Origin of the sequence: Natrialba sp. SSL1, from assembly GCF_001861355.1 — an archaeon.
Lineage (GTDB): Archaea > Halobacteriota > Halobacteria > Halobacteriales > Natrialbaceae > Natrialba.
The window spans coordinates 226,909-283,700 of the sequence record NZ_MASN01000035.1 but is presented as its reverse complement, the minus strand read 5'-3'; the positions used below and the strand labels follow the sequence as shown (position 1 = coordinate 283,700).

53 protein-coding genes, 1 tRNA gene, 1 other RNA gene and 1 pseudogene (2 of these 56 only partly in view) are annotated in these 56,792 nt (G+C 62.6%); 29 read left to right on the top strand and 27 right to left on the bottom strand.

From position 1 onward, the window contains the following. Nucleotides 1-199: the end of a cupin domain-containing protein gene (locus BBD46_RS12350; RefSeq protein WP_071401997.1), read on the top strand. The gene continues 278 nt to the left of window position 1, outside the view; 199 of the gene's 477 nt are visible here — the last part of the coding sequence; its start codon lies off the left edge, out of view; the stop codon is at nt 197-199. Nucleotides 200-287: 88 nt separating this feature from the next. Continuing rightward, nucleotides 288-506 carry a hypothetical protein gene (locus BBD46_RS12345; RefSeq protein ID WP_171908203.1) on the top strand — a complete coding sequence of 73 codons (219 nt, stop codon included), beginning with the start codon at nt 288-290 and terminating at the stop codon, nt 504-506. A 186-nt stretch (nt 507-692) separates the two neighbouring features. Here the strand turns inward: BBD46_RS12345 and BBD46_RS12340 are convergent, their stop codons facing one another. The 13 genes from BBD46_RS12340 to BBD46_RS12280 all read right to left on the bottom strand — a co-directional run bounded on the left by BBD46_RS12340 (nt 693) and on the right by BBD46_RS12280 (nt 16,987). Further along, nucleotides 693-1,208 (bottom strand): hypothetical protein, encoded by a 516-nt coding sequence (locus BBD46_RS12340; RefSeq protein ID WP_253184560.1) that lies wholly within the window; start codon nt 1,206-1,208, stop codon nt 693-695. Between the two features lie 412 nt (nt 1,209-1,620). Then, a complete protein-coding gene (locus tag BBD46_RS12335) occupies nt 1,621-2,097 on the bottom strand; it encodes a universal stress protein (protein WP_071401994.1) in 477 nt (158 codons plus the stop codon). 33 nt (nt 2,098-2,130) lie between these two features. Next, nucleotides 2,131-3,804 carry a sodium:solute symporter family transporter gene (locus BBD46_RS12330; protein WP_071401993.1) on the bottom strand — a complete coding sequence of 558 codons (1,674 nt, stop codon included), beginning with the start codon at nt 3,802-3,804 and terminating at the stop codon, nt 2,131-2,133. Continuing rightward, nucleotides 3,801-4,241, bottom strand: coding sequence for a DUF4212 domain-containing protein (locus tag BBD46_RS12325; RefSeq protein WP_071401992.1), 441 nt, complete (start codon nt 4,239-4,241; stop codon nt 3,801-3,803). Before BBD46_RS12325 ends, BBD46_RS12330 begins: the two co-directional genes overlap by 4 nt. Before the next feature lie 98 nt (nt 4,242-4,339). Continuing rightward, on the bottom strand, nt 4,340-6,316 hold the full coding sequence (gene acs / locus BBD46_RS12320; RefSeq protein ID WP_071401991.1) for an acetate--CoA ligase: 1,977 nt from the start codon (nt 6,314-6,316) through the stop codon (nt 4,340-4,342). 255 nt (nt 6,317-6,571) lie between these two features. Beyond that, the gene (locus BBD46_RS12315; protein ID WP_071401990.1) at nt 6,572-8,905 is read right to left on the bottom strand and encodes a bacterio-opsin activator domain-containing protein; all 2,334 of its coding nucleotides are present in this window, start codon (nt 8,903-8,905) and stop codon (nt 6,572-6,574) included. A gap of 125 nt (nt 8,906-9,030) precedes the next feature. Then, nucleotides 9,031-11,073 (bottom strand): acetate--CoA ligase, encoded by a 2,043-nt coding sequence (gene acs, locus BBD46_RS12310; RefSeq protein WP_071401989.1) that lies wholly within the window; start codon nt 11,071-11,073, stop codon nt 9,031-9,033. Nucleotides 11,074-11,190: 117 nt separating this feature from the next. Next, complete coding sequence (locus tag BBD46_RS12305) at nt 11,191-11,646, bottom strand: universal stress protein (protein ID WP_071401988.1); 456 nt, start codon at nt 11,644-11,646, stop codon at nt 11,191-11,193. Nucleotides 11,647-11,718: 72 nt separating this feature from the next. Next, nucleotides 11,719-12,621: a hypothetical protein gene (locus BBD46_RS12300; protein ID WP_071402197.1), complete on the bottom strand. Its 903-nt coding sequence runs from the start codon at nt 12,619-12,621 to the stop codon at nt 11,719-11,721. 112 nt (nt 12,622-12,733) lie between these two features. Continuing rightward, the gene (locus tag BBD46_RS12295) at nt 12,734-13,549 is read right to left on the bottom strand and encodes a hypothetical protein (protein WP_071401987.1); all 816 of its coding nucleotides are present in this window, start codon (nt 13,547-13,549) and stop codon (nt 12,734-12,736) included. Nucleotides 13,550-13,603: 54 nt separating this feature from the next. After that, nucleotides 13,604-14,239 carry a hypothetical protein gene (locus BBD46_RS12290; protein ID WP_071401986.1) on the bottom strand — a complete coding sequence of 212 codons (636 nt, stop codon included), beginning with the start codon at nt 14,237-14,239 and terminating at the stop codon, nt 13,604-13,606. Then, complete coding sequence (locus BBD46_RS12285; protein WP_253184559.1) at nt 14,236-15,471, bottom strand: hypothetical protein; 1,236 nt, start codon at nt 15,469-15,471, stop codon at nt 14,236-14,238. Before BBD46_RS12285 ends, BBD46_RS12290 begins: the two co-directional genes overlap by 4 nt. A 148-nt stretch (nt 15,472-15,619) precedes the next feature. After that, on the bottom strand, nt 15,620-16,987 hold the full coding sequence (locus tag BBD46_RS12280) for a cobyrinic acid a,c-diamide synthase (RefSeq protein ID WP_071401985.1): 1,368 nt from the start codon (nt 16,985-16,987) through the stop codon (nt 15,620-15,622). Nucleotides 16,988-17,254: 267 nt separating this feature from the next. Between BBD46_RS12280 and BBD46_RS12275 the strand changes: the two genes are divergently transcribed. From BBD46_RS12275 to BBD46_RS12265, 3 genes are all read left to right on the top strand, one after another. Beyond that, a complete protein-coding gene (locus BBD46_RS12275; RefSeq protein ID WP_071401984.1) occupies nt 17,255-17,611 on the top strand; it encodes a hypothetical protein in 357 nt (118 codons plus the stop codon). Between the two features lie 152 nt (nt 17,612-17,763). Continuing rightward, nucleotides 17,764-18,003, top strand: a complete 240-nt coding sequence (locus tag BBD46_RS12270; protein WP_071401983.1) for a hypothetical protein — start codon at nt 17,764-17,766, stop codon at nt 18,001-18,003. Nucleotides 18,004-18,091: 88 nt separating this feature from the next. Beyond that, complete coding sequence (locus tag BBD46_RS12265; RefSeq protein ID WP_071401982.1) at nt 18,092-19,678, top strand: uracil-xanthine permease family protein; 1,587 nt, start codon at nt 18,092-18,094, stop codon at nt 19,676-19,678. Between the two features lie 32 nt (nt 19,679-19,710). Here the strand turns inward: BBD46_RS12265 and BBD46_RS12260 are convergent, their stop codons facing one another. After that, a complete protein-coding gene (locus tag BBD46_RS12260; RefSeq protein WP_071401981.1) occupies nt 19,711-20,310 on the bottom strand; it encodes a putative glycolipid-binding domain-containing protein in 600 nt (199 codons plus the stop codon). Nucleotides 20,311-20,818: 508 nt separating this feature from the next. Then, entirely contained in the window at nt 20,819-21,721 is a 903-nt protein-coding gene (locus BBD46_RS12255) for an HNH endonuclease (RefSeq protein ID WP_171908202.1), read from the bottom strand. Between the two features lie 136 nt (nt 21,722-21,857). Between BBD46_RS12255 and BBD46_RS12250 the strand changes: the two genes are divergently transcribed. Next, complete coding sequence (locus BBD46_RS12250; RefSeq protein ID WP_071401980.1) at nt 21,858-22,406, top strand: hypothetical protein; 549 nt, start codon at nt 21,858-21,860, stop codon at nt 22,404-22,406. A gap of 376 nt (nt 22,407-22,782) precedes the next feature. Here BBD46_RS12250 and BBD46_RS12245 read toward each other — a convergent pair whose 3' ends face one another. The 3 genes from BBD46_RS12245 to BBD46_RS12240 form a co-directional block, all read right to left on the bottom strand. Then, on the bottom strand, nt 22,783-23,148 hold the full coding sequence (locus tag BBD46_RS12245) for a hypothetical protein (protein WP_071401979.1): 366 nt from the start codon (nt 23,146-23,148) through the stop codon (nt 22,783-22,785). Between the two features lie 626 nt (nt 23,149-23,774). Further along, nucleotides 23,775-24,530: a hypothetical protein gene (locus BBD46_RS22220; RefSeq protein WP_139173586.1), complete on the bottom strand. Its 756-nt coding sequence runs from the start codon at nt 24,528-24,530 to the stop codon at nt 23,775-23,777. 304 nt (nt 24,531-24,834) lie between these two features. Further along, nucleotides 24,835-24,909, bottom strand: a tRNA-Arg gene (locus BBD46_RS12240). Nucleotides 24,910-25,075: 166 nt separating this feature from the next. Here BBD46_RS12240 and BBD46_RS12235 point away from each other — a divergent pair. The 4 genes from BBD46_RS12235 to BBD46_RS12220 all read left to right on the top strand — a co-directional run bounded on the left by BBD46_RS12235 (nt 25,076) and on the right by BBD46_RS12220 (nt 27,157). After that, nucleotides 25,076-25,261 (top strand): DUF7511 domain-containing protein, encoded by a 186-nt coding sequence (locus BBD46_RS12235; protein WP_171908201.1) that lies wholly within the window; start codon nt 25,076-25,078, stop codon nt 25,259-25,261. A 148-nt stretch (nt 25,262-25,409) separates the two neighbouring features. Next, on the top strand, nt 25,410-26,261 hold the full coding sequence (locus tag BBD46_RS12230) for a geranylgeranylglycerol-phosphate geranylgeranyltransferase (RefSeq protein ID WP_071401977.1): 852 nt from the start codon (nt 25,410-25,412) through the stop codon (nt 26,259-26,261). 117 nt (nt 26,262-26,378) lie between these two features. Further along, nucleotides 26,379-26,843: a CoA-binding protein gene (locus tag BBD46_RS12225; RefSeq protein WP_071401976.1), complete on the top strand. Its 465-nt coding sequence runs from the start codon at nt 26,379-26,381 to the stop codon at nt 26,841-26,843. Nucleotides 26,844-26,962: 119 nt separating this feature from the next. Further along, a complete protein-coding gene (locus tag BBD46_RS12220) occupies nt 26,963-27,157 on the top strand; it encodes a hypothetical protein (RefSeq protein WP_006654571.1) in 195 nt (64 codons plus the stop codon). Nucleotides 27,158-27,511: 354 nt separating this feature from the next. Here the strand turns inward: BBD46_RS12220 and BBD46_RS12215 are convergent, their stop codons facing one another. Continuing rightward, nucleotides 27,512-28,492: a PLP-dependent cysteine synthase family protein gene (locus tag BBD46_RS12215; RefSeq protein WP_071401975.1), complete on the bottom strand. Its 981-nt coding sequence runs from the start codon at nt 28,490-28,492 to the stop codon at nt 27,512-27,514. Nucleotides 28,493-28,654: 162 nt separating this feature from the next. After that, the gene (locus BBD46_RS12210) at nt 28,655-29,011 is read right to left on the bottom strand and encodes a DUF5798 family protein (protein ID WP_071401974.1); all 357 of its coding nucleotides are present in this window, start codon (nt 29,009-29,011) and stop codon (nt 28,655-28,657) included. A 258-nt stretch (nt 29,012-29,269) separates the two neighbouring features. Here BBD46_RS12210 and BBD46_RS12205 point away from each other — a divergent pair, with 258 nt between their 5' ends. From BBD46_RS12205 to BBD46_RS12190, 4 genes are all read left to right on the top strand, one after another. Beyond that, a complete protein-coding gene (locus tag BBD46_RS12205; RefSeq protein WP_071401973.1) occupies nt 29,270-30,943 on the top strand; it encodes a potassium channel family protein in 1,674 nt (557 codons plus the stop codon). Between the two features lie 251 nt (nt 30,944-31,194). Next, an RNA gene (ffs, locus tag BBD46_RS12200) (signal recognition particle sRNA) lies at nt 31,195-31,506 on the top strand. A 142-nt stretch (nt 31,507-31,648) separates the two neighbouring features. Then, a complete protein-coding gene (locus BBD46_RS12195) occupies nt 31,649-32,404 on the top strand; it encodes a helix-turn-helix domain-containing protein (protein WP_071401972.1) in 756 nt (251 codons plus the stop codon). A 161-nt stretch (nt 32,405-32,565) separates the two neighbouring features. Next, nucleotides 32,566-33,489 (top strand): DMT family transporter, encoded by a 924-nt coding sequence (locus BBD46_RS12190; protein WP_071401971.1) that lies wholly within the window; start codon nt 32,566-32,568, stop codon nt 33,487-33,489. 160 nt (nt 33,490-33,649) lie between these two features. On the opposite strand, the gene BBD46_RS12185 is transcribed toward BBD46_RS12190, so the two are convergent. Next, a complete protein-coding gene (locus BBD46_RS12185) occupies nt 33,650-33,898 on the bottom strand; it encodes a YhbY family RNA-binding protein (RefSeq protein WP_071401970.1) in 249 nt (82 codons plus the stop codon). Nucleotides 33,899-33,982: 84 nt separating this feature from the next. Beyond that, nucleotides 33,983-34,315 carry a ribonuclease P protein component 4 gene (locus BBD46_RS12180; protein WP_071401969.1) on the bottom strand — a complete coding sequence of 111 codons (333 nt, stop codon included), beginning with the start codon at nt 34,313-34,315 and terminating at the stop codon, nt 33,983-33,985. Between the two features lie 383 nt (nt 34,316-34,698). On the opposite strand from BBD46_RS12180, the pseudogene BBD46_RS12175 reads away from it, so the two are divergent. The 5 genes and pseudogenes from BBD46_RS12175 (at nt 34,699) to BBD46_RS12155 (ending at nt 42,428) form a co-directional block, all read left to right on the top strand. Continuing rightward, nucleotides 34,699-35,954, top strand: a pseudogene (locus BBD46_RS12175) (RNA-guided endonuclease InsQ/TnpB family protein). A 545-nt stretch (nt 35,955-36,499) separates the two neighbouring features. Continuing rightward, complete coding sequence (locus BBD46_RS12170) at nt 36,500-38,476, top strand: ABC transporter substrate-binding protein (RefSeq protein ID WP_253184558.1); 1,977 nt, start codon at nt 36,500-36,502, stop codon at nt 38,474-38,476. Between the two features lie 11 nt (nt 38,477-38,487). Then, a complete protein-coding gene (locus BBD46_RS12165) occupies nt 38,488-39,375 on the top strand; it encodes a phosphatase PAP2 family protein (RefSeq protein ID WP_071401968.1) in 888 nt (295 codons plus the stop codon). 93 nt (nt 39,376-39,468) lie between these two features. Continuing rightward, complete coding sequence (locus BBD46_RS12160; RefSeq protein ID WP_071401967.1) at nt 39,469-41,415, top strand: ABC transporter substrate-binding protein; 1,947 nt, start codon at nt 39,469-39,471, stop codon at nt 41,413-41,415. Then, the gene (locus BBD46_RS12155; protein ID WP_071401966.1) at nt 41,415-42,428 is read left to right on the top strand and encodes a phosphatase PAP2 family protein; all 1,014 of its coding nucleotides are present in this window, start codon (nt 41,415-41,417) and stop codon (nt 42,426-42,428) included. The genes BBD46_RS12160 and BBD46_RS12155 overlap by 1 nt, the downstream gene beginning before the upstream one ends. Nucleotides 42,429-42,542: 114 nt before the next feature. On the opposite strand, the gene BBD46_RS12150 is transcribed toward BBD46_RS12155, so the two are convergent. Beyond that, nucleotides 42,543-42,965, bottom strand: a complete 423-nt coding sequence (locus BBD46_RS12150) for a hypothetical protein (protein ID WP_171908200.1) — start codon at nt 42,963-42,965, stop codon at nt 42,543-42,545. 119 nt (nt 42,966-43,084) lie between these two features. Here BBD46_RS12150 and BBD46_RS12145 point away from each other — a divergent pair, with 119 nt between their 5' ends. The 4 genes from BBD46_RS12145 (at nt 43,085) to BBD46_RS12130 (ending at nt 45,549) form a co-directional block, all read left to right on the top strand. Beyond that, the gene (locus BBD46_RS12145) at nt 43,085-43,579 is read left to right on the top strand and encodes an MOSC domain-containing protein (RefSeq protein WP_071401964.1); all 495 of its coding nucleotides are present in this window, start codon (nt 43,085-43,087) and stop codon (nt 43,577-43,579) included. Between the two features lie 90 nt (nt 43,580-43,669). Further along, nucleotides 43,670-44,467 carry a YqcI/YcgG family protein gene (locus BBD46_RS12140; protein WP_071401963.1) on the top strand — a complete coding sequence of 266 codons (798 nt, stop codon included), beginning with the start codon at nt 43,670-43,672 and terminating at the stop codon, nt 44,465-44,467. Continuing rightward, a complete protein-coding gene (locus tag BBD46_RS12135) occupies nt 44,464-45,036 on the top strand; it encodes a cysteine hydrolase family protein (protein ID WP_071401962.1) in 573 nt (190 codons plus the stop codon). Before BBD46_RS12140 ends, BBD46_RS12135 begins: the two co-directional genes overlap by 4 nt. 99 nt (nt 45,037-45,135) lie before the next feature. Then, complete coding sequence (locus tag BBD46_RS12130; protein WP_071401961.1) at nt 45,136-45,549, top strand: nuclear transport factor 2 family protein; 414 nt, start codon at nt 45,136-45,138, stop codon at nt 45,547-45,549. Nucleotides 45,550-45,615: 66 nt separating this feature from the next. Here BBD46_RS12130 and BBD46_RS12125 read toward each other — a convergent pair whose 3' ends face one another. Further along, nucleotides 45,616-46,386 (bottom strand): DUF2797 domain-containing protein, encoded by a 771-nt coding sequence (locus BBD46_RS12125; protein ID WP_071401960.1) that lies wholly within the window; start codon nt 46,384-46,386, stop codon nt 45,616-45,618. A gap of 157 nt (nt 46,387-46,543) precedes the next feature. On the opposite strand from BBD46_RS12125, the gene BBD46_RS12120 reads away from it, so the two are divergent. The 3 genes from BBD46_RS12120 to BBD46_RS12110 all read left to right on the top strand — a co-directional run bounded on the left by BBD46_RS12120 (nt 46,544) and on the right by BBD46_RS12110 (nt 49,372). Continuing rightward, nucleotides 46,544-46,891 carry a BsuPI-related putative proteinase inhibitor gene (locus BBD46_RS12120; protein WP_071401959.1) on the top strand — a complete coding sequence of 116 codons (348 nt, stop codon included), beginning with the start codon at nt 46,544-46,546 and terminating at the stop codon, nt 46,889-46,891. Between the two features lie 294 nt (nt 46,892-47,185). Then, entirely contained in the window at nt 47,186-48,091 is a 906-nt protein-coding gene (locus BBD46_RS12115) for a CbiX/SirB N-terminal domain-containing protein (protein ID WP_071401958.1), read from the top strand. A 3-nt stretch (nt 48,092-48,094) separates the two neighbouring features. After that, the gene (locus BBD46_RS12110) at nt 48,095-49,372 is read left to right on the top strand and encodes a DR2241 family protein (RefSeq protein WP_071401957.1); all 1,278 of its coding nucleotides are present in this window, start codon (nt 48,095-48,097) and stop codon (nt 49,370-49,372) included. 43 nt (nt 49,373-49,415) lie between these two features. Here the strand turns inward: BBD46_RS12110 and BBD46_RS12105 are convergent, their stop codons facing one another. Both BBD46_RS12105 and BBD46_RS12100 read right to left on the bottom strand, forming a co-directional pair. Then, complete coding sequence (locus BBD46_RS12105) at nt 49,416-50,114, bottom strand: DUF7524 family protein (RefSeq protein WP_071401956.1); 699 nt, start codon at nt 50,112-50,114, stop codon at nt 49,416-49,418. An 87-nt stretch (nt 50,115-50,201) separates the two neighbouring features. Then, nucleotides 50,202-50,423 carry a methytransferase partner Trm112 gene (locus BBD46_RS12100; RefSeq protein ID WP_071401955.1) on the bottom strand — a complete coding sequence of 74 codons (222 nt, stop codon included), beginning with the start codon at nt 50,421-50,423 and terminating at the stop codon, nt 50,202-50,204. Between the two features lie 138 nt (nt 50,424-50,561). On the opposite strand from BBD46_RS12100, the gene BBD46_RS12095 reads away from it, so the two are divergent. Together BBD46_RS12095 and BBD46_RS12090 are read left to right on the top strand one after the other, a co-directional pair. Continuing rightward, nucleotides 50,562-52,376: an ATP-binding protein gene (locus tag BBD46_RS12095; protein ID WP_071401954.1), complete on the top strand. Its 1,815-nt coding sequence runs from the start codon at nt 50,562-50,564 to the stop codon at nt 52,374-52,376. After that, entirely contained in the window at nt 52,373-54,931 is a 2,559-nt protein-coding gene (locus BBD46_RS12090; RefSeq protein WP_394326828.1) for a hypothetical protein, read from the top strand. The genes BBD46_RS12095 and BBD46_RS12090 overlap by 4 nt, the downstream gene beginning before the upstream one ends. Nucleotides 54,932-54,998: 67 nt before the next feature. Here BBD46_RS12090 and BBD46_RS12085 read toward each other — a convergent pair whose 3' ends face one another. Beyond that, complete coding sequence (locus BBD46_RS12085) at nt 54,999-56,384, bottom strand: adenylosuccinate synthase (protein ID WP_071401952.1); 1,386 nt, start codon at nt 56,382-56,384, stop codon at nt 54,999-55,001. Between the two features lie 387 nt (nt 56,385-56,771). Here BBD46_RS12085 and BBD46_RS12080 point away from each other — a divergent pair, with 387 nt between their 5' ends. Beyond that, nucleotides 56,772-56,792 carry the 5' portion of a hypothetical protein gene (locus BBD46_RS12080; protein WP_006167237.1) on the top strand. 285 nt of this gene lie beyond the right edge of the window, so 21 of the gene's 306 nt are visible here — the first part of the coding sequence; it begins with the start codon at nt 56,772-56,774; its stop codon lies off the right edge, out of view.

Below are 56,792 nucleotides of genomic sequence, written 5' to 3'. Positions count from 1 at the left end.
CGGACACAGAGTCGTCAACGATAGCGAGGAGCCGCTTCGGTATCTGATGGTCTCGACAATGAATGAGCCGGACGTGACGATCTATCCCGAGATGAACAAGTTCGGCGTCTTCGTCGGCTCACCGCCTGGCGGTCGCGGTGAGCGGGCGTTCCACGGCTACTACGACCCGGAGGCAGATACCGACTACTGGCCAGAATAACCGCTCGTCGGTAGGCTTTTTCGTCCACTCTGCGAATCGCTCCCACGATGACAGGATGTCGCGGCCTGCGTCAGCAGGTGACGAGTCGATGAGCGGACTTATCGAGTGGGTCCGGACCGCTCGCGAGGAGCGGTGGGGACTGCTGTTCGATCTGGTCTTCGCAATTGTCTGGGTGACGATGGTCGACGGTCTCTTTCGCGTCCTCGAGGGGCCTGACTGGGCCTACTACGGCTTCATGCTCGCTGGCATCGTCGCCTACTTCGGTTTCGTGACGAGTCTCGAGTACGCGCGATCGGAGCCTGAGTGAGAAGTGAGTGTGGTGTGGTGTGGTGTGGTGTGGTGTGTCATAGAATGGTGTGGCATGGTGTGTGACTGGAGTATGATGTGTGGTGTGTGACTCCGAGTTCTGTATTCGACGGAAACCGTGACATCCCGTTCAGTGTCAGAACGCACGCATCAGCTACGGGTAGGTAAGCTATCAAAATCCGAGATCCTATCCCCGGTCACTGACGCTAATTCGGAGTGTAAGCTCCAGTTCCGCGTCTACAGGGTGATCAGTTGGAAGCCGTTCATCGGCAAATGCGTACGTTCCACGGGGGAGGCACTTCTCATTGATTGGGCTGCTGAGAACGGTGAACGTCCCAGTCTGCTGTTCTCCCGGCTGCAACTCGATAGTGGGATACCCCACATCTGGCCAGACCGGTCTGGTCTCGGTTTTTGCCGTCCAACACCCGTCCGTTGGCGCTTCTGGAATCCACTCATCGGGTTGGTCTTCGGCGGGATCGGCGGAGAGCTTCTCTGTGTCGTCTGGGATGAGTTGAATCGTTGCATCGTCGTTCGTACGAGTTCCACCGTAGCCCCGCCATGGATACGGGTACGGAATCTCTCCCTCGTACTGTTCGTTTCCGTCGTTCCGCATCTCGAGTGTAATCTGCGGTGGGCTCTCACCCGTGGGTTGCTGTTTGACCCATCCCTCGAAGCCAACCACGTCTGCAAACCCATTCTCCACCTCCTCTCCCTCCCGTACCTCCGTCTCAACCGCTATTTCTGGCCACTCACTAGCCGTAGAACCGTTTCCTGATGACGAATTTTGGTCCGCCAACTCGGACAGACAGCCGCTTAGCGCCGAGAGTGTTCCTACAGTGGTGGTCGTTAGCCACGTTCGACGGTCCATACGCAGTACCGTATGGCAACAACGAAGCAACATATGAGTGCTGGGAACGGACAAACGGCTCTTTCATTGTTACCGCTCAATAGGCACCGTCGTTTCTGAGCTGTCCGATTCGGTTTTGGGCGCGGTTCTGGATACTCCGCCGTGTTGGTATTGCTACTCCGAGGAGCGAGGCAAAAAGCGAAGCAGATCTACTCAGTCCGAGTCCGAACTCGAGTTGCTCGAGAGCCACTCCCTTGTTCCTCAGCCCTCAGTCCGGCCCAGGTTCGGTTCCCGTCTCGGCGTCAACGACGAGGACGGGCCGGCGGGTCGTTCGCAGCGTTCGTTCGGCGACGCTGCCGAGCAGTGCCCGGCGAACGCCGCTTCGGCCGGCCGAGCCCATGACGATCAAGTCGACGTCGTGGTCGTCTGCGTAGTCTGCGATCTGTCTGTGTGGCTGGCCGCCGATAACGGCCTCAGTGACGGCGAGACCGCGATCAGCAGCCTTCGATGCGACGGCTGCCGTCGCGTCGCTGGCTCGCTGTTCGAGTTCCGGCATGTCGCCGAACTTCCCCTGTCGGATGCGGTCGACCTGTTCGGTGCCGAGTCCGATATCGACTGCGCTGGTGTCGACGACGTACAGGGCGTGGACGGCTGCGTCGTACGTTTCGGCGAGGTCGAGGGCGTGCTCGACGGCGTGTTCGGCAACGGTGCTTCCGTCGGTGGGAATGAGTATGGTATCGTACATTGATTGGTGAGTGAGTGTGGGTGTGGGCGGGTATCAGTCGTCAGCCGGTGCACCACCGTTTGCGGCGTCTTCAGCGGACTGGGCCTGCGCCATCGGCTCCGGGCTGTGACACTGCCGAACGAGTCGTTTGACGTGCTGTGGCGGGTTGTCCGTCACGATCGAGACGACGATGATGACCCCGAAGACGACCGGCACACCGACCAGTGCCGAGGAAGTTCCCGGCAGCCAGGTCGCGACGGCGGGAATCACTGCGTCTTCGACGCCCGTGTACATCGGAATCGCTGTGTCGTTGAGGATCGCACCGAACGAGAGCAGGATGCCGGTAAGCATCCCCGCGATTGCACCCTCCCTCGTGGTGTTCTCCCACCAGAGTCCGAGGAAGAACACCGGGAAGAAAACGGTGCCCGCGATGGCGAACGACATCGCGACGAGTTCGCCGATGAGCGCCGGCGGATTGAGGCCGATGAGCGTCACCAGCACACCGATGGCCAGGATCGTCACGCGGCCGACGAGCATCTGCTCGCGCTGGGTCGCGTTCTCCTTGTAGAGGTTCGTGTAGATATCGTGTGCAGCGGCCGAGGACGCCGTGATGAACAGCCCCGCGGTGGTTGCAAGCGCTGCGGCGACAGCACCGGCAGCCACCAGTCCGACGAGCCACGTCGGGAGGTCGGCGAGCTGAGTCGTGAGGACGACCAGGGCGTCGGCCTCGACGCCAGCCATCTCCTGTTCGCCGGAGGCGAAGCCGATGCCGTCGGTTACCTCGCTGTCGTAGAGCAGGCTGCCCCACGCGGCGTAGGTGGCCGTTCCCCAGTACAGTAGGCAGATGAAGAACAGTCCCCAGACGGTCGACCAGCGGGCCGTCCGCTCGTTTTCGACGGTGTAGAACCGAACGAGGACGTGCGGCAGGCCGCAGGTGCCGACGATCAAGCTGAACGCCAGCGCGATCCAGGCGTAGTAGGAGCCTTCGGCGAACGGCTCGACGAACTGTGCTTCGATCTCAGCCGCCGCCGCGACTTCGCTTCCGAACTCGACGTACGGCAGGACGGTCGACCAGCCCTGGCTCCAGCCGACGGCGTAGAGGCCCACGGTGAAGGCGATGATGAGGATCACGTACTGGATCGCCATGTTCTTCGTCGTCCCCAGCATCCCCGAGAGGGCGACGTAGCCGATGGTGACCCCCATCAGGAGTATCACCCCCATCTCGTAGGAGATGCCGAAGATGTACTGGGCCATCAGCCCCATTCCACTGGCCTGCCCGATGGCGTAGGTGAACGCGATCGCGAGTGTGGTGAACGCCGCGATACCGCGCGCCCAGTCGGAGTAGAACCGGTCGCCGACGAAGTCGGGTGCCGTGTACTTTCCGAACCGGCGGAACTGCGCGGCCAGGAAGATAAGCAGGATGAAGTAGCCCGTCGTCCAGCCGACGACGTACGCCAGCCCGAAGTAGCCCGAGAGCGCGATGAGCGAGGCGACGCCGAGATAGGAGGCGGCGCTCATCCAGTTTGCACCGATCGCCATCCCGTTCTCGACTGCACCGATCGAGCGACCGGCAACCCACAGGTCGTCGACGGCCGCGACCCGGAAGAAGTAGCCGACGCCGAGGAACAGCGCGAGCATCGCCGCGACGGTCAGCGCCGGCACGAGTTTGAACTCGCCGACGTCGAGCGCCGTCTCCTGGAGGACGAACGGCTCGAGTAGCTCGATCATTCTGCGCCTCCGTCGACCGCGACGCCATCACTGTCCGTCTCGGTGTCTTCGTCCTGGAGATCGGAGTCTGCTGGTGGTGTGCTCTCGGTATCGTGTGAAATACCGTACTTCGTATCGAGCCGGTCACGCTGGAGTGCGTACCCGATCGAGAGCAAGAGTGCCCCCAGTGGCGTGATGATCGCCCCCAGAACGAAATGCAGCGGGAAGCCGAGGACTGTCGTCCCACTCATCAGGTCCGGTGCGAACAGCGTTGCGGTCGGCGGACCGAAGATGACGATGACCCAGGCGGCGAACGAGAGCCAGATCACCCGTAAGTGATCGCGCATGAACGGCGTCGCTGGCTTGAAGATGTTTATTTCCTTGTCGAGATACGATTCGGTCGTCGTGCCGCCGTCAGTTCGTGCTGCGCTTCTAGATTGTGTGTTGTCATCAGGCATGATTTGTGTCCGTTGGGTATCGTTTTTGGTTATTTTTGACTCGTGTCCGGACGACTGTCGTGTGCTGTGCGCTCGTGAAAGTGTGAAAAGCGTAGCCGCTAGTCGTCTTCTACCTGTGCTGCGATATCGTCGACGACCCCAGGATTCCGCAGCGTCGAGGTGTTGCCGAGCTCGTTGCCGCTCGCGATATCCTCCAGCAGGCGGCGCATGATCTTCCCGGATCGCGTTTTGGGCAGTTCCGGTGTGAAGATTACCTCCTCGGGCTTGGCAATCGGACCGATCGAATCGAGGACGCCCTCGATGGCACGCTCCTCGAGTTCCGCGTCAGCGTCGTAGCCGTCCTCGGGGATCGCATAGACGTAGACGGCCTCGCCCTTGACCTCGTGGTCGCCGCCGACGACGGCGGCTTCGGCGATGCCGTCGACGCCGACGACGGCGGATTCGATCTCCATCGTGCCGAGGCGGTGGCCGGAGACGTTGATCACGTCGTCGACGCGGCCGAGGATGGTGACGTAGCCGTCGTCGTCGATCTTCGCACCGTCCTCCGGGAAGTAGACCCACTCGTCTGTCTCCTCGTCCGAGTACTCCTGCCAGTACTCGTTGATGAAGCGTTCGTCGTTGTTGTACAGCGTCCGGAGCATACCCGGCCACGGTTTGTCGACGGTGACGTAGCCGGCCTGTCCGGCGTCGACCTCCTCGCCGCTGGCATTGACGACGCGTGCGTCGATTCCTGGCAGTGGCGGCCCTGCGGAGCCGGGTTTCATCGTGTTGATGCCGGGGAGCGTCGTAATCATCATGCCACCCGTCTCGGTCTGCCACCAGGTGTCGACGATCGGACACTCCTCGTTGCCGATGTGTTTGTAGTACCACTTCCAGGCGCGCGGGTTGATCGGCTCGCCAACGGTACCGAGTAGACGGAGCGAGGAGAGGTCGTGCTTTTCGGGATACTCCTTCCCCCACTTCATGAACGCGCGGATGGCCGTCGGCGCGGTGTAGAAGATATCGACCTCGTAGTCCTCGACGAGCTGCCAGAGGCGATCCTTCTCGGGGTAGTCCGGCGTCCCCTCGTACATCACCGATGTCGTCCCGAGCGCAAGCGGTCCATACACGATGTAGGAGTGGCCCGTAATCCAGCCGATGTCGGCCGAACACCAGTAGGTGTCGTCGGCTTCGATGTCGAGCACGGCGCGGCTAGTCCAGGCCGTGTAGGCGAGGTAGCCGCCGGTCGTGTGTTTGACGCCCTTCGGCTGGCCCGTCGTTCCCGAGGTGTACATCAGGAACAGCATGTCCTCCGCGTCTCGCGACACTGGCTCGACCGTTTCGCCCTCGTAGTCGGCGACGAGGTCGTCGTAGTCGTGCTGGTTGTCCGCGAGCGAGTGCTCGAGGTCGTCGCCGAGCCGGTCCACGACGACGACGTCGGAGACCTCGTGCTCGACGCCCTCGAGTCCCTCGTTGGTCTTCGAGATGTGGTCGAGCGCGTCACCGCGGCGGTAGTACCCGTCACAGGTAACGAGATACTCGCTGTCGGCCGAGTTCATCCGCGTCGCGAGCGCATCCGCGGAGAAGCCCGCGAAGACGACGCTGTGTGGCGCACCGATGCGAGCGCAGGCCAGCATCGCGATCGGCAGCTCCGGAATCATCGGCATGTAGAGGGTGACGACATCGTCCTCCTCGACGCCGAGTCCGCGCAGCGTCGCTGCGAACTCGTTTACCTCCGCGAGCAGTTCCTCGTAGGTATAGCTGCGGGTCTCGCCGAGTTCGCCGATCCACTCGATTGCTGCTTCGTCCGCCGCACCATCCTCGACGTGGCGGTCGAGACAGTTGTACGAGGCGTTCAACTCGCCGCCGGTGAACCACTCGTAGAACGGTGCGTCCCCGTCGTCGAGGACGGTGTCGTACTCCTCGTTCCAGGTGAGGAGGTCGGCGGCCCGTTCCCAACAGTGGGGCCAGTTCTCTTCGAACTCCTCGTAGATCCCCGGGTCCGTGACGTTCGCTTGCTCGACGAACGATTCGGGCGGGTCGAACGCCTCCTGTTCCTCGAGTCGCGCCTCCAGGTCGGCTTCCTCCTGTGTCATGATACACACTCACAATGACGTACAGGGATAGTAAAGGCAACCTCTAGGTGTACAAACCAACAGCCGGACGCAGATGGGAGATAGCTATTGGTTATCTGAGGGATGAAGTCGAGTACCCGCTCCGTGACTGTCAGGGATGGCGACAACGTTCGAAGCATATCGGACACACAGCCGTTCTCTCCCGCGTCAGCCGACTGCACCTAGACGTTTAGGCACTCAAAACGAACCAAGCAAATCGTGTCAGGATGAGCGTTACTACGTCGACGGCGACCCGCTGCTGGTCTCACTCGTATCCGCGTTGACACCGGTCTCGCGAGTGTGTCCCTCGGCGGGCACGCCGAAAAACGTCCGCAGTAACTCGTGTTGGGCCTTCCGCAGATGGTTGTGCAGCGTCGGCGAGGAAATCCCCATCGCGTCGGCAACCTCCTCGGCCGTACTCTCGCGCGGCCAGTCGTAGTACCCGCCGAAGTACGCCGCCCGCAGCGCCGTCACCTGTCGCTCGGTCAACCGCTCTTCTAGCCCCTCGCGAAACTCCCTGGCCGTCTGGACGGTCCGCTCTGCCTCCCGCTTGCCGAGCAGCGTCGACGACGGGAACGTCGATCGGAGTCCCTCGAGTACCGTCCGCAAATTCGTCTCCGCCGCGGACTCCGCCGTGATCGTCGTCGTCCCGTTCTCGGTAACCGCCTCGAGAACCGTCAGGCCGTACTCCGTCAGTGTGCGTGCCGGCGACGAGCCCTCGACGACGACCTCGATCCGCCAGCCGTCAGGGTCCGTCTCGAGGAGCCGGCAGTCGTCGATCCCTGGGTCGTCCGCCGCGAGGTCGAACACCTCGGCCGGCGGCGCGTCCTCGAGTCGGAGGTAGTACAGCTGCGTCGACTCCGAGATTGGAACGAGGGACTCGAGTTCGAACCGACAGCCGAGTTGCTGGGAAGCGGCGACGAAGAACGAGCGTGCATCTTGGCAGCGAACGTCGAGTTCGACGACGCGGTCCGAGAGGAGGAGGTTGCGCCGGCGAACGGCGGTGATCGCGTAGCCGACCTGTCGGCCGGCGGTGGCGAGCCACTGCTGTTCGTCCGCCGCGAACGCGTCCGCGCGGGAGGTTGCAACGCCGAGCCTGCCGTAGGTCGTATCGCCGTAGGTGAGCGAGACGCTGGCGAGGCAAAGCTCGTTGCCGTGTTGCTCGTCCGTTACCGTCGTGACGGCGACGCCCGATTCCGACTCTGACTCGTACGTGGAACTATCGTCCGGACCTTCCCGCTCACCATTCGCCCACTCCGCAGGAGCGAGTCGCTCAACTGTCGCCGCATCGACCTCGCTCCCGCCTCGCTCCCCGCTCGTGGTTCTCCGTCCCTCACGATCGAATCCGGTCGTCCGATCGATCCAGCTGAACGCGTAGCCCTCACCCGCCGCGAGCGCCTCACAGACCATCGCCTCGACCGCCTCGTGATCGCTCGCCTCGAGCAACGCCGCCGTTACCGCTCGATACCGTTCGCCGACCGCCACCGCCCGGCGCAGTTCGTTGCGCTCTGCGCGGACGGACTCGAGTACCTCGTGCTGTGCCGAACTGTCGCGGACGAAGACGGCGTAGCCGTCGTGACGGCCGCGGTCGTCTCGCAGCGGCGAGATGACCTCCGTCGCTCGAAAGCGCGAGCCGTCGCTGTGAACGCGCCAGCCCTCCTGTTCGGTGCCCGTCTTCTCGAGTGCCGTCGAGAGCGTCTGTTCGGGAACGCCATCGTCGACCGCCTCGTCCGTGTAGAACGCGGAGACGTGCGTGCCGACGATTTCGCCCGCGCGGTAGCCGAACAGCGCAGCAGCGCTGCGATTCCAGCGCTCGACGTAGCCCTCCTCGTCGAGGCGCACGAGCGCGTAGCGGTCACTCGCGGCCAGCAGCAGGCGGACGACGCCGTCGTCGCTCATCGGCCGTCCAGTCCTGCCGGAGCCGCCTGCACCCGCGAGCCGCGGCGTCGACGGTCGTTCGACGGTTTCGAAGGCGTCGACGAGTGCCGTATCCGAGGGCTCTGGCAGGTAGGACTCGAGTGCCTCGAAGCTCTGCCAGCCCCCGGCGGCCTTGACCGCACGCGGGTTGATGTCGTGGTCGACCAGCGACCGGCGGGCGAAGTAGTGACGGAGGTCACTCGAGGAGGCGTCTGCGAGTGCGGGTCGGTCGAATCGTTCGCTCGCGCGGGTCGCGACCTCGGCAACGAGCATCTGCAGTCGGCGAGGCGTGACATCGAAGAGGTGGTCGTCAGCACTGAGGTCGTTGCTCCGAGCGTAGCGGCGGATTTCCTGTTCGACGCCGGTTGGGAGGTAGGCGGTTCGGTGCTGTGTGCCGTCGATGTTATCAGTGCCGTCAGTGTCGTCAGTGTCGGTAGTGTGACCAGTGCGGCCACCAGTAGCAGGAACGCGTACGACGTACCGCGGCGGGTCGATACGGACCTGCTCGACGTCGCCGACAGTGAGGGCAGCGAGCTCGGCGGGCCGTAGGCCCACTTCGCCACAGCAGCGGACGACGAGGACTTCACGGTAGGTTTCGGCAGCGTCGAGAAGACTGTCGTATTCGCGGGCTGAGAGCGCCGCCTCCGCAGTCATGTTTCGCAATTTCAGCCACGGAGAATATAATAGTACCGCTGCTCTGTCGTGTCTCTCGCCGTCTTCGCAGAGATAGTCGTCATCGTCCCGCCGACTGGTTTCGCTTCAGTTGGGTATGCGAAACGCTACGGCTGCTCTCGCTCGCTCTGGATCTCACCGACGATTTCGGGATTCCGGAGCGCGCTCGTATCGCCAAGTTCCTCGCCGTTCGCGATGTCCTCCAGGAGGCGGCGCATGATCTTTCCGGAACGCGTCTTGGGGAGTTCGGGCGTGAAGACGACCGCTTCGGGTCTGGCGATCGGACCGATCGCGGTCTCGACGCGCTCGAGGATCGACTCCCGGAGCGTGTCGTCTGCGGTGTGATCGCCTGCGGCTGAGACGTAGGCGTAGATTTCGGTATTTCCGTGGGAACTCGAGCGGCCGACGACGGCGGCCTCGGCGACGCCGTCGACATCGGCGATTGCGCCCTCGATCTCCATCGTACTCAGTCGCGTGCTGGCGACGTTGATCACGTCGTCGACGCGGCCGAGCATGGTGATGTAGCCGTCTTCGTCGACCGCGGCGGTGTCGCCGCTGAAGTAGCGCCAGACGCCGTCGGTGGCGTCAGCATCGGTGTTGGCGTCAGCATCAGTGGTGTCGTCGGCCTCGGTATCGATGTCGGAAAACCGGTCCCAGTATTCGTCCCGAAACTGGTCGTCACCGTCGTACAGCGTCCGGGCCATGGCAGGCCACGGCCGCGGGATCGTGAGGTAGCCGGTCTGGCCGGGGTCGACCGCATCGCCGTCCTCGTCGACGACCGTCACGTCGATGCCGGGCAGCGGCGGTCCTGCAGCGCCGGGTTTCATCTTGTCGACGCCCGGCAGCGTCGAGATCAAGATTGCACCAGTCTCGGTTTGCCACCAGGTGTCGACGATCGGGCACTCGCCGTTCCCGATGTGTTCGTGGTACCAGCGCCACGGTCCCGGACTGATCGGTTCGCCGACGGTCCCGAGCAGGCGTAGCGACGAGAGGTCGTGTCGCTGGGGGTACTCCTCGCCCCACTTCATGAACGCGCGGATGGCCGTCGGCGCGGTGTAGAAGATATCCACCGCGTTCCGGTCGATGATCTCCCAGAGTCGATCTCGGTCGGGATAGTCCGGTGTCCCCTCGTACATCACCGTTGTCGTCCCGAGCGCGAGTGGCCCGTAGACGATGTAGGAGTGGCCCGTAATCCAGCCGATGTCTGCGGCACACCAGTAGGTGTCCTCGGGCTGGATGTCGAGGACGCTTCGAGCGGTCCAGGTGACCTGCGCGAGATAGCCGCCAGTCGAGTGGACGACCCCCTTCGGGTCGCCGGTCGTCCCCGAGGTGTACATCAGGAACAGCATGTCTTCCGCGTCTCGCGAAACCGGCTCGACTGACGCGCCTGCAAACGCCTCGCGGAGCTCGTGATAGTCCGACTCGCCGTCGCCGAGGACGTGTGGCAGTTCGTCTCCCAGTCGATCGACGACGACGGTTTCGACGTTCTGGTCGACCGAGAGCCGGGCGTTGTCCGCCTTGCTCTTCTGATTGAACGCGTCGCCGCGACGGTAGTAGCCGTCACAGGTGACAAGGAACTCGCTGTCGGCAGCGTCTAGCCGCGTCGCGAGCGCGTCCGCCGAGAGCCCCGCGAAGACGACGCTGTGTGGTGCGCCGATGCGAGCACAGGCCAGCATCGCGATCGGCAGCTCCGGGATCATCGGGAGGTAGATCGTCACCACATCGTCCTCTTCGACGCCCAGGTCTCGCAGGGCCGCGGCGAACTCGTTAACCGCGACCGCGAGGTCCTGGTAGGTGTAGGTTTCGCGTTCGCCTTGCTTTCCCTCCCAGCGGATCGCTGCGTGATTCTTCCGGCCGGCCTCGAGGTGACGATCCACGCAGTTGTAGGCGGCGTTCAACTCGCCGCCGGTGAACCACTCGTAGAACGGCGCGTTCTCGTCCTCGAGGACGGTGTCGTACGACTCGTTCCAGGTGAGGAGGTCGGCGGCCCGTTCCCAGCACTCGGGCCAGCTGCGCTCGAACTGCTCGCCGAGCGGCTGGTCGTCGACTGCGTCCGTGACGTTCGCCTGTTCGACGAACGATTCCGACGGGTCGAGCGTCGGCCCGGTGGGCTCGGGACGGTTTCGCCCCCACCCGTTCCGATCGTCCATGCTCGTTCGGACCGAGGCCGGTCAGCGGAATAAACGTTCCTCCGCCGGAAAGGCAGACGGCGACGCGATTTGCCGGGCGCTGTTCATGACTGCAGTCACTGCCCCACCAGTCCTGGCTCAGCCAGCGTCTCTGCGGTCCGCCTCGTCGTCCCCATCGACCACGAGTACCGGTCGGTCTGCGAACCGTACCACCGCGTCGACGGTGCTGCCGAGCAATGCCCGCTTGAATTCCGAACTCCCGCGTGCTCCGACGACGATCGCATCGACGTCCCAGCGGTCGGCTACCGCGAGAATTTCCTCGTGTGGAACGCCAGCCCGAACCGTCGTCTCTGCCGAGAGGTCTACCGCTCGTGCACGTTCCTCGAGAGTAGCGAGCGAGTCCTCCGCGGCCGCACGGAGTGTTCGCTCACGCTCCTCGGGGTCGACGATCGCGTTATCGTAGTCGGTTCTGGATTCGACGACCGCGACAGCATAGAGGTCGGCACCCAGATCCGATGCAAGGCTGATCGCGTGCGCCGTCGCCGCCGTCGCGTCGTCGCTCCCGTCCGTTGCAACGAGCACAGAGTCGTACATGATGGCGCGTACGCGGTCCGGGGTGAAAGATGTGAACCCGCGTGTTCCGTTCTCACTCGAACCGACTACTCGTCACTCGTCTTTCTTCGGCATCGTCGAAAACCGAGCCGGCGACCGCATGTCGGCCCGCTTCGAAGGCGATGGAGCCAGTGTCGAGTAGCGAACGACGCCGCGCGAGGTCTGTCCGTCATCTGAGCCAGTACCGAGGTCGGGCTCGAGATCAGCACCGAGGCCGTCGTCCAGCAGTCTGTCATCGTCGTCATCGGCATCTGGGCCGTCACCGTCATCCTCATCGTCAGCGTCAGCGTTCGCGTCCGCTTCGCTCTCCCCACCTACCGAACTCACCTTCTCTCGAAGCCCCGCTACATCCTCACTGAACGACGACACCCGGTCGCCCAACGCATCGCCTAGTTCGTCATCGACGAACTCGAGTACGTCGTCGGTGGCGCTGTCACTGTCACTCTCGGTGTCGTCGTCATCGGTGCCGTTGTCACTGCTGCTGCCGCTGTCGCTGTCCTCATCTCCCTCTTCTGCTCCATCCTCGTCGCCATCTGCCGCCGTGCCTTCGTCGTCACCGGCCGGCTCATCAGCCGCCGTGTCCCGGTGCTCACGAATCGCCGTTTGTAATCCGCCGACGGCGTCCTCGAGTCCCTCCTCGTCTGTGCTCTCCCCCACCCTCGCCAGCCGCAGGAGGCGCTCGAGATCCTCGACGTGTTCCGGGTCGCCCTGTGCGATCGCTGCCGGAATCGTCTCCGGTTCGGAGCCGTCTGGCAACGTCCCGAGGCCGACCGCCTCGAGAAGGTCCTGCGGCTCGGCCGACTCGAGAAGGTCGCTGGCGGTTTCCGAGAGAGTTGCCATCGTCGACCCGCTCGGTGTGTCGGTGTCTGTGGCCAGTGCACCGGTCTCGGCGTCGGCCGTCTCCAGCAGGTCGGTCACCTGTTCCTGGAGGTCCTGGGAGTCGTCGGTGTCACTCATGGGGCTCTCGTTCGTCGAACGGTCGCCAGTGCCGTGAACGTTGGCCGGGCCAGTTCCGGGTTCGGGGGTAACGCTGTGGAGTGCTGGTGTCTGAGTTTGGTGTTCGTTTGGGTTACTCGTCTTCGTCCTCGTCACCGTCCCCATCCCCATCGATTCCCTCGTCTGCATCAGCATCGTCGCCATCGTCGGTGACCGTGTCGACGATTTCGTCCGTCATCTCCTCGCGACTGAGATTCGCCTTGACGCCGACGTCCTTGGCAACCGACTGGAGATCCTCGTATGACATCACGCCGAGAAAGTCGACCAGCGTTTCCCGGCGGAGATTCTCGAGGTCATCCACGGACTGTTCGAGGCCTGACTCGTCTGTTTCCTGTTGGTCTTCGTCTGCATCCGCTTCATCTCCTTCTTCGTCTTCACCCTCTCCGTCGTCGGTGTCAGCCTCGTCCGCCTCAGCATCTTCCTCACCTGTCGCCTCATCGACCACACCTTCGAGACTCGTCCCGTCTGCGAGATTCTGGGCAACCGACTCGGCGGACTCACGCGCATCGCTGCCCTCGAGTGCCGTCGTGACTCCGCGTCGAATCGCCGCTGCGAGTTCGGTGAGCAGCTGTGTTGGGAGTCGACCGCCCTCATCGGCTTCGTCTTCGGCTTCAGCTTCAGCCTCGGCCTCGTCTTCATCGTCAGCATCCTCCTCACGCTCTTCGCCGCGCTCTTGGACTGCACTCGAGAGCACCTCGTGAACCTCCCCACCAACTGACGCGCCGACGTTTCGGCCGACTTGCTCGCCGAATTGCCGGCCGACTGCAGCGCCGATCTCGCCCGCGTCGATACCGTCCTCGAGTGAGCCGCCGTTGATGACCTCCGCGACGTCGAGTTGGTCTGAGACCTCGTCGGCGACGAGCTGTTTTAGGCTGGAGTCCTCACTCATAGCGAGTCCCCTCGGTTCGATCGTGCCCGTCGGGGGTGGTCGTGGCAGTGGGTGTTAGTCATCCTCGGAGTCGTTCTCGGTGTCCTCGTCGTCTTCATCGTCGTCTTCGTCTCCGTTCTCTCCGTCGGAGTCGTCATCTTCGTCTTCGCTCTCACCGTCGCCACTCTCCTCGTCGTCACCGGCTGAATCATCATTGTCGTCTGCATCTTCCCCACCGTCGCCTTCATCCTCCGCTCCGTCCTCACTCTCTTCGTCTTCCGTTTCGTCTTCGGCTTCTGCTTCGTCGCTTTCGTCTGCCTCTGCATCCGAGTCTTCATCTTCCTCTGCCTCTGCATCTTCGTCTCCACGACTGAGGACCTCCTCCAGCGCCATCTCACCGATCGTCCGCCCGAGACTCGCACCGATCTTTCGACCTACGACTGCACCGATCAACCCGCCGAGGGACTCGCCAAGTGGCTTCTCTTCGTCGAGTTCACCCTCCCACTGCGTCCCCTCCAGTAGTTCCTGGATCTCGATATTCTCGACGATTTTCTCGTAATCGATTCGCTCAACGAGCGAGCTACTCTCGTCGGTCGTGTCGGTACTCGAGTTCGAGTTTGCCCCCGAGTCCGAGTCCGAGTCTGTTTCTGTCCCCTCCGCTTCCTCCGCATTCGAATCTGGATCTGAACCTGACGTAGAATCGTCACTCATGATTGGACCTCCGGCTGTGACTCCGCCTGACTATCCGAACCGTTCTGTTCGTCCGAACCACGTCCGCCGCTCGACTCCGTCTGTTCGAGGAGTTGCTCGAGTACCTCGCGGACGACGATTGCGACGAGTTCCTCGACTGGGAAACTCGGGACGAGGCTGCGAGCCTTCTGTTTCATCGTTCCGCCCGCCGAGGAGAGCGAGTTCGAGACCGAACTGGCAGCCGAGGAGAGGGGACCGGGAGTGTCGTCGGTCGGTTCGTCGTCTTCGTCCTCGGTTTCGGTTTCGGTTTCTTCGTCTTCTCCATCCGTCTCTTCGTCCTGTCCGGCTCCGCGAAGCCGTCCAATCACCGACTTCGGCTTCTGTACCAGCTTACTCGGGAGCGATTTGAGCCAACTCATCGGCTTCCCGAGAGCCGATTTCAGCGCCTCGGCCGGCTTCGAAAGCGCAGAGCGGAGCATCGAAACAGGTTTTTTCAGCATCGACTTCGCACTCTCCGCGAGGGATTTGGCCTTTTCCAGCAGTGCACTGGGGCCGTCCAGTAAGCCGGTAACGGTCGACAGCAAGTTCCCGAGCAGGTTGTTCTGCCCCGGTCGGGCCGAGACGTCGAGGGTGACCGGGTTCAGGTTGACCTCGAGTCCCAACAGGTCGAGAAACAGGCCGTCGAGATCGAGGTGGAGGACGCCGCTCGCGTCGTCGTCCTGATAGACGTCCTCGGCGTCCTCGACGTGGTCGCTGGTGACTGTGTCGTCACTCTCCTGTTCGTCCGTTTCGTCCGCCTCGTCGGAGTCGGCTTCCTGGTCTTCTTCGTCTTCCTCGCCGTTGTCGCCGTCGTCGTTGTCGTCACCATCGGTATCGTCGCCATCCTCGCCATTCTCGCCATCGTCACCACCGTCGCTTTCCTCGGGTTCCTCGTCCGCATTGTCGTCCGCAGTATCCGCTGACTCACCATCGTCAACTGCGCTTTCCTCCTCATCAGAGTCCTCGTCACCATCTCCGTCTGCGTCACCACCTCCGCCTTCGTCCGCAGTGTCGCCTTCGCCTTCGTCAGTTTCCGCGCTATCACCACCTGTTTCAGGCTCATCGTCGCCGTCTGCCTCGGCCTCGTCGGTCTCACCGCCGTCGGTCACCAGTCGCTGCCGACAGCGTTCTGCGACGGGAGCGCCAGGCGACGGCCTCTCGAGTCCGGGCGGGTCGTCCCACCCATCACCGTCTCTCTCTGACCCATCTGTCATTATCCGAGAACATGCACGGCAAACAGTACTGTGGTAATTTGCCTTGCGTGTGCGCCCATCCCCGAGTACTCCGGAACGCGGGTATCGAAGCTACCGCATACAAGACACTACCGGGACGAAGACTCTCACCGACGGTCGGACACTCCCATCACAGCGACTCGAGGAACCGATCGAACGCGCCGCTCTCGGGATGGACGTGTGCGTACGTCCCCAGGGAGTCGTACGCCAACAGCCCGTCGTGCTCGCCATCAATTCCCTTTCCACGGACCGTCTCGAACGCGAACCGCGCGTCCGAGTCCACGTCGGCACTCGAGTAGTGGAACTCGTGGCCCCGAATCGTGTCGCCGGCGTGGGCGGTGAGGGTGTCGTCGATGGCTTCGAGTTCGATGTGGTCGAGGGCCTGGTAGCGGTCGTGCATGGTGACGTCCGCGGGGAGGATGCCGGCCATGTCGTGGGTTGAGGGTTCGGCGTCGTCGGTGCCGGCGTCGCCTCCTCCAGTGGCGGTCAACGACCGACTCATTGCCATCAACCCACCGCACTCGCCGAACACCGGTAGTCCCTCCCTCGCCCGATCGCCAAGTTCCGCGAGCGTGCCGACGGACTCGAGTGCAGCCGCGTGCAGTTCGGGGTAGCCACCGGGGAGGTAGACGCCGTCGCAGTCCGGAACGGGATCGCCGGCGACGGGCGAAAATGTGACGAGGTCGGCGCGTTCACGAAGGCGCTCGATCGTCGCAGGATACCGGAAGCAAAACGCCGCGTCGCTGGCGACCGCGACCGTTGCATCGACCGGGGAAGCGGGTTCGGCCGGCGTCTCGGGTGCAGCGGGTTCGCGGGCGGCCGCGAGGAGTCGGTCGGTGTCGATCGTCTCCGCGGCCTCTCTGAGCGCCGATCGCGGCAGTGCGGCTTCCGACCCCATCTCGAGACCGAGATGGCGGTCGGGGATTTCGAGGTCGTCGTTCGGCGGGATTCGACCGAAGTACTCGAGTTCGTCCGGAAGCGCGTCCCTGATTCCCTGCTCGTGGCGACCGCCGTGGGCGCGCTGGGCGATGATGCCCGCAACGTCGATGTCGCGGCCGATTTCGGCGGCGTACTCGCGGAAGCCGTACGCCGTCGCGGCGACGCTCTCCATGCCCGCCTTGGCGTCGACGACGAGGACGACGGGCAACTCGAGTGCGGCGGCGACCATGGCGGTACTCGAGGCGTCGCCGTCGTAGAGGCCCATGACGCCTTCGACGAGGCAGATGTCGGGGTCGTTTCCGGCGTCGGCGTCGGCACCACCAGTCTCGGCCGCGCGAGCGCAGTTCCGCCGAAGCCCATCCTCGCCGGAGAGCCACAGGTCGAGCGTTCTGGATGGTCGGCCGGCGATGGCCTCGTGGTGGCTCGGGTCGATGAAGTCCGGGCCGGCCTTCGCGGGCTGGACGATTTGCCCCGCGTCGGAGAGCGCCTGCATCGTCGCGAGCGTCGCGACGGTCTTGCCGACGCCGGAGCTGACGCCGCCGAAGACGAGCCCCTTCATCGGATATCCCCGAACCTACTGTCGGCTCTGCGTGCTCGGCTTTCTCGTCCGGTTCCGGTCGACGGCGGCCTGCGGGTTGCCATTGTACTTGTCTTCACACAACTGTACTTGAACTCGTCGGTGAGGGTGAGCGCACGCTACGTCAAATCCACACCACAGCAGAAAACTCGAGTTGGAAATGGTGCGGTCTGGAATCGAAGTCGAGAGTCCGAAACCGAGTAGACTATCTCCGGTACGTTCAACCGCCACTGGTACGAACACTGACTAATGACTACACGCGGCGCTGTCAGATCTCGGTTGCTTCATATCCCGCTCGCAGCCCTCGGACTTTTCGTTCTTTTCGGGACGGTGGCTGTCACCTTGGTGGTCGGCAATGCCCTGTTTCACTCGATATTCTTGCTCCTGCTGGGTGCCCCCATCGGGGAAGTTGTAGAAACGATGTCGATCTCACGAATTGTGGCTGATCTATCCGGTGATTTGTACGGGTGGATGGCAGGCATTCTACTTTGTATCCTGTTGCTCCCACTGTTTATGCGGTACAACGACTGGTTGGGGCGGATACTCTACGATCAAGATGCGGATCGAGACCGAGACCAGGGCCACGCTCTCGACTCGGAGCCCTGAATACCAGCACAGAGAGTGACCTCACACAGTCACAATCCTCGAACCAGCGCCATGGACCGTGTTTTTTGCCACCACTGGACGCCACACGGCGCACGTCGGATCGGCGACGAACTTAACGGCACCAATCGGTTACCAGAGGATCCAGATCATCCATGACAGACGACCAGCCAACGAACGAGACACCGCCCGACGAGACGCCCGCAAACGACGCCACAGCGGCCGACGGCAGCCCCGAAGCCCACCTCCGCGAGGCACTTCGCCACCTCGACGCTGCGCGCGACACCGGCGAACTGCGGAAGACGCACACGGTCGCACTCGAGGAGGTCGCCCGCACGATCACGACCGTGCTTCGGGAACACGAGACAGACGGGAATCCCGAGCAGGACGGATAGCGTGTCTCTGCGGTGACGATTCGGCCGTGTTGCGACCGAGGATCAACACGCCTTTGAGCCCCCTCGCGCGTTATCCGGTGAGTCTACGATGACGGGGGACGACGCTGGGGCCGAAACGCGCGCCGACGATATCGAGTACGGGGTCGACGACAGACCGCCGCTCGGCGAGTCGGCGGTGCTCGGGATCCAGCACTATTTGACGATGGTTGGAGCGAACATCGCCGTGCCACTGATTCTGGCCGAGGCGATGGGAATGCCGACGGAACTGTGGCCGCAGTTCATCGGGACCTTCTTCGTGGTGTCGGGGATCGCAACGCTGGCCCAGACGACGTTCGGGAACCGGTACCCGATCGTACAGGGCGCACCGTTCTCGATGCTCGCGCCGGCGCTCGCGATTATCGCGGTCGTCACGGCGGGGGGAGTGGCGGGACAGCCCGACTGGCAGGCCGCGCTCTTGCAGTTACAGGGCGCGATCATCGTCGCGGCGATTGTCCAGGTCGCGATGGGATACTTCGGCCTGGTCGGGAAACTGCAGCGGTTCCTCTCGCCGGTCGTCATCGCGCCGACGATCGCTTTGATCGGACTGGCGCTATTCGATGCGGGACAGATCACGTCGCCGGACCAGAGCTGGTGGCTGCTCGGGCTCACCCTGGGTCTCATCCTGCTGTTCTCGCAGTACCTCGACCTCAAGCACAAGGCGTTCCGGCTGTACCCGGTGATTCTGGCGATCGCGCTGTCGTGGATCGTCGCCGCAGCACTGTCGGCGGCCGGTGTGATCGGAATCGACCACCCCGGCCACGTTCCACTCGGGGACGTCACCGAAACCACGCTCATCCTGCCGATCACACCGTTCCAGTGGGGCATTCCTGAACTCACGACGGCGTTCGTCATCGGCATGTTCGCCGGCGTGCTCGCCTCGATTGTCGAGAGCATCGGCGACTACTACGCCGTCGCAAACCTGACCGGGGCCGCCGCGCCCAGCGAGAAGCGGATCAACCACGGTATCGGGATGGAAGGACTGATGAACATCTTCTCGGGGATCATGGGCACCGGCGGCTCGACATCCTACTCCGAGAACGTCGGTGCGATCGGACTCACTGGCGTCGCCTCGCGCTACGTCGTTCAGATCGGGGCGCTCGTCATGCTGGTCGTCGGCTTCATCGGCTACTTCGGCCAGCTCATCGCGACGATCCCCGATCCGATCATCGGCGGCCTGTTCATCGCCATGTTCGCCCAGATCGTCGCCGTCGGGATCGGCAACCTTCGCCACGTCGACCTCGAATCCTCGCGCAACGTGTTCGTCATCGGCTTCGCGCTGTTCATCGGTCTCGCGATTCCGGAGTACATGGCCAACTTCGAGACGACGCTCGCCTTCCGCGACGCCGTCGGCATTGAAGCCGCGATCGCGCCACTCGCGACCGCTGACGTCATCACCGCGATCGGACTCGGTGCAGGAATCGAAGCTGCCGCCACCGTCGCCGTCGACACGGTGTTCATCATCGGCTCGACCGGGATGGCCATCGGCGGACTCGCCGCACTGCTGCTCGACAACACGATTCCGGGCACCCGCGAGGAGCGCGGGCTTACCGAACTGAATCAGCTCACCGAGGACGACGAGGAATTCGAGTCGTTCTGGGACCGGTGGGTCAGTTCGGACGGCGAGCGCGGGCGGTAGTACGGGTTCACTATTTTACGGTAGATCGTTCGCTATTCGTGGCTACAGGGCCTGCTGCGTTCGGTCGGAGAAACTTGCTCGAAGAGATCCGGATACGTCGTAACGAGCCCATCGGAATCAACCGCTAACTCAGCCGTGAAGCCGCTGGAGAGGCTCTCGTAGCGATACCGCCCGCCGTTCTCATCGAGCGGGTCGAAACACGTGTACCGTTGCCTGGCAGTCTCGACGCGGAGTTCAGGTACGCCAATATAGACTGTCCCGATCTCGGCCGATTCGTTTCGGTCGAGTTCCAGTCGTCGAATCGGTACCGTGTTCGTAAACGGCGTCACCGAAATGTCGACATCGGTGCAGCCATCTAGTTTCGCTACCGCCTCTCCTCGAGCGTCTGTCCAGGTACCTTCCCCATCGGCCTGGAGCGAGAGTGATTCGGATTCCCGGCCGAGGTTCGCAATCTCCACCCGCTGAACGCGATAGTGGGGGTCGCAGTCGACCTCGTATCGGACACGAAACGACTCACCGTCGGCCACACCAACGACGACGCTCTCTGCATTGATAGCAGTCGAATCTTCACGAAGATGAAGCGATTCGATACCAATTCCGGCCGCCGGAATCCAAAATACGTCTCGATTCATGTCACGACATCAATTCAATAGTAGATAACGCTACTGTCCCTGCCCGGTCTTTGCACTGCGTTGCTCGTCAGCCGTCGGTCCGCTCCGACAAGTTCGAACTTGGCGCTGTGCTCAGACTGTACTCGAGTCCAATTCGACTCGAATACGCCCATTATCCAGAACCTCCGTCAAACTTCAGTCTGCATCGGGGGCGTCGAGTGGTGGTGTGCAGAGGGAATGTGGGAGCCGGTTCGCTACCGCTGGGCCGTGAGGAGAGCCGATACCGTAGTACCGAGCCAGCTACTCATCCGCAATAATAATCTCTTCGGACTCTTCCTGCTCGCACTCTTGGATTGCTTCTTTGACGTCTTCTTGTGTCGCTTCTTCCATCCTGTACCCTCTTTGGCGCTAGCATTCGACCCTGGGAGTGTAAAACAGCACTAGCGTATTCTCATCGAGAAAATACCCTCGTTCCATTTTGGAGGGGGTAACTGCAGCGTGATGTGGTGTCCGTGATCTTCGACTCGGCTCACTCCATCCCGTGCAGTTCTCGGTGTGCCCGCAAGGCGTCCGAAGACGGCTGCTTCGCTGGCTCTTCGGGGACAGTGAGTTGTGTTCCCTCGAGTGCCCGAATTTCCTCGGGGACCGTCTCGTCAGTGCGGTCGTTCAGGATGATCTCACGGTCGTCCGTCGCTGCGAACCAGCCTGTATCGAACGCCCAGTGGTGGAGTCGGCACAGTGCGAGTCCGTTGTATATCCTGTCCTTGCCGCCCTCCGCTTTCGGATAGATATGAGCCGCTTCGACCTCCGGCTTGCCGTCCGGTGATCGCCGCGCTGCGCCGCACGCCGCACACGTGTCCTCGTAGGCACGTTTGACCTGCTTGGCGAACGCCGATGACCGTGCGAGTCGTGTCGTTTGTTCGCGCGCCGTCGTTTCTGTGAGCGGTGGATCGTCGTCTGCAGCCGTCATGACTGTCGCCTGGGCGTCAGTGTACTCGTCCCAGCCCACACTCCCAAGCTTTTGCATCTCGAACCGGTAGACCATCCGTTCGCCGTCGTTCACGTACGTGTGATTCATGACATCGACGAGTCCCTCGTACTCGTACGCATCAACGCCCTCCACGCTGGTGAAGAAGTAGATCGGAATGAGGTCGCGGGTTGCCTCCTTCAGCGCACGATTGGCGGCCGTCTCCGGCTGGTCGCCCTTCTCGGGGACGCCCTCGCCAATGTAGCGAAACCGGTCGCCATGCCCGATGCGGTCGTCGTAGATCTCGCCCTCGTTCGACAGCAAAATTATGTATCGCTGGTCGCCCGCCCGGCGGAGATTGATTCCCTTGATCTGATAGCCGAAATTCGTGCTGAATACGCCCTCCAGTTCCGCCTGTGTGACTGTCTGATGCAACTCGAGTTCGAACTCCCCTGGGCAACCCATTGTCTGAATTGACTGTCTTCGTCAGGGGAACCCTAAAGCTGCTGGCATCAGTCTGTCCACCGTCGATTTTGTCTTGGTCTCAAACGTCAATTCTAACGAAAGAATAAATTCATTCCGCTGAGAGTTTCAGCTATTGATGGTCTCACAGGAATCACTCAACAGACTCAAGCCGTTTATCGACGAGGGCGAAACGACGATCGATGGCTACTCCACCAGCCACGAAATCGGCGTCCTCACCGACCGGCAACTGCTTAGTCTCGAAGTACGCGGCCGAGAGAACTCCACGACGGTGGTCGACACAACGTACCTCGACCAACTCGGTGGCGTCTCGATCGAGCACAATACGACCCCCGACTTCCATCAGGACAAGCTCCTCTCAGCCATCGTCTCACTGGTCCTCGCACTCATCTCGCTCGCTCTCTTCGGCGCGATCGACGCGGAGGGACCCGCAACGGTCCTCCTACTCGTTGGTCTCGGCGTCGGTGTTCTGAGTCTCGTCCTGTTCGCGGAAGCGTTCAACACCCCCGAGGATACGGTTCACATCCAGCTCCAGACCGATACTGGGGAAACCGCCTGGCAGGCCCGGCTCGATGAGGAGTATCTCGAGTTCGCCGAAACGCTCTCGCGAACGGTCAGTTCGGCGCACGCGACGGCAGAGCCTGCGACTCGGACGGTTGGTCGGTGAGCAGCTGTCGATAACTCGGCTGTCGGGTCAGGTCGGGTCAGGAGATCGCGACCATCGGGATCAGGTTCTCTTCTGGACGAATTCTCTCGTGGAGTCCGTGGGCCTCACTACAATGCCCTGCGACCGCAGACGGATCGCGGTTTCGACTCGAGTGCCACGCAATGTGCTTGGGTGTGATGGTGTGGTCGGTGGTGGTTGTGGTGGTTTTGGTGGTGGTTCCGACTTGGATTCCGGTGAATCCCACCCATCACGCGCACACACACTGCCCGACACTCGATATTCCGCCGTGATCCGACTGCGTGCGGCCCCGTTTCGCCCCCCAATGAGGGACTGAGGAACAGGCAAGGGACGAGTGTAGAGTCGGAGGGAACTCGAGTTAGGACTCGTCAGTTCGATCGGGGTGGGTGACCTGCGTGGGCTGATTGGTGTGGGTTTTCTGGTCGGGGATCGGTGGGGCGATGCGACAGCCACAGGGGCCGGCGACGGCGTCGGTGGGGCCGATTATCGTCGTGCGGCGGATGGGGGTGTTGCATCGTGGGCACGGTCTGAATTCGTAGTTGGTGGTCGTCTGGTCGTCGGTGTCTGTGTGGTCGGTGGTGTGGTTGTCGTTGTGATTGGCTTGGTTGCCTCGGTTGGCTTGGCTGTCTTGGTCATCTTGGGTCGCGTCACTCCGTCGAGCATCGCCTCGGTCGGCATCGTGACCATCGAGATCACGGGGCCCGTCGTCGTCACTTAGGTCCATTGGGACCACCTCGGAACGTCGGTGGGGTTGCCGACGATTGCTCTGCCGACAACTCCATCGCTAAATCCGGACAAGAGCAACGCTACTGGGTGGACGCGGCGATGCGTCAATCGTGCGGGATGTTTATATCCCGTGAGAATGTACGCAATCATGGCTTCGGCGAAACGCGCTTAGAAGCCACGCCTTGGGTGTTCCAGCACCCGGGGCATTTCCGTACCCCAACGTCGCGGCTTCCGTTCTAATTGTTAACTGGTAGTGACTTATATCTACCGCTGGAGGGCGGGAAGAAGAGAAAGTACAGACGTATGATTTGGGTTCAAGAAGCCTGCTACTCTTATGTAAGGGCTGTATTGGTATTCTTAGATTGACTTCGGTTGCATTCCGAGAAGGGCAGTCGAACCCGCATACCCGCACACAAACCCTGAACTGCTAGTTTTGATGATTATTAAGCGGTTTATGTCCTCTCCAAATTGGCAGGCGCTGGCGGTCAACAGGAAGAACGTCTATTTCTCATGCTACTTAATCCGGTTTGTGCACACGGCTTGCTCTTTTTTGTGTGCATATTTAGGAATCCGATTTTGGCAATACTTCAAGGGGAAGAAACACACCAGATAGTCTTTGGCAAGTTATGACCGCTTATTGCGCTTTTTCCATTCCTTTCTCATCGTAGTTCGAGCAACGCTTAGATAGCTACCCTCGTTTTTGTATACGTCCCAATGACGGTTCAGTACTTTTAGAATGTACTCGGTGGGACTGCTCATCCATCGACGGATCACTGGGAAATTCGATAAGCATTCCAGTATATAACAAAGAGCCAGAAGAGATGTGAATTTCTGGCCTTTGAGGCATCTATTCCATAAATAATAGCTAACAACGTCTGCCCTCTTCCGTGACATCCTCCGTATTTCACTCTCTGGAATGACTAAATTTTCATTGTATGTTTTTATTGTATCACTATTCATCCTCAACAGCCCTAAATAAAGGACAGGGATCGCAACAACAGTGGCCGGTAGAAACGTGATTAGTGAAACACCATTAGAAAACCAATATGCGAAAAAGGATCTAGATTCTAACCCTGCATACGTGGTAACCACCAGAAGAAACGCTAGTAGGTAGTTGATTTTCGCGCTAACGCTGTTCAGAAAGCCGACAAACTCATCGACTTCTTCGTGAGGATTATATTCTCGTGCTCTTTGACTTGATTGGCTTGCTTTTTCCACTAAGGTTGGATTATCCCATTTGCTAAATACTTTCTTCACAAAAGGGTCATCTAAGTATTTTGCCTTCAGAAAATCGAGAAACATAGAACGGATTTCCTTTAAGCCCTCAAATGGCGTTGTCTTCTGTATGAAATGCTTTGTCGGCTCCCAACCAGTAGCCATAATTTCCGATATGATGTTTATCCTCAAATCAATACTGACTGTTCACTGAGATACCCACCAGACCACCGGCTCCTTGCCGGACCGCACTTCACACCTCTGAGGACCACCACTAGAGTCGACTGTCCGCCTTTAGATGGCGGCGGGTACTCAAGTATAATAGTGTCGTGTAGCAATAGTTCGGGGCGCTACAGGATTGTGAACTACGCCGAGACGGTCGCTCACTTCGTTCGCATCCCGCCTCGTCTCGTTCAAATCCTTCGCGATCCAGTATCTGTCGCTCACGAAGTTGTTCGCGACAGAAACATGGGCGCTACAGGATTTGAACCCGTGACAGCTTGGTCCGAAGCCAAGTACTCTGTCCAGACTGAGCTAAGCGCCCGCACCCTTCCGTATCCGTCGACCTCCTATAAGTCACTCGATTTTCACCGCTTCCGACAGGCACCACCATACCCCGATCCACCCGCTCACCCACACTCCACTCAGTCATTCCCACCCTGTGAAAACGACCGTGACCGGTCTTTATCTGGGAGCCAAAGACACCGCTGATGACCGCACGCGAGTTTACAGCCACCGACGAATCCACCCCTCATGCGTCCGATGCACTCGAGTTGCACCACACTGAGCCGGGAACGGTGACCCTGATCCCGGCGGATGCGAGTGAGGTCGAGCGAGCGGAGGCGTGGCTGTCGGTGTCGGAGTCGGTGTGTTGTGAACTCGGGCGGTGGCGGTAGGGGGAGTGGAGTGCAGTTGGTGTGAAGTTAGTGTGCAGTCGGTGTAATGGAGCGCCACTGCTACACCTGTCGTCGCGGGCACGCTGAGTCGGATGCCCGTCGAACGCGGACCGTACGGTTTAACCGGCCTGCCTGAGCACTCCCGGCAATGACAGCGGGGGAGACGGTTCGCGGGTTGCTCGAGCTGACACGACCGGTGAACGTGCTGGCCGCGAGCGTGTTGACGTTCATCGGCGCGTTCGTCGCTGGCGGCCTTGGCTCGTATCCACTGCAGACGGGCGCGGCAGTCGCCGCAACCGGGCTCGCAGTCGGTGCCGGAAACGCGATCAACGACTACTTCGACCGGGAGATCGACCGGATCAACCAGCCCGACCGGGCGATCCCCCGCGGTGCAGTGAGTCCGCGTGGCGCACTCGTGTTCAGTATCGTGCTCTTCGCGGCCGCAGTCGGGCTCGCACTCACCCTGCCCCTGGCAGCGCTCGCCATCGCCGGGATCAACCTGGTCGCGCTGGTGGCCTACACGGAGTACTTCAAGGGCCTCCCCGGCCTCGGAAACGCGCTGGTGGCCTACCTCGTCGGGAGCACCTTCCTCTTCGGCGCGGCGGCGGTCGGCGAGATCGGTCCCGCAGTCGTCCTCTTCGCGCTCGCGGCGATCGCAACGCTCACTCGCGAGATCATCAAGGATGTCGAGGATATCGAAGGCGACCGCGAAGAGGGGCTGAACACCCTCCCGATCGCCATCGGCGAGCGCCAGTCGCTGTACGTCGCAACCGTCTTGCTCGTGATCGGCGTGATCGCAAGTCCGCTGCCCTACGTGCTCGGCTACTTCGAACTCGAGTACCTCCTGCTCGTGCTCCCGGCGAACGCGATCATGATCGTGGCGGTGTACGAGAGTTTCACGGACCCGACGATTGGGCAAACCCATCTCAAGTACGGCACCTTCCTCGCGGCGCTGGCGTTCATCGTGGGACGGGCGGCACTCGAGGTCAACGTGTTTTGAGCCGTCCGGTGTGCGAGCGAGTGAGATCTGACAGGGACCAGTCACAGCCACGCAAGTGCCGCGCGAGGAGGCGAGCGCGGCGAATCATACAACAGCCTGGAGTCGCTACACGATACTATGACGGCCACCGTGGGAACCAACGAGCCGGACGCGCTCCGGGAGATACTCGAGTCCGAGACGATCGCGGTCGTGGGCTGTTCGCGGACGCCGGGGAAGGCGGCCCACGGCGTGCCGGCGTATATGCTCGAACAGGGCTACGACGTGATTCCGGTGAATCCGTTCGCGGACGAGATTTTCGGCCGAGAGGCGTTTGAATCGCTCGCAGCGGTCGCCGAGCAGTCAGGTACCGACGACGAGGAGGATGTCGACGTCGACATCGACATCGACATCGTCTGCGTCTTCCGCCCGAGCGCAGAGGTTGCCGATGTCATCGCATCGGTACTCGAGTACGAGGTTGGCGACGTGATCTGGCTCCAGCAGGGGATCCGTGACGATCAGGCGGCCGAGCGCGCCGTGGACGCAGGGTACCGTGTCGTACAGGATCGGTGTCTCAAGGTCGATCACCGGAGACTCGTTGCCTGACCGAGATCGAAAACGGGCGTCGTGGGCCTGGTGACGGGGAGCGCCGGCCATTGATCAAACACTGAGGGGTACCACCGACAGAGACTTACATACCAGCGGACTACACGAGAGACGTACCTATGTGTGACCGGTCCGGGAACTGTTCCAACGACGGGGTCTGTCAGCTCGTCTTGCGGAACCGGCAGACGGGCATGGACGTCGTCGAGCACCACTGCAAGGCACATCTCGTCCTCCGGGTGTGGGAGGTCGAGCGCGATGACGAATTCGAGGTTGTCGATGCGACGACGCTCCAGCAGTCCTCGACGGCCGGATAACGGCTGATTGCTGCAATCGGCCTTCGCTCGGAGACTGTCGAGGAGCTGGACTCACAACGTCTGTCTCTCCCGTGAGAGCAGGTGTTTGCACTCGCACGCGTACTGGTACTGATACTGGTTCTCGTACACGCACGCATACATACATCTGGCACTTTTGGCGGCTGCCATCGGTGTGAAATAGGAGCCGTTGGCAGCTGCTGTCGCCGTGGAACAGGAGCGTTGGCGGCGTCGGTCACATACTTGTGGCGACGATCGCGATCTCAGTCACGGTCACAGTCACACAGCTATAGTCACAGTCACACAGCCAACACTCGAGTACCCCCACACTGAATCGTGCCACCGCCGACGCGGTGCTTAGGAACTCCACTCCTCGAACGAGCGGTAGATTCCCTTCGAGAGGTAGCGCTCACTCGAGTCTGCGAACACAGTAACGACGGTGTCGTGGGGTGTCTCGATCTCGCCGTCGGCGATCTTGCGGGCGACCTGCTTCGCGGCGACGCCGGCGGCACCGGCACTCGAGCCGACCAGGTGTCCTTCCTCGCGTGCGAGTCGCTCGAGTTCCGCGTGCGCATCACGGTCCGCAACCGGATACACCGCGTCGACGAGTTCGGGGTCGAACAGTTCGTTCGTCTCGACGTTGTGGGTGCCGATACCTTCGATCTTGTACTCGCCTTCCTCACGATCTTCGCCGAGCAGTTCGCCGTAGACGGAGCCGTCGGGTTCGACTGCGCCGACGTAGGTGTCCGGGTCCTGCTCGAGGGCGTAGCGGGCGATGCCCATCAGCGTGCCCGCGGTGCCACAGCCGGCGACGATGGCCCCGACGTTGCCGTCGAGTGCCTCGTAGATTTCGGGGCCGGTGGTGGCGTAGTGGGCCTCCGTATTCAGCGGGTTCGCGAACTGCTGGGGGACGACGGCGTCGTCGAGTTCGTCGGCCAGTTCGTGTGCGCGGTCGATCGCACCGCCCATGCCGTCCTCCGTCGGCGTGTTGATGACCTCGGCACCGAGGGCGGCCATGAGTTGCTGTTTCTCGACGCTGAAGCGTTCGGGGACGACGAAGATGGCGTCGAGGCCGAGCTGCTGGGCGGCCGTCGCGAAGCCGATGCCCGTGTTGCCTGCAGTCGGCTCGATGACCGTGCCGCCCGCGGGAACGTCGCCGCGTTCGAGCATCCGCTCGAGCATGTAGCGGCCGATCCTGTCCTTGACGCTCGCGCCTGGGTTGAACGACTCGAGTTTGGCGTAGATTCGGACGCCCTGCGGGCCGTCTCGAATCCGTACGAGGGGCGTTTGCCCGATCGTCTCGAGCACCGAGTCCAACGGTCGCTCGTGGGTCGTCATCGTGCTGGCAAATGTTGCCACTGTTGTTAGGTCTTCCCTTTCTTTTTGTATCCGTGTCACGCTTCCGTCACTCGGTTACCGTCTTTCCCAAGCCACAGCGGAGCGAGTCTGGTGTTCTGTGTCGGCTACAGAAACGACGTACGCGGGTGGAACGTATCGGATCTATTCGGCGGGCTGTTCGCCAGCGTCAGCGCTTGCACCGGCTTCGCTCTCTGAACCTCCTTCGTCGCCCTCACCGGTCTCGCCTTCTGCGTCGGCCGCGGCGAGGTCGTCGGCGTCGTCGATTGCTGCATCAGCGAGGATCTGTTCACCGTCGATATCGTGCTCGTCGGCGATCGCGAGCAGCAACTGGCGCTGTTCTGCGATCTGGTGATCCATGCGCTTGACGGTGTCGTGCGTGTCGTCGACCTCGCCTTCGAGGTTAGTGATGCGCTGTTGAAGCTGCTGTACCTGCTTGTACATCGCTTCGGCGCGGTCGGAGAGGCCCTGAATCTTCTTTGCGGTGCTGCCAAGTCCCATGTATCAGACATACAGCGGCTGGCTAATGGGCTTTTTCCTCCGACTGGACGACGAAACGAGCGGCTCTCATATCGCCGGTCGATACCAGTGGATAGCGGACGTAGAACGGCGAACGACGGACGGCGAACGGCAACCCACCAAACCTCATGCTCTCACACGGTGTGGAATCGGTATGTCCGAGCCGAACCCGTCGGAACGGTCCCGACACCGGCCGCGGTCCCGACGCTGGCCGAAAGGCCGTCTCAGGGGTGTGGCCCGTTGGTTGCACTGACCCGACGTCTAGTTGTCTATCTGGCATCGTTCGTCGTCCTGCTCGCTGTCTACACCCTCACGTACCAGTGGGGAATGGCTGTCTTCGAGGGCGAGTCACGAACCTGGTACCAGGCGCTGGAAATCGTCGTCCAGTCGATGACTACCACCGGCTACGGGCAGGACGCGCCCTGGGAAACCCTCGAGATGACCGTCTTGGTGCTGCTCATCCAGGTGACCGGAATCGCCTACATCGCCGTCGCAATCCCGCAGTTCGTCATCCCCTGGCTTCAGCAGATGGTGGAGCCGACGCCGCCAACGGAAACCGACGCGCTCACGGACCACGTCGTCATCGTCGGCTACACTGCCAGTTGCGAACAACTCATCGACGAACTGACGGCCAACGGAACGCCCCACGTCATCGTCGAAGGCGATCCGGAGCGAGCCCAATCGCTCTACGAATCCTCGTTGACCGTCTTACACCGTGATCCGACGACCACCGACGGCCTCGAGGCTGCCCGACTCGACGAAGCCCGTGCCGTCGTCGTCGACGCTACAGAGCGCGACGTACTGCGAGCCGCGCTCACCATCGAAACGTCCTCCCCCTCGGTCCCAATCTTCGCCTTCGTCGGCGAGCTCTCGTTGGCCCGGTACTTCCGGTATGCCGGCGTCGACGAGGTCCTGCTGCCGAAACACCGACTCGGCAAGGCACTCGGCGACCGCGTCCGGACTGTCGTCACACTCGCAGTCGACGACCGCGACGCGTTCGAGGAAGCATACGACGTTCTCGAGTACCACGTCGATCCCGAGTCGGAGCTGTTCGGAGAGACGGTCGCGTCGATGCGGCGGCTCGAGCGAACTGGGGCGACGGTGCTCGGTGCCTGGGTGCGTGGCGACTTCGTCACCGTGCTCTCAGAACACGTTCGCGTCGACGAGAACACGACACTGGTCGTCGTCGGCACGGAAGCAGCGCAGGCAGCGGTCGCCGAGCGAACGGGCACGCGGGGAACGCAGTACCGAGAGACCGGTGGTCGGGTCGTCGTTGCTGGCCGGGGTCTGGTCGGCGCGACCACCCGTGGAACGCTCGAACGGGCGGGCGTCGAAACGACGGTGATCGACACCGATCCCGCAGCGCAGAGCGACGTCGTTGGTGATGCGACCGAGGAAGCGGTTCTCATCGAGGCAGGGATCAGGGATGCACAGACGTTTCTCGTTGCACTCGAGTCGGATGCCGAGACGATCCTTGCAACGTTGACTGCGCGGGCGCTGAATCCAGCAGTGCGGATCATTGCTTGCGCAGAGACGACAGCCAATGTGAACGCGTTGCGAACGGCAGGGGCGTCTGACGTGCTCGCACTGCCAAGCGTTGCGGGCCGGATGATCATGCTCCGGGTGTTCGAACACGAGACGATGCGACTCGGCGATCGGGTGGTGATCGAACAGGTCGCGGTCCCGGCACGCAGTGGGACAGAACTCTCACAGGCACGTATTCAGCGCGAGACCGGCTGTGCCGTCGTCGCACTCGAGCGAGCGGGGGCGTTCTACAGCGATCCAGATGGGATGGTACTTGAGTCGGGTGACTCGCTTATACTGTCGGGAACGGATCGACAGCTGGAGTGGGTTCGGGAGGTGTACGAACAGGGTCGAGAGCGGACTGATGGTGACGGCGACGGTGTGCAGTGAGGCTGGAGAGGGTTGTGTATTCGTTGGGAGAGATTGTCGTGGACTGGATGAACTGGGTGGTCTGAGTAGTCTGGGCAGTCTGGATGGACTGGGTGGTTTGACCGGTCTGAGCGGTCTGAGTGGTCTGGGCGGTCTGGGTGAGGTAAGTGACCTGGCTGATTTGGATGAACTGGATGAACTGAGCGAGGCGAGTAGACTGCCGTCGTGCGGTTGGCGAGGCGAAAGGTCCTTAAGTAGCCGGACGCTACATTCGAGTGGATAGGTCGGGCAGTTTGGCCCTGCTCACTACCCGCGCTATGGTCATTAGCGGGGACCGAACACCGCGGGCGTCCGGTCAGACCGGCCGGGGCCCCGGGAGCCAACGTGGAAGCCTCGTCCGTCGGGGACAGCGGTCCACGGTGGCCGTCCGCAGGGACGTCCCATCGTGGTTAGCCGGCGACAGCCCATCAGGCGCGGAAGCGAGCAGTGGACCGCCGGACACCTGTCGCTCGACGGGTCGCGGGGTGGAGAAGGCAACCGGGATTCCCCCGGCCGGAACGCCGGGCAATCGCGGCCTCCACATTCATACTGCATTCTACTCGTTCAGCGTCGGCCACAGGCACAACGGTGGCCGGCAACAGCCGTACTACCCGTAACACCCACACCACCCAGCGCAGTTCCAGCCGCGACCACAACACGATTAGCCGTCGACCCCGAGGCATACGTATGATCAGCCTCGCGCTTTCGATCCGGCAGGACGACTGCCCACTGAGCGCGGCCAGCGACGCCCACGAGGTCGCATTCGTCACCCCACACTGGCACTACGACCACGACCGTTCCCAACTCGAGTTGCGCATCCTCGCAGACGCCGCAGACCGGACCGCACTTGAGCACGGGCTGGACGTGATCCGCGCACATCCGGAGACTGACTCCTTCAACTTACTCGCAAAGCAGGGTGGAACCGCGCGCGTCCATCTGACGATGGGGACGACCGTGACGATGGGCACCGTCGTCGCCAACGGGGGCTACCTCACTGCGCCCTTCGAGAACGTCGACGGCCGCGAGCGCTGGCAGATCGGCTTCGACGACGAGCGCGCCGCCGAGCACACGCTGGCCGTCCTCAGCGACCACGACGACGAGTTCGAGGTCCACGACCGCCAGCGCCTCGACCCCGAGACGGTGCTGGCGGATGTCCGTGCCGATGCGGTCGGGACCACCGTCCTCGAGGGCGCGCGACAACTCACCGAAACTGAGCGCGAGACCCTTCACCGGGCTGTCGCCGGCGGCTACTATGCGGTCCCGCGGACGGCAACGCTCGGCGACCTCGCAGCCGACCTCGACGTCTCGGACGCCGCGGTTTCGAAGACGCTCCGTCGCGCCGAGCAGAAGTTATTGGCTCCGATGGTGGGTGTACTCGAGTCCAGTGGGGAATCGCAAAGTGGTCGACTCGACTGGCCCGAGGGAGACTGCGAGCATACGTGACTCGCCAGGGAGTGACTGTTTCTGGACTGGTGGTTGTTTGTTCTGTTTCTGTTTCTGTTCTTGCTCCTGTTCCCCTCTCTGACGCAGGCGAGCGGACACGAACCAACCGAAGTTAACATCCTAACGATAGCACCCATTCCCGGACAGTCCCTACTCTGAATGTGTACTGGAAAGCCGTTTCGCTGCCGCCGATCTCGCCGTATCTCTTCGCACTGGCCCCGCTCGCCGCCGCAGCGCTCTGGGGCGGCCTCTACGGCGTCAGCAAGTGGGGCTTCGATGCCGTCCCGCCGCTGACGCTCGCGTTTCTGCGGGTCGCCGTCGGCGCGATTGCCCTGCTCACCGTCGTCAATTACGTCTACCCCCGCCGGCGCTTTTCCCGGCGAGACCTGCTCAGTTTCGCGGTTCTCGGTGCGGTCGTCGCCGCCTCGCTCGCAACCCAGTTCGTCGGCACCGCGTTGACGACCGCCAGCCAGGGCTCGCTCATCACCGTCCTCACGCCGATCTTCACGATCCTGCTCGGCGTCTCCCTGCTCGGCGAGGACCTCTCCCCGCGGCTCGTCGCTGGGATCACTATCGCGACCGCTGGCACCGTCATCGTCCTCTCCGGGCAGTACCACCTCGCCGAACTCGCCGGCGTCGCGACGACCGGCATCCTCATGCTCCTGCTCGCGAGCGCGACGTGGGCGCTGTACACCGTTCTCGGGAAGCCGCTGATTGAACGCTACTCCGCACTCGAGACGGCGACGTACTCCTGTGTCGCTGCGGTGCCCATGCTCGCCGTCCTCGTGCCGGTCGAACTCGCCCGCACTGACGCCTCGCTGTCCTCGATTCCGGTGACGCCGGAACTCGTCGTCGCGGTGCTCTACCTCGGTCTTCTCGGCACCGCGGCCGCGTGGTATCTCTGGTACAAGGGACTCGAGTACGTCGACGCGAGCGTCATCTCGGCGTTCTTCTTCGTCCAGCCGGTTGTCGGGGCGATTTTCGGAGCGGCGGTGCTGGGTGAGTCGCTCGGCTCGCGGTTCGTGCTGGGCGGTGCTGTGATGGCGGTTGGCGTCTATCTGGTGTCGACGGAGTCGGCGGCCTAGATCGGCGTGGCCTATCTGTTGTAAAAGAGTCGCTGTGTGTCTTTTCGCCGCGTGTCGACCGTGCTGGTGGTCGTCGGTGGTTGTCTGTGGTTTCCGGTGGTTGTCGGCACCTACCAATGATTTCCGGAGATGATCGGTGCTGTCCGATGATTTCCGGAGTCTACCGGTGGAAAACGGCCGTATGACCGCGCGTATCGATCACCTGTGCGTTGACGCTGTCTGCGAGGCCCGCTGCCTTTTCCTCGGTCGAACTGCCGGCGCGGGCCGCGCGGAGGAACTTCACCTTCACGAGGTCTCGATCCGCGAGCTGGTCGTTGAGTTCGTCGACGACGGCGTCGACACCGCTCTTGCCGACCCAGACGGTAACGTCGACGTCGTGGGCCCGCTCTTTGAGTTTCTGCTGGTCCATACCGACACGTATCGGGTCCAGGCGGTTAATCCTCTCGAAGACGGGGCTGCGCTGTCATCGCTGCCACGATACCGGTATCCGCAGTTACCGCCCGTCAGTGGGCGATTCCGAGCCGGTGTCCGACTCGACACTGTCCTCGCGCTCCGTGTAGGGGTAGCGAGCGTGTGCGCCACAGTCACAGGAGATCACGACGTGGCCGTTCTGCAGCCTGACCCGTGCGTTCTTGCCCGGGCGAAGATAGGTGTCGCAGTCGTCACAGGTGAAGCGTCGAAACTCACGCGGGAGGGGCAATCGGTTGCGCTCTGCGACACGACGAGCGAGTCGAACGTAGTATCGCGCACGGTCGTCCTCGCCGTCGGCTGCCGCCGCTCGAGCGAGGTCGTGAAGGCGACCGATCCGTTCCTCGGCGACGGTCATGGCCACGGCTTGTACCGGTTTGCCTATTGGTGTTGTGTTCTGTTCCGTCGGCTCCAGCGTTCCATCAGTTCCAGCACCCTATTGGTCCCAGCCGTCCCAACTGGGGAAGTCCACACACTCCGCCCGTCAGTTTTGTCTCAGGAACGGTTTAACCACATCATATCGGTGTGTCTGGCGCTCAGTTCGACCGGGCTTACTCGAGTACCCCACCGTTCAGCAGTTTCGAGGCGGAGCCCCCGGCCTCAAGGAGCGAGGGCTTCCGACTGGTCGGAAGCACGAAGTGAGTAGGCCGGGGAGGAAGCCGACACAGAGTGACGCAAACCACAAGACAGCAGCCGACCGACTCCCCAATGATTAAGTTCCGTTGAAACCACATCTGAAACATGGAGGTCAGACGAACTGCGCCGGTCAAACTCGTTGTTCCCGACGAGTATCACGACGACCTCCACGAAACTGCTGACCAGTTCCTCTACTGCGCGAACGAGGCCAGTGACTACTGCTGGGACAACACCGACTACGAAGACTGCGTCACCTCGAACGTGAAAGCCAGAGATGCTTTGTATAACCGACTCCGCGAGGAAACTGACCTGACAGCGAATCTCGTCCAAGAAGCCATCCGGCGTGCCGTTCACGCCGTCGATAGTGGTGTTGACCGCTGGAAGAAAGGCAAACGGACGAACAAGCCAGAGTTTACCTCTTGGAGTATGGTCTACGACAAGCGGAGCGCGACATTCTACCGCAACAAAATCTCACTCTCGACGGTGAACGGACGCATCGAGTGTGATTTTGAACTCCCAGCAGACAGTCCAACACCATACGAGGAGTACGTCCTTGCGGATGACTACGAGTTTCGGACGAGTACACTCCAGTACGACCAAGCACCGACGAGTTCTACTTCCACGTTAAAACACGGAAGATAGGCACAGACGGTGAAGCTGTTGAAATTGAGGGTTCGGACGATACCGGGCACCAGACAGTCCTCGGGATCGACCTCGGCGTGAATAGCCTTGCCGTCGCGTCAACAGGCACGTTCTGGAGTGGTGAGGAGTACGACCACTGGATACAGGAGTTTGAAAAACGCCGAGCAGAGATGCAACAGCGTGGGACACAAGCCGCTCACAACGCCTTGCTTCGGCTTGGAAAGCGAGAACGAGCATGGCGCAAACAGTATATCCACACAGTCGCCAACGAGATCGTTGACGAAGCAGTTGACCACGAGTGCGACGTGATCGTGTTCGAGGACTTGACCGATATCCGTGAGCGACTGCCTCACGCTGACTGGCATCACATCTGGGCGTTCCGTCGTCTTGTCGAGTACGTTGAGTACAAAGCGCCGGACTGCGGTGTCGCGGTTGAACAGGTCGAGCCAGATCACACGAGCCAGCGGTGTTCACACACTGACTGTGGCTTCACTCACAAGGATAACCGCGACGGCGAGCAGTTCCAGTGCCTCAAATGCGGGTACGAGATCAACGCTGACTACAACGGCGCGAAAAACGTCGGCCTGCGGTATATGCGGAAGCGACAACACAGACTGCGTTCCTCGCCCACGTCGGGGAGCGCAGACGCACCAGTAGACGTGCGTATAAATGGTGGGACGTTGAACGACGACGGCTATCGGCCAACCGCCGACAGTTGATTGCCGGGAGTCCACATCAAAGCCCCACCCTCAACGAGCGAACCACGTATGTGGTGAGCGAAGTAGGGTGAGGTAGTTTACTAGCACCGTATTTCGAAGCGTTTTATACGGGGGGTGTCGACGGACTGAAGTGTACGACCGACCGCACTGTCCCGCCCTGTGACTACAGCACGAGACGCCCTCCACTGACCGTCCTGCGACCGACCACCCGTGAACGCGCTACAGCCCTCCACCAACCCGCTGACGGATGCCGTTTCCACGCATAAATCACCAGTACGAATAGCGGATGCTATGCGTTCCCGTCACGCGGTTACCATCACTATAACGATACGTCGATGGATCGAATCGAAACTGAACCCACCGTATACGCGATTCCCGTCTGTCCCACCGAGCCGTTCCGCCCCCTCCCTGAGTATCCAGCATGACGACACCAAACACGACTGCCGAAGCGAGACCGACAGCGATGGAGCCGATGCGCGGTCTGTGCGTGACCGCCTGTATGCAGACGACCACAACGACGCCGGCGACCAACGGAGGTGCAACGCATGAGTTTGCCGTCCAACGACGTTGACACCAACACTAGCCCCGACGCCAACGTCAACACTGACGCCAATGTCAACACCGACGCCGACGCAACCACCGGCTACAGCCGCCGGTCGCTCCTCGCCGCCAGTGCGACCGGTCTCTCGGTCGCTGCGAGCGGCTGTATCGACCGCGTCCAGAGCGTCGTCGACTCCGACGCCGCCGAACAAGTCTCGCTCTCTATCCTTTCGCTCCCCGCTGCCGACGGGGACAGAGAGACTGCCGAAATCACACGCCATCTCGAGGCAAACCTCGAGGCAGTCGGCATCGACGCGACGATCAGCACTCGCTCCGAATCCGAGTTTCTGGAGGCGATCCTGATCGATCACGACTTCGATCTCTACGTTGGCCGCCACCCTGCGGACTTCGATCCGGACTTTCTCTACGAGACGCTGCACTCGACGTACGAATACGACCAGGGGTGGCAGAACCCGTTCGGCTTCACCGACACGCTGACAATCGATCGGTTGCTCGAGCGCCAGCGCACGGAGACCGGTGCTGACCGCGAACGGACCATCGCAACACTGCTCGAGGGGATCGCACAGGAAAAGCCGTTCGAGCCGATCTGCGTGTCGAACGAGTACCGAGCCGTTCGAACGGACCGATTCGACGGCTGGGACGAGAACTACCTCACGACCGGCAACGGCTACCTCGGACTCGAGTCCGACGCGTCGTCCGACACCGAACAGCTTCACGCACTCGTCACGGACCAGCGCCTGGCCCAGACCTTCAACCCGCTTTCTCCGACGACACACGAGCAACGCGTTATCGTCGACCTGCTGTACGACTCGCTCGCCGTTCCAACGTGGTCCGTTCCCGACGAGGCGGAAGCGACAGATGAGGAGACACGAGCGGGCGAAGAAGTAATCGACGCGGCAAACGTCTCGATCGAGCCGTGGCTCGCGACCGACTGGGAGTGGGACGCCCAGAACCGAACCATGACCGTCGACATCCGCGAGGACTGTACGTTCCACGACCACACCGACGACGGCACTGACGCAGACGGTGGCGATGCCAACGGTAGCGAGAGTGGGATCCCCCTCACCGCCGAGGACGTTGCGTTCACCTACCGCTTCCTCGCGGACACGACGTACGGACGCGCCGCGAGCGCCTCGCCTGCACCACGGTATCAGGGCCACGTGAGCGCCGTCGACTCCGTCACCGTCGAGGACGAGTACCGATTCACGATCTCGTTCTCGACGGACCGAGCCGTCGCCGAGCGCGCGCTGACGGTGCCGATCCTTCCAGCCGGCCCGGACTCGCCCTGGATCACCCATCTCGAGAGCAGTGTCGAGTCCGCAGACGATGACTTGTCGCCGACACAGGGTGACTGGAGCATCGTGAGGAGCAACCACGCGCCGCCGACCGGCAGCGGCCCCTACAAGTACGACTCCCACGACGCAGGCACCTCCGTTACGCTCACGCGCTTTGAGGATCACTTCACGCTCCGGGACGACGATCACGACCTGCCAGCGCCAACCGCCGACGAACTCCACTTCGAGGTCGATCCGGGAACGAGTTCGTCCGTCGAACGGGTCGCAAACGGCGATGCCGATATTACGACAACCCAACTCGATACGTACGCACTCGAGTCGACGATCGACGACGATGCCGTTTCGTTCGTCGAGTCTCCGTCGTGGTCGTTCTACCATATCGGATTCAACACTCGCAGCATGCCGTGTGGGAACACGCACTTCCGTCGTGCGGTCTCACAACTGGTCGACAAACAGTGGGTCGCCGAGGAAGTGTTTGCCGCCGAGGACAGCGCACGGCCCGTCGCGACGCCGGTCGCCGAGGAGTGGGTCCCCGACTCGCTCGCCTGGGACGACGGCGAATTGGTGACGACGTTCGAGGGCGAGGACGGCGAGCTCAACGTCGACGCTGCGCGGGAGCTGTTCGCATCGAACTTCGAGTACGACGACGGCGCACTGGTCTGGTAACACGACTCCACATGCTCGTACAAGTACTCACACAAGTCGCGTTCGTCGTTGCGCTCGCGCTTGTGCTCTCGCTTGCTGTCTTTGTCGGCCGCGAACGACTCGCCTCGCTTCGCACCGAGTGGCGACCGCGGCTTCGCCAGAGCGCTCCCGCGTTCGCCCTCCTGGCCGCGATTCTTGGTCTCAACCGGATCATGCGCCAGGACGGGTACGAGATCTCGCAGGCGTACGGAGTACACATGACCGAGGTGTTCTACTCGCTCGAGGGCGACTTCGTCCTGCTCTTTCGATCGATCGCGACACCCGAAGTGACGACGTTCTTCTCGGTTGCGTACGTCTACGTCTACGCGTTCGTGCTGATATTTCCGATCGTCGCCTACGTCACGCTCTCGAACACCGTCGTCCTCCGCCAACTGCTGACGGCGTACTCACTCAACTACGTGATCGGGCTCGCCTTCTACCTGCTCGTGATCGCCTACGGGCCGCGAAACGTTATGATCGAGGGGATGGACGCGACACACCTCTACTACGCGAATCCGGAGTATATTCACCTTACAACGGAGGTCAACCAGAACCGGAACGTCTTCCCATCGCTGCACACCTCGCTGTCGGCGACCGTCGCCATCTTCGCCTACATGACCCGTGACCAGTACCGGGCGTGGTTCCCTGTCGCTGTCGGTCTCGCGACGAGCGTCATCATCTCGACGATGTACCTCGGTATCCACTGGGCGATCGACGTGGTCGCCGGCCTCGTCCTCGCCGCCGTCTGCGTCGTCCTCGCAAAGCATCTCGTCGGCCGCTGGTCGCTGTCTACTGCCGTTGAGCGCGTGCGAGCCGCCGGACGAGGCGAGACTGCATCCGGACCGGAACCGGACCGCGAGCAGGGAGAGGACGGCGTCTGAGGAGACGTCGGCGTCGACACCACACATTCCGCGGGGCGACGCTGCAGCGCAATACTGTTATATCACCACGGGCGAACTGTGGCAACGGACCTAATGAGCGACCCCGCCCCGTCAGCCAGCCCGGAACACCACACACACGCCAGCGACGACGCCGCTCGCAGCGGTCTCAGTCGCCGGTCGATGCTCGCCGCGACAGCCGGCCTCACCGTCTCGACGAGCGGCTGTATCCGCGAAGTACGGAGCATCGTCAACCGCGACGAGGTCGAACCGCTCTCGCTGACCATCTCCACCGTGCCCGCCGACGGCGACCGGGAAAGCATCCAGCTCGCCCGCGCCGTCGGCTCCGCACTCGAGTCCGTCGGCGTCGACATCGCGATCGATATGCTCTCACACGAGGAGTTTCGGCGCGCGATCCTCGTCAACCACGACTTCGATCTCTACGTCGGCCCCCACCCTGGCGACACGACGCCGGACTTCCTCTATGAACTGCTCCACTCGCGCTTCGCGGAGGAAGCCGGCTGGCAGAACCCCTTCGGACTGACGAATCTGGCTCTCGACGATCGACTGGATGCACAGCGAGTCGCCGCGGGCGGGACTGGAAACGGAGACGGCGACGATACCAACGAGAACACCGACCGCGAAGACGCGATCACAGCGACACTCGAGTCGGTTGCGCGCGAGCAGCCGTTCATCCCGATCTGTCGGCCGACGGAGATCAGACTCGCGCGCTCGGATCGGTTCGAGGGCTGGGGAGACGGACATCCGGCGACGCGCTTTGGCTATCTCGGCCTCGAGCCACAGTCCGAGGACGCGGCGGCGGAACTGCGGACGGTGAATACGGATGCGCGACCGTCACAGAACCTGAACCCGCTGTCGGCGGAGTACCGCGAGCGAAATATTGTCGTCGGGCTGCTGTACGATCCGCTCGCGGTAACACAGTGGCCGGCTAACGGCGGTGGGGCCGGGGCCGAGGTTGGTGTTGGGGATGGGGATGAGGAGTCGGATGCCGACACCGACACCCCCGCTGAACCGGACGCAACGCCTGATCTCACGCCCTGGCTCGCCGCCGACTGGGAGTGGACCGACGACGAGACGCTCTCCGTCACTCTCCGGGACGACTGCGCGTTCCACGACGGAACCTCGCTCACTGCCGAGGATGTCGCCTTCACCTACGAGTTCCTCGCGGACACGACCCGCGGCAGTCGACGCTTTTCCGCACCGGCCCCCCACTACCGCGGCCACGTCGCCGCAATCGACGACGTAACCGAGGTGAACGAGACCGAACTCGAGTTCACCGTTGCAACGAGCCAGCCGGTCGCCGAGCGTGCACTGGCGGTGCCGATCCTCCCGAAACACATCTGGGACGAGCGCACGGACCAGGCGAGCCTCCGCGGCGTCACGGTTGCCGAAGGGACGACCGAGGCGCTCGTCACCGACAACGTGCCCCCAATCGGCAGCGGTCCCTACCAGTTCGAGGACCGAACCGACCGCGAGCACGTTACCCTCGCGCGCTTCGACGAGCACTTCACGCGCCGCGACGGCGTCGACCTCCCCAAACCGACGAGCGAGCGCCTGCGTATCCAGATCGACCCGCGGAGTACGTCTGCGATCGAACTCGTCGAGAGCGACAGCGCCGACGTGACGCTCTCGACGCTCGAGTCCTACGTCGTCGACGACGTGTTCGAAGACGACGAGGAGATTCCGGAAACGACGGTACTCGAGTCCCCCTCGTGGTCGTTCTACCACGTCGGGTTCAACGCGCGGAAGGCACCGTTCTCCAATCCGCGATTCAGGCGGGTCGTCGCCCAGTTGCTCGACAAGGAACACCTGGTCGAAGAGGTGTTTCACGGCTACGCAGAGCCGATCGCGACGCCGGTCGTCGAGGAGTGGGTCCCCGACTCGCTCGCCTGGAACGGGACCGATCCCGAGACGCCGTTTCTCGGAACTGACGGCGACCTCGACGTGGCGGCAGCACGCGACGCGTTCGAGGAGGCGGGACTGCGCTACGACGATGACGGGAACCTCCGGGTGAGACACTGATGCTAACGCAAGTCCTCCTCCAGTTGACCGTCGTGGTCACGCTCATGGTGCTCGTCTCGATTGCCGTCTTCGTCGGTCGCTACCGTCTGCGAGATACGCGACTCGAGTGGCGCGCTCGCGTTCGGGCGGCGGCACCGGTGACGGCGCTCCTCGCTGCCGTGTTGCTGTTCAACAGCGTCGCGAGACAGTACGGTCCCGACGTCTCCTGGATGATTCACTGGAATCTCACGTGGCCGATCTACGACGTCGAGGGTGAGTTCATCCTCTGGCTGCAGTCGTTCGAAGCGCCGGCGATCACGGCGTACTTCTCGTTCATCTACATCTACGGCTACGTCTTCTTGCTCGTCTTCCCCGTCATCGCCTACTTCGCGCTCTCGAATACGCGCCCGCTGCGCGAGCTCCTGACGGCGTACACGCTGAATTACGTGCTTGGACTCGGGATCTACGTTTTCATCGTCGCCTACGGGCCGCGGAACATGATGCCGGAACTGGTGGACGCGCTGCTGTACGATACGTATCCCCAGTATCAGCACCTCACGCGACAGGTCAACCGGAACACGAACGTCTTCCCGTCGCTGCACACCTCGCTTGCGGCAACCGTGACGTTCCTCGCGTTCCGAACCCGGGCGATCTATCCGAAGTGGTTCTTCCTCGCGACCGGTCTCGGCGTCTCGGTCGCGATTTCGACGATGTACCTGGGTATCCACTGGGCGATCGACGTGGCCGCAGGCATCGTCCTCGCCTACATCTGTGTCGTCCTCGCGGGCGTGCTGGTCGGCCGCTGGTCGGTCACGGCGTGGATCGCAACGCTCCGGGACTCGAGTACGAGTAGAAGTACGGGTTCGGGCACGGGCACGGACACGAAACCGGATGCGGATCCGAATCCGGGCTCGTCCTCCGGTTCATCCGGTTCCTCCGGTTCCGAACCGAACGCGGACGCTGGAACGCGCGACACGACGCCGTCGGAGTCAGAACCTGAAACGGGCTCGGACCCTGAACCGGAGCGCGCCTAACCTGGGGCAACGCTATTGCTCGTTGTTGGCACTCGGCGTTTCTGGGTGACGGAGTCCGAAAATGGATGGTGAACGCTGCGCACCGACGGTACTCAACGATTCACCGCTACGACGCTAGTTGTCCTCGAGCGCGTCAGCGATCCGCTTGAGCGCGCGCGTCTGGTCGCGCATCTCGTCGCGCAGTTGGCGAACTTCGCGGACGAGTTCTTCGTTGCCGACCTCCTCGCTGCCGCCTGGGCCGCCTGGACCGCCGCCCATGCCGCCCGGCCCGCCTGGGCCGCCGCCCATCATGCCGCCCATCATCTGTGCGAACGGGTTGCCGCCGCCACCCATGCCGCCGGGGCCGCCGCCACCGAACGGACTTTCTGGGGGCTCACCCTCGCCTTCGCCTTCTTCGGCGCGCTTCTCGCGGATTTCCTCGACGCGCTCTCGGAAGGATTTCTCTTCGCCCTCGTCGCCGCCGTCGCTACCGTTGTCAGGTTCGGTTTCGTCCGTCATACCCTCGGATTCTTGACCGCCGCGGAAAAGGATTGCCATGTTTTCGGGGTTGCTGACGTATTTTGCACTGCGTCACAGCCGAGACAGCCGGTGTCGAACGCGGCCTGTCGCCACGCTGAAGCCCAACGACTATCTCGACTCGACACCAGAGCAACGGTATGACCGGGCGGATTCACGCGATACATATCGCACCCGAACAGGGTGCACCACCGGAGTTAGTCGAGCGCGTCGAGGCCGTCGCCGGCCGCGGACTCGAAGGCGACCGCTACTACACCGCCGAGGGAACGTTCGAGGACCGCGAGGGCAGCGACCTCACGCTCATCGAACGCGAGACGCTCACCGCCGTCGAACGAGACTACGACATCGACCTCGAACCCGGCGTTCACCGGCGAAACATCACGACAACTGGTATCGCACTGAACCACCTCGTCGGCAGTCGCTTTCGCGTCGGTGACGCCCTCTGTGAGGGAATCGAACTCTGCGAGCCGTGTTCGTATCTCGAGCGCCACCTCGAACGCGAGGGTATCCGCGACGCGCTCGTCCACCGCGGCGGCCTGCGCGCACGGCTACTCGAGGGCGCGACACTCGAGACGGGTGACCAGATCGTCGCTGCCGGCGACGATACACACGAGACGCGAGACACCACGGAATAAAGCCGAACGGAGACGGCAGCCTCGTCACACCTTCCTGAACCGGCATCGTTTTCGCCGTTCGCTCCTGAGCCCCGACCAACGGCGACAGGTATGAACGAGCGAGGCATTCAATCACTGATGGATCAAGAAACGCTCGACCGGCGCGTCCAGGCCGGTGAAACACCGCAGTGGGTCGCCGACCACTGGGACTCCTTCCAGGAGGGACTGCTCGGCGAGCGGAACGACTCGCCGTTCCCCTGCTTCTTCGGTGCGGAATCGGTCGCCGCGGGCGAACCGATCTACACCGCCGTCCCGTCGATGAGCGACGCCGACGCCCTGTTGACCCTGCGCGACCGGGTACTCGAGTACCTCGACGTCTACCAGGACCACGCCGGACGCGCGTCGCTCGTCACGTTCTTCAAGCCGCCCGAGGAGCCGCTCTCGGAGCGCGAGTACCACGACGCGCTCTGGCACATCCTGCAGACGCTGCACCTGCACGATCCAGAGCCCTGGCCCGAGGATATTCCGACGGATCCAGACGACAAGCACTGGGAGTTCTGTCTGGGCGGCGAGCCGATGTTCCCGACCTGTCGCGCGCCGTTCTACGACACGCGGAAGAGTCGCTACTGTCCGATTGGCCTCGAGATTACCTTCCAGCCGCGGGCGCTGTTCGAGAATTTGAACGTTACTGCAGAGTACGAGGCCGGCCAGCGCGCCCGCGACGTGATTCAGGACCGTCTCGAAGAGTACGACGGCGTCTGTCCGCACGCCGACCTCGGCGACTGGGGTGTCGACGGCGACCGGGAGTGGCCCCAGTACATGCTCTCCTCGGACGAGGAGCAAGCGCCCACGGAGTGTCCGATCACCGTCACGCGCGAGCATCCGAAGCCGGCAGCGAGGTTGTCATGACTGGTCGTGACTCGATCGACGACCCCCTGCAGGACGCCGCACTCGTCCTCGTCGACTTCCAGACGGGCTTCGACGACTCCGCCTGGGGCACACGAAACAATCCCAACGCTGAGGATCGAGCCGCCGAGTTGCTCACACACTGGCGCGAGACGGAGCGCCCCGTCGTCCACGTCCGCCACGCTTCAACAGAGGCAACGTCACCACTTCGGCGCGACCAGCCTGGATTCGCGTTCAAACCCGCCCTCGAACCCCAGGACGACGAGCAGACGTTTGCCAAGTCAGTCAACGGCGCGTTCGTCGACACTGCACTCGAGTCCTGGCTGCGCGAGCGCGGCATTGAGTCGCTCGTGGTCGCTGGACTAACGACGGACCACTGTGTCTCGACGACGACGCGGATGGCCGAGAATCGCGGCTTCGACGTTCGGCTGGTCGCCGACGCGACCGCGACGTTCGATCGGACGTTCGGCGGCGAGGCGTTCGACGCGGAGACGATGCACAAAACGGCGCTGGCGCAGCTAGACGGTGAGTTCGCGACGGTCGTACGGACTGCGTCGGTCATCGGCGAGTGAAGGCAGGAACAGTTCGAGGAACGGACTGTACGACGGACTACCTTCTTCCCACTGCACCCTACCCTCGTGTTTATCGACGCTGGCAGCGGAGTATGGTGTATGGAAACAACCACCATGAGCGTCGTGGATCGGTTTCGACGGTCGATGAACGACCACGACCTCGACGCGCTGCTCGACTGTTTTCACGAGGACTATCGAAGTGAGACGCCCGCCCACCCCGAGCGGTCCTTCGCCGGACGGGACCAGGTTCGTGAGAACTGGGTCCAGCTGTTCGAAACGACGCCCGACATCGCGGTCGAGTTTCCGCGAGTGACTGTCGACGGCGACACAGCCTGGATCGAACTTCGAATGCACGGAACACAGACCGACGGCGACGCGGTGGACGTTCGCGGCGTCGTCATCAAGGGTATCGTCGACGACCGTATCCAGTGGGGACGAATCTATCTGGAGCCAGTGCAGCAATCGGCAGACGTGACATGGGAGGAGGTGTACGCCGGCGAGGAGGACAAGTGAGCAGTCGGCGTGACAGTATTCCAGGCGAGGAGTCGTTCAAACACAGGGCACAGCAGCGACTGGTGCTCACCCGAACGAGCCAAGCGACGACTGCAACTCCCGCTCGGTCTCGCCGTCCTCGAGTTCGTAGCCGACCAGATCACGCATGTCGACTGCGTAGGTCGTCCCACCCTTCTCGACCACGAGAATTCGCCCCTTCACACCGCGAACCGTCCCCGACGCGATCGTCTCTCGAACCGGCCGGGACTCGAGTACGGGTTCGAATTCGTAGTCGAACTCGAAGCGCTCGATGACGTCGAATTCCGTGAGCACGTCGTCCCAGGCGTCCTCGTCGACGCTGCTCGCGAGGGCGGCAATCTTCGGGCCGGTACGGACGCGGTCGACGAGCCAGTCGGCGATGTCGGCCTCGATTTCGCGGGCAATCTTCCCGTTCGAGACGGTGTGGATGTGCGCCGCCCGGTCGGCTCCCTGCTCGCGGAGGCGCGTTTCGAGCCGCCAGCTGCGGGTGACGCCGACCTTGAACGTGTCGGGGGCGAAGGCGGCGATGTAGACCGCGTGCTCCTCGTAGCAGTCCATCTCGTCTTTCAGGCAGGTGCCCGTACAGCGGGCACAGACCCAGGTACTCGTGTGGAATTCGCAGTACGGTGCCGACGCGCGGTCGCAGGCGATGTGGCCGGCCTCGCCGATGGTGCCGGCGCAGTGGCGCTCGCCGAGCGCGTAGGTGAGTTCGTCGCCGGACTCGAGTGGCCGGTGCTCGACGTCGTCGCCGTCAGCGTCGCCGTTCGCGAGGAGGAGAGCCGAACCGCGCCCGCTCGGCTCGTAGCCGACCACTTGCACGCGCGTTCGTTGGGGGTGGGGGCAAATATACTCCTCGCTGTCGCCGTGGACGGGACTCAACTCGAGTGGGGCGCGTACTCGAGTTCACCGTCGATCCGCGTTCGTCTTACCAGCTATCCGGACGAACAATTATGGGCCGTGGGGGAGATGCGGACGTATGGCACTCGAGGGACGACTCGACGCGACAGTATCGTCGGACGCGACGGGGTCGGACACCGTCGCGCTCGCGTTCACAGTGCGAAACGAAGGAACGGAGACGGCAACGTTGCGGTTTTCGGACGCCTGCAAGGCGGAGTTCGTCGTCCAGGACGAGGGCCGAGAGGTCTGGCGCTATACAGACGGGCGGATGTTCGCCCAGATGCTGAGCGCCGATGAACTCGATCCGGACGAGGAGGCGACCTACGAGGCGGAGTGGGAGGAGCCACAGTCGGGCGAGTTTACCGTCGTCGCGGAGTTACAGGCGCGGGAAACGACGTGTGAGGCACGGACAGAGCTGACGGTGTGAGAGCTACCAGACCGATGATTTGAGGGGTGCCGAACTGACGATTTGAGAGGTAACGGGCTGATAGGCAGTCTGTGCGTTGTGATCCGGAAATTTGAAACTGTGATCGCGGTCTCGCCATCCGTGAGCTGAACGCACGGGTAGTGGACGACGAAAGGAAGTGAGTGGACGAACGGACTACTAATTCCAAATATTGATTTTCGATGCCAAACATCTTCTTTCCAATTTCCGACTCCGAGTTCCCGGTTCGACAGAAACAACGAAGTGAATAAACCATCCCCCTCCTAACGAGTAGCTATGCAAGCGCTGGTCATCGCGGCACACGGCTCGCACCTGAATCCGGATGCCTCGACGCCGACGTACGCCCACGCGGACACGATCCGCGAGACGGGCGCGTTCGACGAGGTTCGCGAGGCGTTCTGGAAGGAGGAACCGCACTTCCGCGAGGTGATCCGCACACTCGAGTCCGACGAGGTGTTCGTCGTCCCGCTGTTCATCAGCGAGGGCTACTTCACCGAGCAGGTCATCCCGCGCGAACTCCGCCTCGACGACTGGGACCCCGACAAGTGGGAGTCGGACGGCACCAGTGCCTCGCAGGTCACCCTCGAGGCGACGGACGTCGGCAAGACGATTCACTACTGCGGCCCGGTCGGCACGCACGACGCCATGACGGACGTAATCGTCCAGCGCGCCGAAAGCGTCACCGAAGACCCCGACGTGGGTGAGGGTGTCGGCCTCGCAGTCGTCGGTCACGGCACCGAGCGCAACGAGAATTCGGCGAAGGCGATCGAGTACCACACCGAACGCATCCGTGAGCGAGGCCGCTTCGACGAGACCAAGGCGGTGTTCATGGACGAAGAACCGGAGGTCGACGACGTGACGGACTTCTTCGAGAGCGAGGACATCGTCGTCGTCCCGCTCTTCATCGCCGACGGCTACCACACACAGGAGGACATCCCCGAGGACATGGGCTTGACCGAGGACTACCGACTCGGCTGGGATGTCCCCGCCGAGGTCGACGGCCACCGCATCTGGTACGCCGGCGCAGTCGGCACCGAGGGCCTGATGGCCGATGTCCTTCTCGAGCGCGCGGCCGACGCAGGTGCGAAACTCGGCGACGCAATCGACCGCGTTCGCCACCGGACGAGCACAGCGAGCGGCGCTGACGGCGACGCTGAACGACACAGCCAGGCGGGTGACTGACGAATGGACGACAGTTCCACGAGCGCCACACAGCGGCTACTGGCGACGCTTACCGCTGCTGCGGACGACGAGCACCCGTCTTCCGTCACATTCGACGGCCTCCAAGCCACCCGCAACGAAACGGGACAGTTCTCGCTCACCATCGACCACGCCGACATTCACCAACCCGATCTCGAGCGGAGTGCACTCGAGTCCCTCCTCGATGGCGAGGAGATCGGGGGCGTTGCGGCGTACGTAACGAACTGGCACTACTGGCAGGAGACGGTCGGCGGCGAGGGAACTGCCCGGCGGGCGTTCCTGCGGTGGTGTGAGCGCGCGCCGCTCGTGGAGGGGACTCGAGACGAGTCCGCTGACGGCGACACCGACACCGGCATCGGCATCGGCACCGGCACCGGCACTGACATCGGAGCCGTCCCGGACCGCTACGCTGCCCTCCAGGACGGCATCGACCGCGAGTGGGGCCAACTCTGCATCACTACCCGCTTCGCGGATGTCGACCATCCCGACGGCGAACGGGTCTACGACCTCTGGCACGTCGACGACGCCGAGACGGACATTGCCGACCTCACGGTGTACGACGACCCGCGCGAGGCGCGCGAGATCGCCACCTACGACGAAGACGGGCGGTACCGACCGCTGAAAACCGCGCCGACACTCGAAACCGGCTGGGCCTTTACGGGCCTCTCGGGCGAGGAACTCGTCGACGCCGTCGGCTTCTTCTACCCGGCGACGATTGCAAATTGGCACCGCGAGCGGGAGGGCAACCTGGATGTCGACCACTGGACCGAGACTGCAGACCGCCAGAGCGGTATCTACGAGGTCGTCTCGGAACTCCCCCGCGAGGCCGTCGACTGGATGGCCGAAGCCTGTTGTGTCGACTCGCAGTGTCTGCGCCGGCGGGAGTGGCAGTACGAGGACGGCGACGAACTCGACGCCAACGGCGGTGACGGGCCGTTCCCCTGCCGGGAGCCGTGCTCGCTCGTCGTCGCCGCCGCGCGCAAGTGGGCCATCGCCGAATCCGAGTCCGAGCGCACGTACGAACTGGAACTGACGCCCACCGAGCGCAACCAACTCGAGGAGCTAATCGACGCGGTTGCGGACGGCAGAACGGACGAGATTCGTGAGGCGGACGTCAACGACGGCGCAAATCGCTACCGCGCACGATATCTGCGGGCGAAGCGGTTCTCGGACGAGGGTACACTCGAGATGCGAGAGCACTCCGAGTCCGAGTCCGAGTCTGAGTCTGCATCCGGTGGCGAATCCGAATCTAAATCCGACTGACGAAATAGAACCGCGACACCCAGGTCTTCTGCTGGACGTACGTCTACCAGTACAGCAAAAGCAGTGCAGCCGCGACGCCGGCGAACACGATTCCGACACCGAGTGTCGCAACCGGTCCACCGACCGCGGAGGTAACCGCGACCGCCAGCGCGAGCGCGAAGATCCCGAGTCCGATGACGGCGATCGTCCCCGTGTCTAGCTCGACTCCGAGCTGCGTCGTCACCTCCTCGAAGAGCGTCTGCTGTTCGTCGTCCGCCGAGCGCGCTGGTGCGGCGAGTGAGTCGTCGACGTCGACGCCTGTCGGTTCCGGCGTCACCGTTACCGCAATCGAGACGGACTCCGATCCGTAGCCGGTGAGCAACTCGAGTTCCCCGCGGACCGGTTGGTCGAGTCCGTCGGCGGTAATGTCGATGGGAACCGGCGTTACGGCGTCGGGTTCGATGTAATAGTTGGGGGTCCGAAGCGAGGCGACGCGTGTGATGTCGCCGTCGAGTCGGCAGTGGACGTGTGCCGGCGAGCCCTGCCCGTGGAGTTCGACGACGAACGAGGAGTTCGTCTCGAGTGCGTTGCGCGCAGGTGAGAGTGCGTCCTCCTGTTTGCGGTCGACGTGGACCGGTAGCACCGTCGTTCCGGTTGTGTCACTCTCGCTGACTCGCGAGTCGGTCGTTCCCTGCGTGGTACTGGCCGCCGACTCGTTCTCGCGCGACGATGTGGATGGTGGTGTGGATTCGGACCTGGTCACGGTACAGATACAGATAGTGGTCTGGTGCCAGTTACAAGTAGCTTCCGTCGTTTGACACAGTCGTGTCGACTGACGCTCCGGTGGGCTCTATGCGGGTGACTCCTCTCGCATGTCCGGCGGGAGCAGGTTCGGAATGCCGTCCTCGACCGGGTAGCGCTCGCCACACTCGGCACAGACGAGCGTGCCGTCGACGACTTCGGCTGCGTCCTCGCCGTCGCCGTCAGCACTCTCATCGTACGTCGCATCTTCGAGTTCCAGTTCGTGCTTGTCGAGCGGGCAGCGCAGGATATCAAGCAACGACTCCTTCATACTTGGAAGGCATATCGCAGACAGCAAAAGGCTTCGGGAACGGTCGGCGCGGTTCGGCCACTACCAGTGAACATATATACGAAACTGTGCATCACAGTACCAATGCATTCGAGCGCCGTTTTGAGGTGACCGCGACGGATGGCTTCTTCCCCTCTCGTCGACAGTGTCGCAGCACTCGGCCGTCTCGCGTCCGAACTCGACACGCTCGGTTCAGTCACAGAGGTATACACGCGTGCCGTTCGTGCGGCCGACCGCGTCCTCGAGTTCGATACGGCCATCATCTGTACGGTCGAAGACGGCGTCTTCGAGCCACAGGCGAGCTACACGACCCGTCTGATCCCAGCCTCGCCGCTTGCGGCCGACGCCGGTATCGCCGGCAAAACCCACCGGGAGAACGAAACCCACGTCGTCGACGATCTGACGACACACACCGATGCCACCCCGACGAGCGACACCTTCCGATCCGTCCTCTCGATCCCACTCGAGAACGGCGGCGTCGTTCAGTTCCACGCGACCGAGCCAAACGCCTTCTCGGAGACGGACCGTCACCTCGGCGAGTTGTTCGTCGCGACGGTGACGAGCGCCCGAAATCGAGTCAGCTACGAGAGCGCACTCGAGACGGAGCGCGATCAGTTCGCGGCGCTGTTCGAGAACGTTCCCGATGCGGCGCTGCAGTATCATCTCGAGGATGGGGTGCACGTCGTCGATGCGGTCAACTCGGCGTTTATCCGTGTGTTCGGGTTCGACGCCGAGGCTGTGGTGGGCGAACCGTTGACGGAGCTTATCGAGCCGGGGGAGACAGAGACACGGACACAGACACAGACACAAACAGTACAGGACCCGTCAAATACGTCGACTCCGTCGGCGGCAGTCCCGCCACACCACCAGTCCGCGACCGCTGGAACCACGTCGACAGACTACGTACAGCCACAACTCGTCGAAACCAAACTGTCCGAGCGTGCAGACGTTGAAGTCGTTCGCGAAACCGCCGACGGTCCACGTCCGTTCTTGCTCCGAAACATCCCGGTTGCCACCAACGACGGGACGACACGCGGCTATCTGATCTACACCGATCTGACCGACCTCAAACTCCGGGAGCGCGAACTCGAGCGCAAGAACGAACGCCTCGATCAGTTCGCGAGTATCGTCAGCCACGACCTGCGGAATCCGCTCAACGTCGCCGATGGCTACCTCGACATCGCACTCGAGGACGCCCCGGCAGATGTTCAGCCTGCACTCGCGGAGATCCAGGACGCACACGATCGTATGGAGCGGTTGATCGAGGACGTGCTGACGATGGCGAGAGGGAAGACAGTCGACAGCCCCGACCCAGTCGACCTCGACACGGTTGCGGCGGCCGCCTGGGACAACGTCGAAACCGACGCCGCGTCACTCGAGACGACGAGTCAATTGTGCATCGAGGCCGATCGGACGCGGCTGTTGCAACTGTTCGAGAATCTCTTCCGGAACGCAGTCGAACACGCTGGTCCCGACGTGAGAGTGAGCGTCACGGAGCTAGCTGATGGCTTCGCCGTCGAAGACGACGGTCCTGGCATCCCACCCGAGCGCTGCGAGGACATCTTCGAATCCGGATACACCGAAAGGGCCGAGAACACCGGGCTCGGACTGGCGATCGTCGAGCAGATCGCAACGGAACACGGCTGGACGGTTGCCGTTCCGTCGGCAGACGGTGAGGGCACAACAGATGACACCGGTGCGCGCTTCGAGTTTACAAACTGTCGTCTCGGGGGTGATGCCGATACTGATGGCGAGACAGACCGCGGGCTCGACCGCTCACTGTCAACAGAGCGCGACGGTGCTGATGGGGAGCGCAACCACGCACGTGAAAACGGCCATAGCCACAGTCACAGATACGGCTACGGACACGAACACGAGCACCAACACAAGTTCGACTGGGAACTCACCCGCCACCAGCTGGAGGGATGGCGATGACCGACACGACAGTCACTGATCCCGTGACGATTTCGGTGCACGGGACAACGTTGCAGGCCCGAGATATCGCCGGCAACACCACCTCGTTCGGACTGGTTGGCTGGGACCGGCTCGAGGACCAACACACGTTCGACGAACCGATCGATGCGACCATCACCGGCCGCGTCTCCGAAATCCGGTACGATCTGCTGAACATGGTCGATATCAAGCGCCTCGACGGGGATGCGCCGCAATCGGATGTTGCGTTCGAAACCGACAGCAACGCTCCCGAATCACGCACACATGATGGAGACGAGAACGGGCCCCCGGACGCGAATCCACCCACAAATACACCTTCAAACATAGGCGACGACACCAACGCACGCGTCTCCGTCGAGGCTGGCGATCAGGAAGTCTCTCTCAGTAACGGCGCGTACGTCTGTCGGTTCGAAGTCGGTCTCTACATCCGCCTCCGATTCGACGCATCCGCCGTCATCAAAAACCGGTCGGGCGGGCCGATGACCATCTCCTTCGAACACCCCACGCGAGTGACCTTCGGGTTCAAATCGCCGGTCGACTATCCGCGCGACGAAATCACAGTCTCACCGACGCCCGACGGCATCGCAACTGCCCTCTCACACCTCTCCGCGTCGATCGGAACCACGACCGCAGACCGGGTTCACCGAAACTACCGTGGCTACCCGCCGCTGCTCGAGATCGATCCCGCCGTGACGGAGACACACGTCCCACCGTCAGTTCGCGAGGACACACCCGACACCGATCTCGAATTCGTCGTTCCGCCCGACCGCTCGACACTCTTCATCGCGGCTCCACTCGCGTACTATCTCGGCGCACGAGTTCGAACGACAGCGCAAGCTTCCCTCGATGCGAACGAACGGGCGCCGCTGTTGCGCGCACCGACGATCGGACTCCACCACGAATTCGCCGCTGGACCCGCGTTCGCGGCGGACGTCCGCTCGCTTCTGCGACGGACGTTCTTCCTCGACCTGCTCGTCTCCTGGCTCGAACCAACGGAACCGACGGTACTCGAGTACGATGCGCTGACAGCGGCGGGGATCGACCTCTCGGGCTGTCCCGGAATGTCGATCGCCGAGCGAGTGCAGACGTACCTCTCGTTCCCGGCTCAGCCGATCGAGGCGGTGCTTCCACAGTGGCCGTATCGAATGACGGTGTCGCCGACGACGGACCTCGTCAGCGTGTTGCCCCACTTGCTCTACGATATGGCCGCGATCGAGGTGCCGGTGGACTCGAGTTCGAGTGAGCGTGGTGCTTCCGTGTCGACGGCTGCGTCGGCTGGTGTGCCGGCTGGCGTGTCTGGAGATGGGGATGGGGACGGAGAGCAGGATGAGGAAGTGCACGAGGGTACGAGTGAGAATGCGGGTGAGTGTGGAGAGCCACAGGGAGTGTCAGCGACGGACGGTCTCGACGTAGATCTGGACCGCTATCTGGAGAATAGCCCGGGCGAGCGAGCGTCGCTCGACGATCGGCTCGTGGGGCAGCGGCGAATCCACGGTGTACTTGCGGATCCGGAGTGTGCAGGAGAGGATGGCGAGTGTACGATGGACGGACCGCGATTCTCGCTTTCGTCTGCGGCTGTCGCTGGGTCTGAATCTGAATCTGAATCTGGGTCTGAGTCTCAGTCTGCATCTTCGTCCGCAGCCACAGCCACGTCTTCGTCTCCCACTCCTCACCAGTCGACGGCCAACTGCTCACCGTTTGTCGCCCATCCCAAGGCCTACGAGAACCGTCTCTCCGATCTCGAGCAACAGTCGGACGAGCGAAGCGTCGTCGTCGTCTTTGCGACCGAGCACATCCCCGAATCCGCGCGTGAGCGTATCGTCGATACCTACCGGCGTCGGTCAGATGCGGTCTCTCCACGGGTTGACCGGGTCGACGATCCGACGCGGGTCGAACTCGCGGACGTGTTTGCGGCCGGAGCGGACTTCTTACACTACATTGGTGACTGTGACGAGGATGGCGTCGGCTTCGCGTGCACGGACGGCGTTCTGTCGCCATCGGCGCTGCCGACCAACGAGGTCGGGCTGTTCCAGCTCGACGCAGCGAACGCTGTCGACGTCGCGTGGAAACTGATCGAGACGGGAAGCATCGCCGGCGTGGCGGGCTATCGGACGGCAGCGTCCGAACGCGACCTCCAGGCGGTGACGACCGTCGGCGAACTCCTCCTCTACGGACAGAGTCTCGCAACGGCCCACACCTGTGCAACCGTCCAGACGAACGACACAGGCGGTGTCGTCGTCGGTGACGGCACGCACCGCTTCGTCGCAAAGTGGCAGCCATCGGAGATCCAGTCGCTACAGGAGACCGACGACGGTCTGGTTCGAGGTATCTCCGTCCCGTTCCCGGTCGATCCGGTTGGGGCACACTGGCGGGGCAGTCGGTCCGACCGAAAGCGACTGATTCCAGCGACGATCACACACGAGGTCACACCGGACGAACTCAACGAGTACATCTCGAACACGATTCGGCCGATCTACTACAACGGCGAGTTCTACTGGCCAGAGGAGCAAAAGCAGTTGTTGTATCCGATCTCGTAGTGTACTGAGTTGCAGTTGGAGACGTGATCGCGGTCGCGATCGCGGCCACGACCGCGCTAGGATCGCCCTACTCCGCGCCCGTCGGCGTCTCGACGACGACAGTCTCCTCGCGACCCGGACCCACGCCAACTGCGTAGATCGGCGCGTCGAGCTCGTCGCTGATGTACTCGAGATACGTCCGTGCGTTCTCGGGGATGGCGTCGTACCCCTCCTCGGCGACGGCTGCCCAGTCGACGTTGTCCCAGCCCTCGAACGTCTTGAACGTCGCCTCACAGCGACCCCACTCCTCGGTCGTTGGGGGCATTGCGAGAAGTTCCTCGCCGTCGAGTTCGTAACTGTGGCCGATCTTCACTTCGTCGAGGCCGGCGAGCACGTCGATGTGGTTGATCGCGAGGCCGGTGAAGCCGTTGACGCGCGCGGAGTGGCGCAACATCGGCATGTCGAGCCAGCCGACGCGGCGCGGGCGACCGGTGACGGTGCCGTACTCGCCACCCTCCTCGCGGATGTATGTCGCGAGTTCCTCGTTCTCGCCGTCGCCCTGCTCGTCGTAGCCGGGCGTGTCGCCTTCGACGCCGCCGAGTTCGGTCGGCAGTGGGCCGCTCCCGACACGCGTGAGGTAGCCCTTGACGATACCGATGATCTCTCCCTCGGCGATGACGTTGGGGCTGAGTCCCGTACCGACAGCCGCACCGCCCGCAGTCGGATTCGAGGACGTGACGTAGGGGTAATTCCCGTGGTCAATGTCGATGATGGTTCCCTGTGCACCCTCGAACATGACGGTCTCGCCATCGGCCATCGCGTCCGTGAGGAACGCGCTAGCGTTGACGGTCATATTCTGCTCGGCGAGTCGTTCGCCGATCTCGCGGTACTCTTCGAAGAGCGCGTCGACGTCGAACGCGTCCGGATTGTCGAGGTCCGAAACGTCGGTACCGTACACGTCCTCGATAAGCGCGCGCTTCTGTGGCACGACGTACTCGAGTCGGTCCCGGAGCACGTCGGGATCGAGCAGGTCGCCGATGCGGACGCCGCGGCGGCCGGCCTTGTCCTCGTAGGTTGGGCCGATGCCGCGACCGGTCGTGCCGACTTCCTGGTCGTCTTCGCTCTTGACGTCTTCTTCGATGCCGTCGAGGACGCGGTGGAACGGCAGGATGACGTGGGCGCGTTCTGCGACCCGCACGTCTGGGTCGAGCCCTTTCTCCTGGAGCGTCTCGATTTCGTCGAACAGCGTCCGTGGGTTGACCACGCAGCCGTTGCCGAGAACGCCGACTTTCCCGCGGACGGCGCCCGACGGCACGAGTGAGAGCTTGTACTTCTCGCCGTCGTGGACGACGGTGTGTCCGGCGTTGTCGCCGCCCTGATAGCGGGCCACGACATCAGCGGTGTCGCCGTAGAGGTCGACGACGCCGCCCTTGCCTTCGTCGCCGAGTTGAGCCCCGACGATTGTGACGGTCATAACAGCGGCGGATTCTTGCCGATCCGATAAACAGATTACGGTATCACTGGGGGTATCCCCCGGGATCGACGATCGATCTATGCACACCGATGCATACTTCCTGCGGAGGTGCGGACAAGAATACGCGTGTTCGGCCGCCGATAGCTGTCCACGAGTCACACACGACGCACGCAGTCAGGCTCCTAGTTTAGCCGCCCCCTGATAGACGGTCGAACAGTTTCGGCTCAGAATCGGCCGTACAGCGCTGTCTACCGTCATAATCGTTCATCGTATAGCGTCGCAAGCGGAAGCGTTAACTACTGGCAAAAACGAGCATCGGGTTGAGAGTGGTCGTCTCAATCTCGGAGAGTAACTTTTAAAGGGTACAAAGACAAGTTAACAAATGCCATGATAGACCGACTTGAGAAG

Bases quoted from the DNA above. Each gene is read 5' to 3' on its own strand.
- BBD46_RS12345 (WP_171908203.1), top strand. From the start codon at position 288: ATGAGCGGACTTATCGAGTGGGTCCGGACCGCTCGCGAGGAGCGGTGG.
- BBD46_RS12335 (WP_071401994.1), bottom strand. From the start codon at position 2,097: ATGTACGATACCATACTCATTCCCACCGACGGAAGCACCGTTGCCGAA.
- BBD46_RS12330 (WP_071401993.1), bottom strand. From the start codon at position 3,804: ATGATCGAGCTACTCGAGCCGTTCGTCCTCCAGGAGACGGCGCTCGAC.
- BBD46_RS12325 (WP_071401992.1), bottom strand. From the start codon at position 4,241: ATGCCTGATGACAACACACAATCTAGAAGCGCAGCACGAACTGACGGC.
- acs (WP_071401991.1), bottom strand. From the start codon at position 6,316: ATGACACAGGAGGAAGCCGACCTGGAGGCGCGACTCGAGGAACAGGAG.
- BBD46_RS12315 (WP_071401990.1), bottom strand. From the start codon at position 8,905: ATGACTGCGGAGGCGGCGCTCTCAGCCCGCGAATACGACAGTCTTCTC.
- acs (WP_071401989.1), bottom strand. From the start codon at position 11,073: ATGGACGATCGGAACGGGTGGGGGCGAAACCGTCCCGAGCCCACCGGG.
- BBD46_RS12305 (WP_071401988.1), bottom strand. From the start codon at position 11,646: ATGTACGACTCTGTGCTCGTTGCAACGGACGGGAGCGACGACGCGACG.
- BBD46_RS12300 (WP_071402197.1), bottom strand. From the start codon at position 12,621: ATGAGTGACACCGACGACTCCCAGGACCTCCAGGAACAGGTGACCGAC.
- BBD46_RS12295 (WP_071401987.1), bottom strand. From the start codon at position 13,549: ATGAGTGAGGACTCCAGCCTAAAACAGCTCGTCGCCGACGAGGTCTCA.
- BBD46_RS12290 (WP_071401986.1), bottom strand. From the start codon at position 14,239: ATGAGTGACGATTCTACGTCAGGTTCAGATCCAGATTCGAATGCGGAG.
- BBD46_RS12285 (WP_253184559.1), bottom strand. From the start codon at position 15,471: ATGACAGATGGGTCAGAGAGAGACGGTGATGGGTGGGACGACCCGCCC.
- BBD46_RS12280 (WP_071401985.1), bottom strand. From the start codon at position 16,987: ATGAAGGGGCTCGTCTTCGGCGGCGTCAGCTCCGGCGTCGGCAAGACC.
- BBD46_RS12275 (WP_071401984.1), top strand. From the start codon at position 17,255: ATGACTACACGCGGCGCTGTCAGATCTCGGTTGCTTCATATCCCGCTC.
- BBD46_RS12270 (WP_071401983.1), top strand. From the start codon at position 17,764: ATGACAGACGACCAGCCAACGAACGAGACACCGCCCGACGAGACGCCC.
- BBD46_RS12265 (WP_071401982.1), top strand. From the start codon at position 18,092: ATGACGGGGGACGACGCTGGGGCCGAAACGCGCGCCGACGATATCGAG.
- BBD46_RS12260 (WP_071401981.1), bottom strand. From the start codon at position 20,310: ATGAATCGAGACGTATTTTGGATTCCGGCGGCCGGAATTGGTATCGAA.
- BBD46_RS12255 (WP_171908202.1), bottom strand. From the start codon at position 21,721: ATGGGTTGCCCAGGGGAGTTCGAACTCGAGTTGCATCAGACAGTCACA.
- BBD46_RS12250 (WP_071401980.1), top strand. From the start codon at position 21,858: ATGGTCTCACAGGAATCACTCAACAGACTCAAGCCGTTTATCGACGAG.
- BBD46_RS12245 (WP_071401979.1), bottom strand. From the start codon at position 23,148: ATGGACCTAAGTGACGACGACGGGCCCCGTGATCTCGATGGTCACGAT.
- BBD46_RS22220 (WP_139173586.1), bottom strand. From the start codon at position 24,530: ATGGCTACTGGTTGGGAGCCGACAAAGCATTTCATACAGAAGACAACG.
- BBD46_RS12235 (WP_171908201.1), top strand. From the start codon at position 25,076: ATGACCGCACGCGAGTTTACAGCCACCGACGAATCCACCCCTCATGCG.
- BBD46_RS12230 (WP_071401977.1), top strand. From the start codon at position 25,410: ATGACAGCGGGGGAGACGGTTCGCGGGTTGCTCGAGCTGACACGACCG.
- BBD46_RS12225 (WP_071401976.1), top strand. From the start codon at position 26,379: ATGACGGCCACCGTGGGAACCAACGAGCCGGACGCGCTCCGGGAGATA.
- BBD46_RS12220 (WP_006654571.1), top strand. From the start codon at position 26,963: ATGTGTGACCGGTCCGGGAACTGTTCCAACGACGGGGTCTGTCAGCTC.
- BBD46_RS12215 (WP_071401975.1), bottom strand. From the start codon at position 28,492: ATGACGACCCACGAGCGACCGTTGGACTCGGTGCTCGAGACGATCGGG.
- BBD46_RS12210 (WP_071401974.1), bottom strand. From the start codon at position 29,011: ATGGGACTTGGCAGCACCGCAAAGAAGATTCAGGGCCTCTCCGACCGC.
- BBD46_RS12195 (WP_071401972.1), top strand. From the start codon at position 31,649: ATGATCAGCCTCGCGCTTTCGATCCGGCAGGACGACTGCCCACTGAGC.
- BBD46_RS12185 (WP_071401970.1), bottom strand. From the start codon at position 33,898: ATGGACCAGCAGAAACTCAAAGAGCGGGCCCACGACGTCGACGTTACC.
- BBD46_RS12180 (WP_071401969.1), bottom strand. From the start codon at position 34,315: ATGACCGTCGCCGAGGAACGGATCGGTCGCCTTCACGACCTCGCTCGA.
- BBD46_RS12170 (WP_253184558.1), top strand. From the start codon at position 36,500: ATGAGTTTGCCGTCCAACGACGTTGACACCAACACTAGCCCCGACGCC.
- BBD46_RS12165 (WP_071401968.1), top strand. From the start codon at position 38,488: ATGCTCGTACAAGTACTCACACAAGTCGCGTTCGTCGTTGCGCTCGCG.
- BBD46_RS12160 (WP_071401967.1), top strand. From the start codon at position 39,469: ATGAGCGACCCCGCCCCGTCAGCCAGCCCGGAACACCACACACACGCC.
- BBD46_RS12155 (WP_071401966.1), top strand. From the start codon at position 41,415: ATGCTAACGCAAGTCCTCCTCCAGTTGACCGTCGTGGTCACGCTCATG.
- BBD46_RS12150 (WP_171908200.1), bottom strand. From the start codon at position 42,965: ATGGCAATCCTTTTCCGCGGCGGTCAAGAATCCGAGGGTATGACGGAC.
- BBD46_RS12145 (WP_071401964.1), top strand. From the start codon at position 43,085: ATGACCGGGCGGATTCACGCGATACATATCGCACCCGAACAGGGTGCA.
- BBD46_RS12140 (WP_071401963.1), top strand. From the start codon at position 43,670: ATGAACGAGCGAGGCATTCAATCACTGATGGATCAAGAAACGCTCGAC.
- BBD46_RS12135 (WP_071401962.1), top strand. From the start codon at position 44,464: ATGACTGGTCGTGACTCGATCGACGACCCCCTGCAGGACGCCGCACTC.
- BBD46_RS12130 (WP_071401961.1), top strand. From the start codon at position 45,136: ATGGAAACAACCACCATGAGCGTCGTGGATCGGTTTCGACGGTCGATG.
- BBD46_RS12120 (WP_071401959.1), top strand. From the start codon at position 46,544: ATGGCACTCGAGGGACGACTCGACGCGACAGTATCGTCGGACGCGACG.
- BBD46_RS12115 (WP_071401958.1), top strand. From the start codon at position 47,186: ATGCAAGCGCTGGTCATCGCGGCACACGGCTCGCACCTGAATCCGGAT.
- BBD46_RS12110 (WP_071401957.1), top strand. From the start codon at position 48,095: ATGGACGACAGTTCCACGAGCGCCACACAGCGGCTACTGGCGACGCTT.
- BBD46_RS12100 (WP_071401955.1), bottom strand. From the start codon at position 50,423: ATGAAGGAGTCGTTGCTTGATATCCTGCGCTGCCCGCTCGACAAGCAC.
- BBD46_RS12095 (WP_071401954.1), top strand. From the start codon at position 50,562: ATGGCTTCTTCCCCTCTCGTCGACAGTGTCGCAGCACTCGGCCGTCTC.
- BBD46_RS12090 (WP_394326828.1), top strand. From the start codon at position 52,373: ATGACCGACACGACAGTCACTGATCCCGTGACGATTTCGGTGCACGGG.
- BBD46_RS12085 (WP_071401952.1), bottom strand. From the start codon at position 56,384: ATGACCGTCACAATCGTCGGGGCTCAACTCGGCGACGAAGGCAAGGGC.